Annotated in this window: 49 protein-coding genes (2 of these 49 only partly in view); 31 read left to right on the top strand and 18 right to left on the bottom strand. The window is 64.9% G+C overall.

Translation table 11 applies throughout. The features are described 5' to 3' along the window. Positions 1-494: the 3' portion of a uracil-DNA glycosylase gene (gene ung, locus ACE3P9_RS00755; RefSeq protein ID WP_374491637.1), read on the top strand. Its footprint begins 181 nt before the window's first position; 494 of the gene's 675 nt are visible here — the last part of the coding sequence; its start codon lies beyond the left edge, outside the window; the stop codon is at positions 492-494. Between the two features lie 8 nt (positions 495-502). Here the strand turns inward: ung and mutL are convergent, their stop codons facing one another. Continuing rightward, positions 503-2,392 carry a DNA mismatch repair endonuclease MutL gene (gene mutL / locus ACE3P9_RS00750; RefSeq protein WP_374491636.1) on the bottom strand — a complete coding sequence of 630 codons (1,890 nt, stop codon included), beginning with the start codon at positions 2,390-2,392 and terminating at the stop codon, positions 503-505. 151 nt (positions 2,393-2,543) lie between these two features. Here mutL and ACE3P9_RS00745 point away from each other — a divergent pair, with 151 nt between their 5' ends. Next, entirely contained in the window at positions 2,544-3,212 is a 669-nt protein-coding gene (locus ACE3P9_RS00745) for a DedA family protein (protein ID WP_374490971.1), read from the top strand. Between the two features lie 77 nt (positions 3,213-3,289). Here ACE3P9_RS00745 and ACE3P9_RS00740 read toward each other — a convergent pair whose 3' ends face one another. Beyond that, on the bottom strand, positions 3,290-3,889 hold the full coding sequence (locus ACE3P9_RS00740) for a 5-formyltetrahydrofolate cyclo-ligase (protein WP_374491634.1): 600 nt from the start codon (positions 3,887-3,889) through the stop codon (positions 3,290-3,292). A 133-nt stretch (positions 3,890-4,022) separates the two neighbouring features. Between ACE3P9_RS00740 and ACE3P9_RS00735 the strand changes: the two genes are divergently transcribed. The 3 genes from ACE3P9_RS00735 (at position 4,023) to ACE3P9_RS00725 (ending at position 9,405) form a co-directional block, all read left to right on the top strand. Next, a complete protein-coding gene (locus ACE3P9_RS00735) occupies positions 4,023-6,023 on the top strand; it encodes a transglycosylase SLT domain-containing protein (protein ID WP_374490969.1) in 2,001 nt (666 codons plus the stop codon). 156 nt (positions 6,024-6,179) lie between these two features. Further along, on the top strand, positions 6,180-8,027 hold the full coding sequence (locus ACE3P9_RS00730; protein WP_374490967.1) for an ABC transporter ATP-binding protein/permease: 1,848 nt from the start codon (positions 6,180-6,182) through the stop codon (positions 8,025-8,027). Positions 8,028-8,112: 85 nt separating this feature from the next. Then, positions 8,113-9,405 carry an O-acetylhomoserine aminocarboxypropyltransferase/cysteine synthase family protein gene (locus ACE3P9_RS00725; RefSeq protein ID WP_374490965.1) on the top strand — a complete coding sequence of 431 codons (1,293 nt, stop codon included), beginning with the start codon at positions 8,113-8,115 and terminating at the stop codon, positions 9,403-9,405. Between the two features lie 148 nt (positions 9,406-9,553). Here the strand turns inward: ACE3P9_RS00725 and ACE3P9_RS00720 are convergent, their stop codons facing one another. The 4 genes from ACE3P9_RS00720 to ACE3P9_RS00705 form a co-directional block, all read right to left on the bottom strand. Continuing rightward, positions 9,554-10,138, bottom strand: a complete 585-nt coding sequence (locus ACE3P9_RS00720) for a YSC84-related protein (protein ID WP_374490963.1) — start codon at positions 10,136-10,138, stop codon at positions 9,554-9,556. Positions 10,139-10,328: 190 nt separating this feature from the next. Next, positions 10,329-11,459: a lytic murein transglycosylase B gene (mltB, locus tag ACE3P9_RS00715; protein ID WP_374490960.1), complete on the bottom strand. Its 1,131-nt coding sequence runs from the start codon at positions 11,457-11,459 to the stop codon at positions 10,329-10,331. A 99-nt stretch (positions 11,460-11,558) separates the two neighbouring features. Next, positions 11,559-12,356: a cytochrome-c peroxidase gene (locus ACE3P9_RS00710; RefSeq protein ID WP_374490958.1), complete on the bottom strand. Its 798-nt coding sequence runs from the start codon at positions 12,354-12,356 to the stop codon at positions 11,559-11,561. After that, complete coding sequence (locus ACE3P9_RS00705) at positions 12,256-12,810, bottom strand: cytochrome-c peroxidase (protein ID WP_374490956.1); 555 nt, start codon at positions 12,808-12,810, stop codon at positions 12,256-12,258. The genes ACE3P9_RS00710 and ACE3P9_RS00705 overlap by 101 nt, the downstream gene beginning before the upstream one ends. Positions 12,811-13,085: 275 nt before the next feature. On the opposite strand from ACE3P9_RS00705, the gene acpA reads away from it, so the two are divergent. Continuing rightward, positions 13,086-14,783 carry an acid phosphatase gene (gene acpA, locus ACE3P9_RS00700; RefSeq protein ID WP_374490954.1) on the top strand — a complete coding sequence of 566 codons (1,698 nt, stop codon included), beginning with the start codon at positions 13,086-13,088 and terminating at the stop codon, positions 14,781-14,783. A gap of 120 nt (positions 14,784-14,903) precedes the next feature. Here the strand turns inward: acpA and ACE3P9_RS00695 are convergent, their stop codons facing one another. The 3 genes from ACE3P9_RS00695 to ACE3P9_RS00685 form a co-directional block, all read right to left on the bottom strand. Further along, positions 14,904-17,057: a transglutaminaseTgpA domain-containing protein gene (locus tag ACE3P9_RS00695; protein WP_374490952.1), complete on the bottom strand. Its 2,154-nt coding sequence runs from the start codon at positions 17,055-17,057 to the stop codon at positions 14,904-14,906. Continuing rightward, positions 17,050-18,099 (bottom strand): DUF58 domain-containing protein, encoded by a 1,050-nt coding sequence (locus tag ACE3P9_RS00690; RefSeq protein ID WP_374490950.1) that lies wholly within the window; start codon positions 18,097-18,099, stop codon positions 17,050-17,052. Before ACE3P9_RS00690 ends, ACE3P9_RS00695 begins: the two co-directional genes overlap by 8 nt. A gap of 95 nt (positions 18,100-18,194) precedes the next feature. Beyond that, positions 18,195-19,127: an AAA family ATPase gene (locus ACE3P9_RS00685; RefSeq protein ID WP_374490948.1), complete on the bottom strand. Its 933-nt coding sequence runs from the start codon at positions 19,125-19,127 to the stop codon at positions 18,195-18,197. 131 nt (positions 19,128-19,258) lie between these two features. Between ACE3P9_RS00685 and ACE3P9_RS00680 the strand changes: the two genes are divergently transcribed. Continuing rightward, positions 19,259-20,215, top strand: coding sequence for a histone deacetylase family protein (locus ACE3P9_RS00680; protein WP_374490946.1), 957 nt, complete (start codon positions 19,259-19,261; stop codon positions 20,213-20,215). Positions 20,216-20,273: 58 nt separating this feature from the next. Here the strand turns inward: ACE3P9_RS00680 and ACE3P9_RS00675 are convergent, their stop codons facing one another. Continuing rightward, complete coding sequence (locus tag ACE3P9_RS00675; RefSeq protein ID WP_374490942.1) at positions 20,274-20,594, bottom strand: c-type cytochrome; 321 nt, start codon at positions 20,592-20,594, stop codon at positions 20,274-20,276. Positions 20,595-20,721: 127 nt separating this feature from the next. Beyond that, positions 20,722-21,423 carry a TetR/AcrR family transcriptional regulator gene (locus ACE3P9_RS00670; RefSeq protein WP_374490941.1) on the bottom strand — a complete coding sequence of 234 codons (702 nt, stop codon included), beginning with the start codon at positions 21,421-21,423 and terminating at the stop codon, positions 20,722-20,724. 186 nt (positions 21,424-21,609) lie between these two features. Here ACE3P9_RS00670 and ACE3P9_RS00665 point away from each other — a divergent pair, with 186 nt between their 5' ends. Genes ACE3P9_RS00665 through ACE3P9_RS00650 form a run of 4 tightly spaced genes read left to right on the top strand, consistent with a single transcriptional unit; the run spans position 21,610 to position 26,805 of the window. After that, the gene (locus ACE3P9_RS00665) at positions 21,610-22,662 is read left to right on the top strand and encodes an efflux RND transporter periplasmic adaptor subunit (protein ID WP_374490939.1); all 1,053 of its coding nucleotides are present in this window, start codon (positions 21,610-21,612) and stop codon (positions 22,660-22,662) included. Further along, the gene (locus tag ACE3P9_RS00660; RefSeq protein ID WP_374490937.1) at positions 22,659-24,512 is read left to right on the top strand and encodes an ATP-binding cassette domain-containing protein; all 1,854 of its coding nucleotides are present in this window, start codon (positions 22,659-22,661) and stop codon (positions 24,510-24,512) included. The genes ACE3P9_RS00665 and ACE3P9_RS00660 overlap by 4 nt, the downstream gene beginning before the upstream one ends. Next, a complete protein-coding gene (locus tag ACE3P9_RS00655) occupies positions 24,509-25,681 on the top strand; it encodes an ABC transporter permease (RefSeq protein WP_374490935.1) in 1,173 nt (390 codons plus the stop codon). The genes ACE3P9_RS00660 and ACE3P9_RS00655 overlap by 4 nt, the downstream gene beginning before the upstream one ends. Before the next feature lie 5 nt (positions 25,682-25,686). Continuing rightward, positions 25,687-26,805: an ABC transporter permease gene (locus ACE3P9_RS00650; RefSeq protein ID WP_374490932.1), complete on the top strand. Its 1,119-nt coding sequence runs from the start codon at positions 25,687-25,689 to the stop codon at positions 26,803-26,805. A 105-nt stretch (positions 26,806-26,910) separates the two neighbouring features. Here the strand turns inward: ACE3P9_RS00650 and ACE3P9_RS00645 are convergent, their stop codons facing one another. Next, positions 26,911-27,936 (bottom strand): class 1 fructose-bisphosphatase, encoded by a 1,026-nt coding sequence (locus ACE3P9_RS00645; protein ID WP_374490929.1) that lies wholly within the window; start codon positions 27,934-27,936, stop codon positions 26,911-26,913. A 485-nt stretch (positions 27,937-28,421) separates the two neighbouring features. Between ACE3P9_RS00645 and ACE3P9_RS00640 the strand changes: the two genes are divergently transcribed. Then, on the top strand, positions 28,422-28,904 hold the full coding sequence (locus ACE3P9_RS00640) for an Lrp/AsnC family transcriptional regulator (protein WP_374490928.1): 483 nt from the start codon (positions 28,422-28,424) through the stop codon (positions 28,902-28,904). Between the two features lie 189 nt (positions 28,905-29,093). On the opposite strand, the gene pepN is transcribed toward ACE3P9_RS00640, so the two are convergent. Together pepN and prfB are read right to left on the bottom strand one after the other, a co-directional pair. After that, positions 29,094-31,835 (bottom strand): aminopeptidase N, encoded by a 2,742-nt coding sequence (gene pepN, locus ACE3P9_RS00635; protein WP_374490926.1) that lies wholly within the window; start codon positions 31,833-31,835, stop codon positions 29,094-29,096. A gap of 197 nt (positions 31,836-32,032) precedes the next feature. Continuing rightward, a protein-coding gene (gene prfB / locus ACE3P9_RS00630; protein WP_374490924.1) for a peptide chain release factor 2 occupies positions 32,033-33,155 on the bottom strand; the annotation gives its coding sequence in 2 pieces (ribosomal slippage) (positions 32,033-33,073 and positions 33,075-33,155; 1,122 coding nt in all). Between the two features lie 315 nt (positions 33,156-33,470). Between prfB and ppa the strand changes: the two genes are divergently transcribed. The 4 genes from ppa (at position 33,471) to ACE3P9_RS00610 (ending at position 37,071) form a co-directional block, all read left to right on the top strand. Next, a complete protein-coding gene (ppa, locus tag ACE3P9_RS00625) occupies positions 33,471-34,001 on the top strand; it encodes an inorganic diphosphatase (protein ID WP_374490922.1) in 531 nt (176 codons plus the stop codon). Between the two features lie 191 nt (positions 34,002-34,192). Then, the gene (locus tag ACE3P9_RS00620; RefSeq protein WP_374490920.1) at positions 34,193-34,402 is read left to right on the top strand and encodes a hypothetical protein; all 210 of its coding nucleotides are present in this window, start codon (positions 34,193-34,195) and stop codon (positions 34,400-34,402) included. Between the two features lie 11 nt (positions 34,403-34,413). After that, a complete protein-coding gene (gene tadA, locus ACE3P9_RS00615; protein WP_374490918.1) occupies positions 34,414-35,910 on the top strand; it encodes a tRNA adenosine(34) deaminase TadA in 1,497 nt (498 codons plus the stop codon). Positions 35,911-36,003: 93 nt separating this feature from the next. Continuing rightward, on the top strand, positions 36,004-37,071 hold the full coding sequence (locus ACE3P9_RS00610; RefSeq protein WP_374490916.1) for an LD-carboxypeptidase: 1,068 nt from the start codon (positions 36,004-36,006) through the stop codon (positions 37,069-37,071). Between the two features lie 81 nt (positions 37,072-37,152). Here the strand turns inward: ACE3P9_RS00610 and ACE3P9_RS00605 are convergent, their stop codons facing one another. Beyond that, entirely contained in the window at positions 37,153-37,821 is a 669-nt protein-coding gene (locus tag ACE3P9_RS00605; protein WP_374490914.1) for a riboflavin synthase, read from the bottom strand. 271 nt (positions 37,822-38,092) lie between these two features. On the opposite strand from ACE3P9_RS00605, the gene ACE3P9_RS00600 reads away from it, so the two are divergent. From ACE3P9_RS00600 to ACE3P9_RS00590, 3 genes are all read left to right on the top strand, one after another. Next, a complete protein-coding gene (locus ACE3P9_RS00600; RefSeq protein ID WP_374490912.1) occupies positions 38,093-39,550 on the top strand; it encodes a paraquat-inducible protein A in 1,458 nt (485 codons plus the stop codon). 311 nt (positions 39,551-39,861) lie between these two features. Then, the gene (locus ACE3P9_RS00595; RefSeq protein ID WP_374490910.1) at positions 39,862-41,727 is read left to right on the top strand and encodes an intermembrane transport protein PqiB; all 1,866 of its coding nucleotides are present in this window, start codon (positions 39,862-39,864) and stop codon (positions 41,725-41,727) included. Positions 41,728-41,872: 145 nt separating this feature from the next. Then, entirely contained in the window at positions 41,873-42,445 is a 573-nt protein-coding gene (locus tag ACE3P9_RS00590) for a membrane integrity-associated transporter subunit PqiC (protein ID WP_374490908.1), read from the top strand. Positions 42,446-42,535: 90 nt separating this feature from the next. Here the strand turns inward: ACE3P9_RS00590 and ACE3P9_RS00585 are convergent, their stop codons facing one another. Both ACE3P9_RS00585 and hemH read right to left on the bottom strand, forming a co-directional pair. Then, positions 42,536-43,360: a YdcF family protein gene (locus ACE3P9_RS00585; RefSeq protein ID WP_374490906.1), complete on the bottom strand. Its 825-nt coding sequence runs from the start codon at positions 43,358-43,360 to the stop codon at positions 42,536-42,538. A 33-nt stretch (positions 43,361-43,393) separates the two neighbouring features. Beyond that, the gene (gene hemH, locus ACE3P9_RS00580) at positions 43,394-44,503 is read right to left on the bottom strand and encodes a ferrochelatase (RefSeq protein ID WP_374490904.1); all 1,110 of its coding nucleotides are present in this window, start codon (positions 44,501-44,503) and stop codon (positions 43,394-43,396) included. A 210-nt stretch (positions 44,504-44,713) separates the two neighbouring features. On the opposite strand from hemH, the gene hfq reads away from it, so the two are divergent. From hfq to ACE3P9_RS00530, 10 genes are all read left to right on the top strand, one after another. Next, a complete protein-coding gene (gene hfq / locus ACE3P9_RS00575; RefSeq protein WP_374490902.1) occupies positions 44,714-44,974 on the top strand; it encodes an RNA chaperone Hfq in 261 nt (86 codons plus the stop codon). 136 nt (positions 44,975-45,110) lie between these two features. Continuing rightward, the gene (hflX, locus tag ACE3P9_RS00570; protein WP_374491632.1) at positions 45,111-46,259 is read left to right on the top strand and encodes a GTPase HflX; all 1,149 of its coding nucleotides are present in this window, start codon (positions 45,111-45,113) and stop codon (positions 46,257-46,259) included. Between the two features lie 201 nt (positions 46,260-46,460). Further along, complete coding sequence (gene hflK / locus ACE3P9_RS00565; protein WP_374490900.1) at positions 46,461-47,888, top strand: FtsH protease activity modulator HflK; 1,428 nt, start codon at positions 46,461-46,463, stop codon at positions 47,886-47,888. A gap of 60 nt (positions 47,889-47,948) precedes the next feature. Continuing rightward, entirely contained in the window at positions 47,949-48,845 is an 897-nt protein-coding gene (gene hflC / locus ACE3P9_RS00560; protein WP_374490898.1) for a protease modulator HflC, read from the top strand. An 8-nt stretch (positions 48,846-48,853) separates the two neighbouring features. After that, complete coding sequence (locus ACE3P9_RS00555) at positions 48,854-49,042, top strand: DUF2065 domain-containing protein (protein ID WP_374490896.1); 189 nt, start codon at positions 48,854-48,856, stop codon at positions 49,040-49,042. Between the two features lie 113 nt (positions 49,043-49,155). Further along, positions 49,156-50,340, top strand: a complete 1,185-nt coding sequence (locus tag ACE3P9_RS00550) for an ATP phosphoribosyltransferase regulatory subunit (protein WP_374490894.1) — start codon at positions 49,156-49,158, stop codon at positions 50,338-50,340. 44 nt (positions 50,341-50,384) lie between these two features. Further along, positions 50,385-51,785, top strand: a complete 1,401-nt coding sequence (locus ACE3P9_RS00545; protein WP_374490892.1) for an adenylosuccinate synthase — start codon at positions 50,385-50,387, stop codon at positions 51,783-51,785. A 26-nt stretch (positions 51,786-51,811) separates the two neighbouring features. Continuing rightward, entirely contained in the window at positions 51,812-52,348 is a 537-nt protein-coding gene (locus ACE3P9_RS00540) for a phosphoribosyltransferase (RefSeq protein ID WP_374490890.1), read from the top strand. A 10-nt stretch (positions 52,349-52,358) separates the two neighbouring features. Next, entirely contained in the window at positions 52,359-52,919 is a 561-nt protein-coding gene (locus ACE3P9_RS00535) for a DUF2062 domain-containing protein (protein ID WP_374490888.1), read from the top strand. A gap of 66 nt (positions 52,920-52,985) precedes the next feature. Continuing rightward, positions 52,986-54,215 carry a PLP-dependent transferase gene (locus ACE3P9_RS00530; RefSeq protein ID WP_374490886.1) on the top strand — a complete coding sequence of 410 codons (1,230 nt, stop codon included), beginning with the start codon at positions 52,986-52,988 and terminating at the stop codon, positions 54,213-54,215. Between the two features lie 52 nt (positions 54,216-54,267). On the opposite strand, the gene ACE3P9_RS00525 is transcribed toward ACE3P9_RS00530, so the two are convergent. Continuing rightward, positions 54,268-54,978 carry an arylesterase gene (locus tag ACE3P9_RS00525; RefSeq protein WP_374490884.1) on the bottom strand — a complete coding sequence of 237 codons (711 nt, stop codon included), beginning with the start codon at positions 54,976-54,978 and terminating at the stop codon, positions 54,268-54,270. Positions 54,979-55,143: 165 nt separating this feature from the next. Between ACE3P9_RS00525 and ACE3P9_RS00520 the strand changes: the two genes are divergently transcribed. Both ACE3P9_RS00520 and ACE3P9_RS00515 read left to right on the top strand, forming a co-directional pair. Then, entirely contained in the window at positions 55,144-55,869 is a 726-nt protein-coding gene (locus ACE3P9_RS00520; RefSeq protein ID WP_374490882.1) for an ABC transporter ATP-binding protein, read from the top strand. 183 nt (positions 55,870-56,052) lie between these two features. Beyond that, positions 56,053-56,480: the 5' end (the start) of a murein L,D-transpeptidase gene (locus tag ACE3P9_RS00515; RefSeq protein ID WP_374490880.1), read on the top strand. Its footprint extends 1,183 nt past the window's final position; the window shows 428 of its 1,611 coding nt (coding positions 1-428); the start codon lies at positions 56,053-56,055; the stop codon falls past the right edge of the window.

Genomic DNA, 56,480 nt, shown 5'->3' with positions numbered 1-56,480 from the left:
TGATCCTGGGACAGGACCCGTACCACAATGCCGGGCAGGCCCATGGACTGGCTTTTTCAGTGCGGCCGGAGGTGGACATTCCTCCATCGCTGCAGAACATCTACCAGGAGCTGTCCAGGGACATTCCGGGATTCGTGCGTCCTTCCCATGGCCATCTGCAGAAATGGGCCGAGCAGGGGGTGCTGTTGCTCAATACCGTGCTGACGGTTCAGTCGGGGCAGGCCCATTCGCATGCGCAGTGGGGGTGGGAGACCTTTACCGATCGCGTGATCCGGCAGCTCAACGATCACCGTGATCATCTGGTGTTCATGCTGTGGGGGAGTCATGCACAGAAGAAGGGAGCCATGATCGACAGGTCACGGCATCTCGTGCTGCAGGCGCCCCATCCTTCCCCTTTGTCGGCGTACCGCGGTTTCTTTGGCTGCAGGCATTTTTCGCAGGCCAACGCCTATCTCGTGGCCCATGGGGAGACTCCCATCGACTGGCAGGTGTGACGCCTTGGTCAGCGGCCGCGCAGGAACAGGGCATCGAGTTCGCGCATGGAGAGCTGCCGCCAGGTAGGGCGGCCATGGTTGCACTGGTCGGCGCGTTCGGTGGCTTCCATCTGCCGGAGCAGGGCGTTCATTTCTTCCAGGGTCAGGTGCCGGTTGGCGCGCACGGCACCGTGGCAGGCCATGGTGGCCAGCAGCTCGTTGCGGGCGCGTTCCAGGACCGTGCTGGCATCATGCAGGGCCAGTTCGGCCAGCACCTGCCGGGCCATGTCCACGGCGTGGTCGGTGGACAGGGTTTCGGGGACGGTGCGGATGGCGAGAATCGTGGGAGACAGCGGTTCGATGTCCAGACCGAGCTGGTGCAGGGTTTCGGCACACTGCACCGCAGTGGCCAGTTCCTGCGGCGTGGCCGTGAAGGTGGGGGGAATGAGCAGGGGCTGGGCCTGCATGGACTGGCGGTCGAACTGCTGCTTGAGACGTTCGTAGACGATGCGCTCATGAGCGGCATGCATGTCCACGACGACGAGGCCCTGTGCATTCTCGGCAAGGATGTAGATGCCATGCAGCTGTGCAATGGCGCGCCCCAGGGGCCAGGTGTCGGGAGACTGTCCCGTCTGGGCAGCAGATGTCTGGGGGTGGGGCACGAGGGAGGCGCCGTCTGCAGAAAAGGGGGCGCCGTCGTCAGCCAGCGTTCCATCGGTGAGACTTGCGGCCCCCGGCACCTGTGAAGAGAGGGGCCAGCCGTTCCTTCCGGGCAAACTGGAGAGCCCATAGGGCACGGTGGCTTCCTGCAGTGCCATGCGCTCCTGCTGCCAGAAGGGGCGGGAGGGCGCCGAAGACGGCAATGCATAAGAATCAGCAGGCGACATGGACAGGGAAGAGGCCAGGGGGCTGGCGGCCTCGCCGGCATGTGCGGCGCGGGACGGCGCCAGGGCCTGGTCGAGCGACTGGCGCACAGCCTGGTGGATTTCGCGGCTGTCCCGGAAGCGCACCTCGATCTTGGTGGGGTGGACATTCACGTCCACCCGTGCTGGCGGCAGGGCCAGGTGCAGCACATAGACGGGCTGCCGATGACCGTGGAGGACATCTTCGTAGGCGCTGCGGGCTGCATGTGCCACCACCTTGTCGCGTACATAGCGATGGTTGACATAGGCGTACTGCTGATCGGCACGTGACCGGGCAAAGTCCGGGAGACCGCACCGCCCCTGGATATGCACTTCGCCGCCCGCCGTTCTGAGACGGAAATCCACAGGGAGGCTGTTGGCAAGAAAGTCGCGTCCCAGAACATCCGCGATGCGCTGGTCCAGGCTTTCCACGGCACGCCACTGGTCGAGCAGCTTGCCTTCGTGCCAGATGGCAAATGCCACGTCGGGACGGGTGAGCGCGTGACGGCGAATGGCTTCGAGGCAGTGGGCCAGCTCCGTTGCCTCGCTTTTGAGGAACTTGCGGCGGGCCGGAGTGCTGAAAAAAAGCTCCTTGACCTCGACCGAAGTGCCCCGTGCCCGTGCAGCTGGAGCCAGTTCGCCGCTGCGTGCATCCAGTGCATGGCCGTGCGCAGCGCCTTCCACCGCCGACAGCAGCGTGGTGTCGGAGACCGAGGCAATGGCGGCCAGTGCTTCGCCCCGAAAGCCCATGGTGGCCACGGATTCCAGATCGTGGAGGCTGCGGATCTTGCTGGTGGCGTGGCGCAGGATGGCGAGGGGGAGCTGCTCGGCCGGAATGCCGCAGCCATCGTCCTCTACCGCGATGAGCCGGATGCCGCCAGCCCGCAGACGCACGGTGATCTGGCGTGCGCCGGAGTCAAGGGCATTGTCGAGGAGTTCGCGCACCACGGAGGCAGGGCGCTCGATGACCTCGCCAGCGGCGATCTGGCTGATCAGCTCGTCCGGCAGCAGCCGGATGCCAGTGACAGAAGAGAGGGGGGCCGTGACGTCGAAGGCCGGAGAGTCGGAAGGAGGAGGGTTCACGGAGTCATTCTACTTTTGCAGCGTCTTCATCCTGGCGGTGGATAATGCAAGGCTGTCCTGCATCTGGCCTTCCGGCGACATCTCCATGGAAATCATCAGCTTCCTGATCGACTTTATTGTGCATATCGACAAGCACATCCTGACCTTTGTGCAGGCGTATGGGCCGTGGGTGTATGCGCTGCTCTTTCTGGTCGTGTTCGTCGAGACGGGGCTGGTGGTGATGCCTTTCTTGCCCGGGGATTCGTTGCTGTTCATCGTGGGGGCACTCGGCGCCACGGGAAGCCTGCATGTGGGCTACGCGGTGCTGGTGCTGATGGCGGCAGCGATTCTGGGCGATCAGGTCAATTTCAGCATCGGACGCCGTGTAGGGCCGCGTGTGTTCCAGTGGGAGGATTCGCGGCTGTTCAACCGCAAGGCCTTTGACAAGGCCCATGCGTTCTATGAGCGCTATGGCGGAATCACGGTGGTGCTGGCGCGCTTCATGCCGTTCATTCGAACCTTCGTGCCGTTTGTGGCTGGCGTGGCCGCCATGCACCGCAGCCGCTTCACGCTGTTCAACATGGCGGGGGGTGTGCTGTGGGTATGCGGTGTGACGGCTGCCGGTTATCTCTTTGGCAACATTCCCTGGGTCAAGGGAAATCTGGAAATCATCATCTGGAGTCTGATCCTGGTGCCGGGGGGAATTGCCCTCTATGGTGCCTGGAAGGCAGGGCGGACTTCGGATGGGGCAGCACCCCGTCCCCGCAGCCATTGATTCCCGGGGCGGCCCAGTCCTGAAGGCTCTTCAGTCACCTGAGTGGCCGCACTTCAGGTGACCAGAGCAGCGCCGGCTCAGTAGCCGTCGTCTCCAAGGGGCCAGATGGCCCCGTTTTCATTGAGGATGGCATCCAGGGGAATGTCATGTGGTTCGGGCACGAGATCGTCGACGTAGCCCTGCGTGAATCCCAGCCCGGCGGTGTACGGATGGGGTTCCAGGGAGGCCAGGGTGCGGTCATAGAAGCCTCCGCCGTATCCCAGCCGATACCCTCCCGGCCCGTAGCCCACGCACGGCACGAACAGCAGGGTCGGCACCACGAGCTCGGTGTCCTTGGGCTTGGGAATGCCGTAGGCGTCTTCTTCCATGGGGCAGCCGGGATACCAGGCATGGAAGCTCAGGGTACGGGTCTCCCGGTCGATGACGGGCAGGCCGATGCGGCGCAGCTGGGGATTTTCGAGCAGCTCGCCGTCCTCTTTCCAGCGATGCAGTGCAGGCAGAGGGTCAAATTCTCCCTTGATCGGCCAATAGGCGCCGATGACGGTGTCAGGGCGACTCATGAGCCAGAAGCGCATGACGCGCTGGAGTTCCTCGGATCGTTCCAGCCGATCGGCAAGATGTAACCGTTCGGCGATGAGGCGTTCCCGCAGGGCTTGTTTGTTGGATTTTTTCTCCATAATCGGTTCCATGGAAAACAAAAGAGCTTCCCGGGCCGCATGCGCGCGTGGCCGTGCTTTTCGTCTCATTGTGACATGTCTGGCCGCGTCGCTGGCCTGTCAGGTCGCATCCGCACAGCGTGAAGACGAGAATATGGATGTGTCCGATGGAGGTGTGAGGGAGGTGGTCGGCGGCGCATCCGGTCTGCCAGCCCGCATCGCTGCCAGCGAGGCGACAGGCCAGAATGCCTCGTCCGGGGCCGATGATGCCGTGCTTCGCATGGCCACGGCCTACAGACGCCACGACACCGCCACGCTGACTGCCTTGCTGCCCCGTGCGCAGGGCAGCGTACTGGAACCCTGGGCTGCCTACTGGGAGCTGGGAGGCCGGCTTTCCACGGCAACACCACAGGAAGTCGAGGGTTTTCTCCGGCGCTATGCCGGGACCTATCAGGAAGACCGGCTGCGCAACGATTGGCTGCTGCAGCTTGGCAGGCAGCGCGATTTCCAGACCTTTGCACGGGACTATGCCGCCTATCGGATGCGCGACGACCGGGAGGTGGCTTGCTATGCGCTGGTGGCAGGGGTAGAGCGCAGTGCCGATCCTGCAGAGGTGCTGCGGGCCAACTGGTATCCCCAGAAGGACGCAGGTGACGCCTGCCCCCTGGCGGCGCGCACCCTGCTCGCACAGCATCGCATTGCTGCGCGCGACGTGTGGCGCAAGGCGTGGCTGGCGGCGGCCGGCAATCGACAGGCGGCGGCCAAGGCGGCCGTGGCTGTGGTGGACTCCGCAGCGGCAGAAGGGTTGTCGGGCCTGTGGAGCGATCCTGCGGGCTATCTGGCTGCGGCCGGCAGCATGCCCCCGGCACCCGAAATGGCCGTGCTGGCGCTCACCCGCGTGGCGGCTGGCAATCCGGGACAGGCAGCAGGGCTGATGCAGATGGGCTGGGCTTCGCGACTTGATGCAGCCTCCCGCGACTGGGTCTGGGCTGACATTGGTCGGCAGTCGGCACTCAACCTGGAGCCCGATGCCATCAACCACTACAGCCAGGTTCGCGATCTCTCTGCGCTTTCGCCCGATCAGCTGGCCTGGATGGCGCGTGCGGCGCTGCGCATGGGGTACTGGCCGCAGGTGCGTCAGGCCATCGAAGCCATGCCGGCAGCCATGCAGCAGGAGCCTGTCTGGACCTACTGGAAGGCCCGGGCGCTGCAGGGGCGGTTCCATCTGGGACGCAAGCCGGACATCGAAGCGGCCACGCTGTATCTGCGCATTGCGGGCAATCAGGGCTTCTACGCCATGCTGGCGCAGGAGGCACTGGGGCAGCGCATCGGCATGCCCACGCCTGCACCCGCTCCCCTCACTGCAGCGGAGCGTCAGGCCGCACAGGCCAACCCAGGGCTGGTGCGTGCGCTGCGTGCCATGGATCTAGGGCTGCGCAGCGAGGCGACCCGCGAATGGAACTACACCACCAATCTCCATACTCCTGGCGGGATGCGGGACCGCGAGCTGCTTGCTGCAGCCGACCTGGCCTGTGCCCGCCAATGGTGGGATCGCTGCATCAACACGAGCGAGCGCACCCGCTCCGTGGTGGACATGCGCCAGCGCTATCCGCTGCCGTTCCGGGACAGCATCGTGACGCACAGCCAGGAAACCGGGGTGGATCCGGCCTATGTGTATGCCGTGATCCGGCAAGAAAGTCGGTTCACCACCTCGGCCCGTTCCGGGGTGGGTGCGGCAGGGCTGATGCAGGTGATGCCCGCCACGGCGCGCTGGACGGCGCGCAAGCTGGGAATTCCGTATGACGGCAGCCTGCATGATCTCGACACCAATCTGCGCATCGGCACGGGCTATCTCAAGCTGCTGCTCGATGACTTTGGAGGATCGTTGCCCCTGGCCGTGGCTGCCTACAATGCAGGGCCCAATCGACCCAAGGCCTGGCGCAACGGCCCGGTGCTCGAAGGGGCCATCTGGGCAGAGAACATTCCATTTGGAGAGACACGCGACTACGTGCAGAAGGTGCTGGCCAACACCACCAACTACGCAGTGGTGCTCGGCGGACAGCCCCAGTCGCTGCTGTCACGGCTGGGGCAGGTGGGGCCGCTGCTGCAGGTATGGAACAATCCCCCGATCCGCGAGGGCGCGGCCTCGGAATGAGGTTCGTTCTCACGACGCAGCGCATCTTGTGGTTGCAGCGATGGCAGGCTTGCCCGGACTCCATCACAAGAGAGATGGAAGGGTCAGCCGGTCGCATGCACAGCACACCGCAGACCGATCTGAGGCAGCCGTTTTAGCGATCCGATACCGATTCTCATGACCTCTACGCACTCCCTTCCCGATCCCTGGAGCGGCCCGGACCGCACGTGGCGCAACTTTCTGCGGGATGCCTGGCATCTGGCGCGGCCCTACTTTCAGCAGTCCGAAGACCGCTGGAAGGCACGGCTCATGCTCGCGCTGATCGTGGCGCTCAACCTGGGCTCGGTGTACATGAGCGTGCTCTTCAACGAGTGGTACAACGTGTTCTATAGTGCGCTGCAGGACAAGAACGCCTCGCTCTTCTGGCAGCAGATGGTGCGCTTCAGCTGGCTGGCTGCCATTGCGATCGTGATTGCGGTCTACAAGTTCTACGTCACCCAGCTGCTCGATCTGCGCTGGCGCGCGTGGATGACCAGGACCTACATGGCACGGTGGCTGTCGGGCTGCCGTTACTACCATCTGGAGCTGGCGCAGGGAAGTGGTGCCATGCTTTCCGACAACCCGGATCAGCGGATTCAGGAAGACATCGGAGGCTTTACCGGGAGCGCGCTCGGCATCAGCATGGGGCTGCTCAATTCCGTGGTGACGCTGGTGTCCTTCATCACCATCCTGTGGAACGTCTCGGGCAGCATCAGTTTCTCGCTCTGGGGCAGTGCCCACACCGTGCCCGGGTACATGGTCTGGGTGGCTTTCGGGTACTGTGCCGTAGGCAGCGTGATTGCCCACTATATCGGGCGCGCACTGATCCGGCTCAACTTCTGGCAGCAGCGGCGCGAGGCCGACTTTCGCTACAGTCTGGTACGGGTGCGCGAGTACAGCGAAGCAATTGCCTTCGATCGGGGGGAGGCGGCCTCCAGCCAGCAGCTCGACGGCAGATTCTCCCGGGTGCTGGCCAACTATCTGCAGCTCATCAAGGCCCAGAAGCGTCTGGTGTGGTTCACGTCCTTTTTCCAGCAGGCGGCGATCATCTTTCCGTTCCTGGTGTCGGTGCCCCGCTATCTGAGGGGCAGCATCAAGCTCGGGGACGTGATGCAGATCGCCAATGCCTTCGGCAAGGTGCAGGATGCGTTGAGCTGGTTCATCGACAGCTATCCGGCCCTCGCAGGCTGGCGTGCCACCACGGAGCGTCTGACGAGCTTCGACCGGGGCATTGCACCAGCAGAAGTCGCAGCCAGCGAAGCGGTCACGGAGCGAGCGCTGCCGCCGAGCCAATACGACGTGCAGGGCGACACCCTGGAGGTCGAGGGGCTGACCTGCTGCCTGCCTGACGGTACACCGCAGCTCGGAGCCCAAGCCCTGCAGATGAAGCCTGGGGAGACGGTGCTGTTGCAGGGGCCATCGGGCAGCGGCAAATCCACCTTCCTGCGTGCCCTGGCCGGCATCTGGCCGCATGCGCACGGACAGGTGACCCTGCCGATGGACAGCATGTTTCTGCCCCAGCGACCCTATCTGCCGGTGGGGACGCTGCGGGCGGTGCTGGCCTATCCGGAAGAAGTGGGGCACTATGCCGATGCCGACATGCGGGCTGTGCTGGACCAGGTGCGCCTGGGGCATCTGGCCGTCTCGCTCGACGCAGAGGACAACTGGAGCCAGAAGCTGTCGGGCGGCGAGCAGCAGCGCGTGGCCATTGCCCGTGCGCTTCTCAAGCAGCCGCGCTGGATCTTGGCCGATGAAGCCACCAGCGCGCTCGATGCAGCCACCGAGACGCGTGTCTATCGCCTGCTGGTGGACATGGTGCAGAGTCGTCAGGGGGGCATGCTGTCGGTGGCGCACCGGCATCGTGTGGCGGAATTCCATGCCGCGCGCTGGTGCATGCGTGCGGCAGCAGAGCCGCAGGGGCCCGCCGAGCATGTGTTCTGGACCATCGAGCCGCAGGCGGATGGAGCTCCTTGTCCCGAGGAGTGAGCACCTGAAGAGTGCGTGGCGGGTGATCCGTTGTGGAACAGGTGTGCGACACTAGACGCCGATTTCAATTTCGGAGCACTTCTTCATGGCTATCGACCCTACGCAATACAAGCCCGAAACCCTTGCGCTGCACGCCGGCTACTCGTCGGACCCTACCACCCGCTCGGCTGCCGTGCCGATCTACCAGACCACGTCCTACACCTTCGACAACACGCAGCATGGTGCGGATCTGTTCGATCTCAAGGTGCCGGGCAACATCTACACGCGGATCATGAATCCGACCCAGGAAGTGCTGGAAAAGCGGGTGGCTGCACTGGAGGGCGGCATTGGGGCACTGGCCATGGCTTCGGGGTTGGCAGCCATCACGGGAGCCGTGCTGACCCTGGCCGAAGCGGGCGACAACATCGTCTCGGCGAGCACGCTCTATGGCGGAACCTACAACCTGTTCGGGCACACCTTCCCGCAATACGGCATCACGACCCGGTTCGCCGACTATCGTGATCCCGACAGCTTTGCGGCGCTGATCGACGATCGCACCAAGGCCATCTACTGCGAATCGGTAGGCAACCCGCTGGGCAACGTGACGGACTTCGAGCGCCTCTCGGCGATTGCGCATGCCCATGGGGTACCTCTCATCGTCGACAACACGGTGCCCAGCCCGTACCTGTGCCGGCCGTTCGAGCATGGGGCCGACATCGTGGTGCATTCGCTCACCAAGTACATCGGGGGGCATGGCACCACGCTGGGGGGCATCATCGTGGACAGTGGCCGCTTCCCGTGGGCAGAGCACAAGACACGCTTCCGTCGTCTCAACGAGCCCGAAGTGAGCTATCACGGCGTGGTCTATACCGAAGCGCTGGGCCCGGCTGCCTTCATCGGGCGGGCCCGCACGGTACCGCTGCGCAACATGGGAGCAGCCCTCAGCCCGTTCAATGCCTTCCTGATTCTGCAGGGGCTCGAGACGCTGGCGCTGCGCATGGATCGCATCTGCGAAAACGCGGTCGACATCGCCCGCTTCCTGCAGCAGCATCCCAAGGTGAGCTGGGTCAACTACCCCGGTCTGCCTGACCATGCCGACTACGGGCTGGTGCAGAAATACATGGGGGGCAAGGCGTCCGGCCTGCTCAACTTCGGCGTCAAGGGCGGTCGCGAGGCGGGCGCGCGCTTCCAGGATGCGCTGCAGCTCATTCTGCGCCTGGTCAACATCGGGGATGCCAAGACGCTGGCCACCCATCCGGCCAGTACCACCCATCGCCAGCTCTCTCCCGAGGAGCTGGCCAAGGCAGGGGTGACCGAGGACATGATCCGTCTGTCGGTGGGCATCGAGCACCGCGACGATCTGATGGCCGATCTCGATCAGGCACTGGCACAGGCCTGAGCATTCAGCCGGGAGATGTGCGGGAGCACCTCGTTCCCGCACATGTCGCACAACGCAAAAGGGGAACCCGAGTGGGTTCCCCTTTGTGCATGCAGTCTTCCCGGATGGAGGCCGGGAAGATGCCGAGCGGGAGTGTGCAGGGCGTCGATCAGGGCGCCGTGCGGGTGATCTTGGCACCCTGCACCGAAGCACCAGCGGCCAGACCCACATTGTTGAGCACGAAGCTGATGACCGGCTTTTCGAGCGTCTGGGTGTCCAGAGAGCCATTCGCGCCCAGCGTGGCCACGGCCACATTGGCATCGACTCCGGCGGTCCAGCCGTTGCTGGCGCGGAACTTGTCCAGGGCGTCCTGCGTGAGGAACACATACACCACGGCCTGCGACTGTGCACCTGCCTGCAGCCCGATGGATGCGCCCGTCAGGCTGTAGTAGCCAGCGGTGGCTCCATCCACACGCAGGGCCCCCTTGCCGTGTTCTGCACCCACGATCAGCGAGCCGCCGACCACGGACGGGAATACCAGCACCCCCTTGGCACGCGCCACCAGCTCATGGGAGCCGGGCACCTGGTGGTAGAGCTTGGAGAGCGTGGCATCGACCTGCGAATCGATGGAGGCACGTGCGCTGGGAGCGCTGGCCTGTGCGTTGGGGCCGGTGGTGGTGCAGGCGCTCATGGCGAGGCCCGTGGCGGCGATCAGGGCCGTGATGCCCAGGGTGCGAACGGAAATCTGACGCATGGAATGCTCCTTCTTGTAGGGATGGGACGCCTGGAGCATCCGCTGTGCAGCGGATGTTGCAGGAACCGGGAACTACCTTAGCAGTCTCTGGCCCTGCATGCGTAAGCAAGTGCAAACCGTGTGTCCCGCTCCGAGAACTTGCGTAAGCACTGGTGTCGGGTGGAACGGTGCGTGTGACGGGGTGAGGGACTCAGCCCCGCATGGCTTTTTCGACCGCATTGCCCAGATCGATGACGGACTGGGCGTAGTAGCTGCTGTTGTTGTAGCGGGTAATGACGTAGAAGTTCTGGGTGCCGGCGTAGTAGCTTGGCGCATCAGAGCCGTTCTCCAGCTCGATCAGTGCCAGCTGGCCGTGGAAATCGGCGGGTACGTCGCGGGGAGTGGCGCCGAGTGCCGCCATGGCGGCAGGGGTGAAGGAGGGCACGATGTCCGGGGCGAGCAGGGTGTCGAGGTGCAGGCCCTGCGGCTCGAAAGTGACTTCGAATTCCGGTGGCATGCCGCTCACCCAGCCGTATTGCTGGAAGTAGTGCGCGACCGAGCCGATCGCATCGGCAGGGCTGTGGAAGAGGTCGATGTGCCCACGATGGTCGAAGTCGACGGCGTACTTCGCCCAGCTCGATGGCATGAACTGGGGCATGCCCATGGCTCCGGCATAGCTGCCGCGCAGTTCGAGGGGGTCGTCGTGGTTCTTCCAGGTGAGCCGCAGGTACTGTTCGAGCTCGTTGCGGAAGAAGGCATGGCGCTCGGCTGCACGCGGATGGGAAGGCGGAAAGTCGAAGCTCAGGGTGGAGAGGGCATCGATGACGCGGATGTTGCCCATGTTGCGTCCGAAGATGGTCTCGACGCCCAGGATGCCCACCACGTACTTGGCGGGGACGCCGTAGCGGCTTTCGGCCTGGCGCAGGGTGTCGGCATTCTGCTGCCAGAACGCCACGCCGGCGCGGATGCGGATGGGCTCGACGAAGCGGCTGCGGTACACCCGCCAGTTGCGGCGCACGCCACGGCCGGCCGGGAGGATGAGGCGCTGGACGCTGGGAATGAAGTCGGCGTTGCCGACGGCCACGCGCACGTATTCTTCCGGCAGTCCGAGCTGTCGTGCCATGCCGGGCACTTGCTGCATCACGTCCTCACGCTGGCCGTAGCTGCCGCGCAGACCCAGGTCGTGGGGGGTGCGCTGCGGGGGCACATAGGGGGGCTGGACGGGTTTCTGGGAAGTGGCACAGCCGGCCAGACCCAGTCCGGCACCTGTGGCCAGGGCACCCAGCAGGCGCAGACGGGTGCGGTCGGGATGGTCGGGAGAATGGGGCAGCGAAGCGGACATGGCAGATGGGGCAGCAAGCGGTGGCACCGGCAGGGAAAGTCCTGCCGGAATGAAACGATGCGTCACAGTGTAACGGCTGCCTCCAGGAGCGTCAGGGGGCTACGCATGCCCAGGCGCCCGATGTGCAACAGGAACGTAACCGTCGGTAAGCGTGTGCAGGAAGGCGACCACATCGCGGATTTCGCTGGCGGTGAGGGCGTCGGGTTGGCCCGGATGGCGTCCGAAGGGGGGCTGCTGGTCGATGTTGGCGTGGTAGCGCGTGGGCAGGTCGTTGTAGAGCTGCACCTGCCCCTGGGCATTGCGGGAGTAGTAGCGTTCCGGATGGGTGTCGCGCTGGGCGTAGAAGCGCACGACGTCCTCCAGGCGGGACATGAGGCCGTTGTGGAAGTAGCGGCGCTTGAGGGCCACGTTGCGCAGGGTGGGGGTCTTGAAGAGACCGCAGGCAGAGGCGTTGCCGGCCAGGTCGGTGCGCTCCGGGCCACAGAGGCCAAGGTCGACATGTGCCGGATCGCGGTTGGCCGGAATGTCCGGGTTGCGCGGCACGCCGAGCGCGACGAAGCCGAAGTCGGTAAAGGCAGGAAAGCCCCCGGCACGGATGCTGTCGATGTGGCAGCGGGCGCAGTTGCCGCGATTTGGGGCATTGAACAGGGCGAGGCCCCGGCGTTCGGCCGGTGCCAGTGCGACCTGTCCGCGCAGAAAGGCGTCGTACTTGCTGGTGTAGGGGGCAAAGGTGGCGGGGTCCTGCTGGTACACCTCCAGTGCGAGGCGCATGCCGTTCCATGCCTGCAGGGCGTGGTCAGGCTGGAGCACGGCGGGGCCGAACGTGGCCTGCATGCGCGCGGCATGGGGTGAGCGTCGCAGCCGGGCGAGGACTTCCGGCACGCTGTGGTTGGCCATTTCCAGGGGGGAGCAGGGGGGCGACGACCTGGTCGTGCGGGTGGGCAAAGCGGCCATCCCAGCCATAGCCGCCAGCCGGGCCCTGGTCCTCGCTGTCGTTGCCGTCCGATTCCGTGGCATGGGCAGAGAAGGCAGGGGTGCTCTGCAGGTATTTCAGCGTGGGCACTGCCCGTGTGCCCCAGTCTGCGAGACGGAGGCCGCCCGGCTGGACTGCAAGGGCATTGGCAGGTGTCATGCCATGGGAGGGATCATGACAGGTGCTGCAGGCCATGCGGCCCGAGGCCGAGAGGGTGCGGTCCGTGAACAGGGCCTGGCCGAGCAGGCCGAGTTCACGCACGCTGGGAGTGCGGTCGTAGCGGGTGGCGTAGAAGCCGGCAGGAGTCTGCGCCCTGCCTGTGCCGGGGGCAGTGCCTATGAGCGCAAGGAGTATCCCCACCAGAACGAGGAGCGACATACCCGACGGGCAGGTCCGGGTGCGCAGCGCGCGTCTGGAGAGGAATGGGAGCGGGAAAAACGGAAGTGGAAATGGAAAAAGCACGGCAGGAAAGACGCGTCAGAGGCAGGGAGCCGCAAGGCGAGACCACGGTATAGCGCAGGCTTTTGACACGCTGGTGAAAACAGGGAATGGGCCGGGGCCCATGGATACAGATGTTCACCCATTTGACACATCGATACCCCACAATCCGGCCCCATCTCGAACCACTTGATGGAGCAAGCGCCATGCGGCACATGACACACAAGGTTTTTGGTACCCGGTCCATGGCATGGGGAGCGGTGACTGCCGCCTGCCTGATGCTGGGAGCATGCGGTACTGTGGCCCCCGGAGCGGACTCCGCAGCAGCGGCACCGGACAGCGCCACCACGCAGGCCCTGCGCGAGAAGGTGAAGCACGTGGTGGTGATCTATGCGGAAAACCGGTCGTTCGACAATCTGTACGGAAATTTTCCGGGAGCCAATGGCCTGTACGACCGCCAGGGGCGGCTCAAGTCGTTTCCGCGTCAGCAGGACCGCGACGGCACCGTGCTGTCTGCACTTCCCCCTACCTGGGGCGGCGTGACCATGCCCGGACAGGACCGGACCGTGACCCAGGCACAGAGCATGGGGCTGCCGAATGCCCCCTTTGACGTGGCCACTGCATTCCGCACCTCGGCCGGGGTGACGCTCGACAGCCGCACGGTGACCCGGGACATGTACCACCGGTTCTTCGAAAACCAGATGCAGATCCATGGCGGTGCGAACGACCAGTTCGTGGCCTGGGGAGATTCGGGGGGGCTGGTGATGGGGTATTTCGATTACAGCAAGTCGCCCCTCTACCAGCTGGCACGGGAATACGTGCTGGCCGACAACTTCTTTGCGGCGGCCTTCGGCGGATCGTTCCTCAATCACCAGTATCTGGTATGCGCCTGTGCGCCGGAGTATCCGCAGGCCGACACGGCGGCAGCCAAGCCCTCGATTGCCGTGCTCGACCGTGACGCCCAGGGGCACTATCTGCCCCGCCTGAGCACCGAGGCCACCAGCCCCCGTTCTGCCATGGACGGCAAGCCTGCCTTTGTGAAAAGCGGCAACCTGACCCCCAAGGGCTACCTGGAAGCGGGCAAGTTCCACGCCGTCAACACCATGCAGCCTCCCTTCCAGCCCAGTGGCAATCCACCGGTCACGGGTGGAGACAGCCGACTGGCCGATCCAGAACGGGCCACCACACTGCCCGCGCAGACCGCGACCACCATTGCCGACCTGCTCGACCGCAGGCAAGTGAGCTGGAAGTGGTATGCAGGCGCCTGGGATGCAGCCCAGGAGGACGGGCAGAAGCCCGCAGGCGACAAGCGCACCGTGATCTATGCGGGCGATGCCCATGGCGTGGCCGACCGTTCCGCAGTGGATTTCCAGCCGCACCATCAGCCCTTCAACTACTATGCAGCGTTTGATCCGGCCTCCCGGGCCGATTACCGTGCGCAGCATCTGCAGGATGGTGCCGACCTGCTGCGCGATGCCCGCAGCGGCCAGCTGCCTGCCGTGGCGTTCTACAAGCCCGAGGGCCTCTACAACCAGCATCCCGGCTATGCCAATCTGCAGGATGGGGATGCCCGCATCGTCGAGGTGGTGCGAGCCCTGCAGCAGAGCCCGCAGTGGAAGGACATGGTGATCGTGGTGACCTATGACGAGTTCGGCGGCTCGTGGGACCATGTGGCTCCTCCCAAGGGGGATCTGATCGGTCCGGGTACCCGCATTCCGGCCCTCATCATCTCGCCTCTGGCCAAGAAGGGCACGGTGGACCATACCCAGTACGACACCGCTTCAGTGCTCCGGCTCATCACGCGCACCTTTGGGCTCGATACCCTGCAGGGGCTGCGCACGCGTGATGAGGCTCTGCGCGCGCACGGGGAGCGCCCCATGGGCGATCTCACGCAGGCCCTGAACCTGCGCTGAGTTCTGCGCCCTGCGTCCGTGCAGGCGCAGGGCGGGATGGAGCCGGGAAAGAGGAGGAATTTTCCGGCTCTTTCTCTCCACTCTCCATGCCTTCCTGCCCCGCTGTCTGGGAAGCGGGGCTTATCGATCGCCTTTCGGGGCGGTTTTCTGCGTGGCGGGCGGGGCTGCAGGGCGGGGGCGCCCCAACGAGGGCAACTGCCGGGCGCGTCTGCGCAGCAGTGTCAGTTCGGCGGGGGACGCGCCGCGAGCTGCGTAGCGCCAGGTCTCGAGTGCCGTGAGCCAGTCGATCCAGGCCTTGCGCGCGGGAGTGGCTGCAAAGGTGGCCAGCACCCAGCTGCGCAGCTGCCCCGGGGTCGAGGCGGGCTGGTTGAGCGTTGCAGGAAGCCCCCATTGGGCGAAGCGCTGGCGTGCGCGGGCAAGCAGACGCAGCCAGGGATCGGTGGTGCGGTGCTCCAGCAGGCTCCAGAGGCTGCCTGCCAGCGCCAGGGCGATCAGCAGTCCGGCCAGAACCTGCACCAGGGTAGTCCAGTTCACCTGCCCAAAGCCGAGCTGCCGCAGCAGATCGAACTGCCGGTCCTGGGTGTAGTTGATGATCCAGCTGTTCCAGCGGGTGTTGGCTGCGTCCCACAGGTTGCGCAGGCTGCGGGCGATGCGGGGTGCGAACCCCGGGTCCAGCCGCTCGACCATGGATCCCAGGGCTCCGGGGCGAGGTTCCAGGCGAGCCAGACTGCCGGTGCGCCCGGGCGACACGGCGGAAGTGGGGTCGATGCGTACCCAGCCGCGGCGGGGGAGCCAGACCTCGGCCCAGGCATGGGCGTCGCGCTGGCGGACGGTCCAGAGGCCATCCACCGGGTTGCGTTCGCCCCCCTGATAGCCGGTGACCACGCGCGCGGGAATGCCCAGGTCGCGCATCAGCACCACGAAGGCGTTGGCGATGTGTTCGCAGAAGCCCTGCTTGCTGTCGAACCAGAAAGTGTCCGCCGGATCCGTGCCCGTGGGGCCGGGTTCGAGCGTGTAGGTGTAGCCGCCCGTGCGCAGCCGCTCCATCACGGCTGCGACCAGGGCGTCGGGGCCGGCCTGTGCGAGTCGGAGATCGGCCCTGAGCGACTGGGCCAGTGCCCGTGTGCGTGGATTGGCTGCGGCAGGAGAATAGAGATCTGTGCGCAGCTGCTGCGCAGAGGTGTCGGCACCGGCCACGTAGTGCAGGGCGCTGGTGGCGCGGTAGCGCAGCACGTCGGTGACGGGGCGGTTGGTGATCCATTCGTAAGCCGGCATCTGACGGCTGCTCCAGCCGGCCGGGAGCTGGGGGGGCTCCACGGTGGCATCGAGCAGCAGCAGCCACTGCTTCTGGTGGGGCTGCAGCAGTATCTCGTAGCGCACGGAGGCGGGGGAGGCGGCCACCAGTCCCGCTGCGGTGGCGGGAGGGCCACGGAAGGGGAAGGGCTCCTGCAGCGCGTGCCACTCATGGCCGTCGAAGCGCTCCATCACCGGCCCCCTGAAGTACAGAAAAGGCTGTGGAGGAGGCTCTCCCTCGAAACGCACCCGGAAGGCCACGCTGTCATCTTCCACCAGCCGGGCAATGTTGCCCAGCCGCATGTCGCCCGACAGGCCCGTGCGCGCCATGTCGTTGGAAGGCATGCCCCACAGTGGCGCAAAGCGTGGGAAGAGCACAAACAGCACCAGCATCAGCGGCGTGCCCCAGGCGGCCATGCGCAGGGCAATGCCGAAGGACTGGCGCAGCGGTGGGTAGCCGGCCCGGAGCTGGGCGTTGACCAGCCCGGCCAGCAGCGCGATCACGCCGATCAGAATGCCTGTTGCCGTGGCCAGCGACTGCGAATAGAAGAAGTGGCTCAGCAGCGTAAAGAAGCCGAGAAAGAAGATCACGAAGGCGTCGCGCCGGGCGCGAAGCTCGAAGGTCTTGAGCACCAGCAGCAGCACGATCAGCGTGCTGCCGGCATCGCGTCCGGCAATGGTATGAAAGTGCAGCGCCGTGCCTCCCACGCAGGCCACGAGCAGTGCCACGCGCACGGGCATGCCGGGCAGCGGCTGATGCTGCCACGTCATTGCTGCGCGCCAGGTCAGCAGCCCTCCTGCCAGGGCGGATGCCCAGAGCGGAATGTGGGGAGCCTGGAGCAGCACGATCCAGGCCGTGATGCCGAGCAGGAACAGGGTGTCCCGGCTTTCGCGTGGCCATCCCGCAGACAGGGAAAACAGCCGTCGAAGCCCCCGTGAAGGGACCGTGGTGGCACGTGCCGCTTGTGGGGAGTCAGTCATGGCGGGACTCCGATGAGACTGGACGGCCGTATGCACTGGAGGTGGATGGGGCTTCGGCTGTCGTGGTGCCGGCGTGTGGAGGCAGGCCGAACTCCGCCAGGGCCTGCAGGCAGCGCATGCGATGCGCGGCGCCGATGGCTGGTGCGACCCAGGTGCTGTCTCCGTGCCGCGAAGGCAGCATCAGGCCGTAAGGCAGTCCCGCCGCATCCGCAGCCAGGACCCAGGCGCACAGCCGTTCGAGCGTCGGCTCGGTGCCACGCTCGGGGGCGGCATCGCTCCAGCGCAGCCATTGCGTACCGGCAGGTGGGGGTGCACTGCGATGCCGGCTGACCAGTTCGCCCGTGCGGGCCGCTTTCTTCCAGACGATTTGGCGCAGGGTGTCACCCCGGCGGTAGGGGCGCACTTCGTCGGGCAGGTCATCGCTGGAGGGGGCGGAGCACATGGCGTGCGAGGCGTCATCGCGGGGGCCGGGCGCGCCTGCAGGGCTGGCGGGAGCATGGGCTTCGGGCGCGGGATAGCACAGCACTTCGGCCGCCGGGCGCCACAGGCTCCACACCCGGAAGATGCCCAGCGGAAAGCGTGTTTCGATGCGGATGGGGGGCACCGTGTGCCAGCCCCGGGAAGGAACCGTCCAGGCCAGCTCCACCGTATGCTGTGCGTCCGGAGGACAGTCGGTCCACACGGCTTCTTCGGAGGAAGCCACGGGAACCAGCTCGGCATCGAGCAGCATCAGTCCCAGCCCCCGGCGCCAGCGGGTGTCGGGATTGTGCAGCCCGATGGACAGCGGCGCGGCCTGCCCGGCAAAGGTGGGTCGGGGAGCGCGCAGATGCAGCTCCAGCCCCAGCAGGGTGCGGTGGGACATGGGCACGCTCACCACCGCACACCCTGCCACCAGAAAGGTGAGCAGATATCCCAGGTTGAGCTGGTAGTTGATGGAGCCCACCAGCAGGGCAAGCAGGGTGGCGCCCAGCAGCCAGCCAGCCCCTGTGGGCAGGATGTAGAGATTGCGCTGGCCCATGCGGTGCTGGTCGCTAGCTGGCATGCGTGCCCAGAACCATCGCATCCAGGGGCGGCGGTGCAGAAGGCCGCGTGCCCGTGGGCGACCTGCAGGGGAGTGTGGTGCGGGGGCGGGTGTGTTCACTGCAGGGGCACGCTGCGCAGCAGGGCGTGGATCTGCTCCACCGCGCCCCGGCCCGCCGTGGACACAGGCACCAGCCGGTGTGCCGCCGTGTGCGGCAGAATGACCTGCACGTCGTCCGGTGCGACATAGTCCCGGCCGGACAGCAGCGCGCGCGCCTTGGCTGCCTGCAGAATCGCCAGTCCGGCGCGGGGAGAAAGTCCCTGCTCGAACCAGCGGCCGTCGCGGGTGGCATCGAGCAGGTTCTGGAGATAGTCGATCAGGGCGTCCGAGACGTGCACCGCCTGCACGGCCTGCTGCAGCTGGGCCAGTCCGGCCGGATCGAGCACGGGCTGCAGATTGCGCAGTGCATCGCGGCGGGAGGAGCCGGCCAGCAGGGCATGTTCGGCCTGCCGGTCGGGATAGCCCAGGCTGAGCCGCATCAGAAAGCGGTCGAGCTGCGACTCAGGCAGCGGATGTGTGCCCTGCTGTTCGAGGGGGTTCTGGGTGGCGATCACAAAGAATGGGGCAGGCAGCCGGTAGGTGGTGCCTTCCACGCTCACCTGCCGTTCCTCCATGGCTTCGAGCAGCGCACTCTGGGCCTTGGGACTCGCCCGGTTGATCTCGTCGGCCAGCAGCACCTGGGAAAACACGGGGCCGGGATGGAACACGAACTGTTCCTTGCTGCGCTCGTATACCGAGACGCCCGTCAGGTCGCTGGGCATCAGGTCGGCCGTGAACTGCACGCGGGAAAAGCGCAGTCCCAGACTCGCCGACAGGGCCTGTGCCAGCGTCGTCTTGCCCACGCCGGGAACATCCTCCAGCAGCAGGTGTCCCCCCGCGAGCAGGCAGGTGATGCAGTGGCGCAGCACCTCCTGCTTGCCCAGAATGATCCGGTCGAGTTGCGCGAGCAGCGCGGAAAGAATCGAGGTGTTGGCTGGCTGTAAGGACATGAGGGGATTATCCGGAAAATAACAGACCGACGCCCCCCGAGGGGCCATGCCGGACCGGTGCAGTCCCACTGCCCGGTCTTCCATGGCAGGCCACCGCAGGCAGGGGCGCGGCACAGACACAGGAGACACACATGGCGGCCACGGGCTATTACATTCACCGCGACTGCAAGTTGCACGACATGGGCGCAGGACACCCCGAGTGTCCCGAGCGCATCGATGCCATCGAGGATCGTCTGCTCATGACGGGCGTATCCGATGTGCTCGATCGCCGCGAACCCCAGCCCGCCAATCTGGCCGAGATCAAGCTCGCCCACCGTCGGCTGCACATTGCCTCCATCCGGGGCATGAGCGACTGGCTGCACGAGGACGACGTGGCCGCCGGCGAACCACAGCACTTCTCGCTCGATACCGACACCTCCATGAATAGCCACACCTATCGTGCGGCACTGCTGTCGGCAGGTGCGGCCGTGCAGGCCACCGATGCCGTGCTGGCCGGCGAGCTGGAAAATGCCTTCTGCTGCATCCGCCCGCCGGGCCACCATGCGTGCGGCGACAAGGCCATGGGGTTCTGCTTCTTCAACAATGTGGCCATTGCGGCCAAGTACGCCGTGGCGCGGCACCGGCTCGAACGCGTGGCCATCATCGACTTCGACGTGCACCATGGCAACGGCACCGAGGACATCGTGGCCGGCGACGAGCGCATCCTCATGGTCAGCTTCTACCAGCACCCCTTCTACCCCGAGGACTGGCCCATGCGGCAGGCGGACAACCTGCTCAACATGCCGGTGCCGGCCTACACCAAGGGCATGGACATCCGGGAGCTGGTCGAGCAGGCGTGGATACCGAGGCTCGACGCCTTCCGGCCCGAGCTGATCTTCATCAGTGCGGGCTTCGACGCCCACCGCGAAGACGACATGGGGCAGCTCGGTCTCACCGAGTCCGATTACCAGTGGATCACCCAGCGCATCAAGGAAGTGGCCTGGCGCCACTGCCAGGGACGCATCGTGAGCTGTCTGGAAGGCGGCTACAACCTCGAATCCCTGGCGCGCAGCGTGGAAGCCCATGTGCGCGTGCTTGCCGATCTGTAGCACACGGCGGGTGCGTGGGGCAGGGCGCGGCCTGCCCCGCTCCACAGCGCTCAATGCATCAACGCATCTGCAGGATCCAGTCCACCAGACGCCGGGCTTCGGCCGGTGTGACCTGGGGGCTCGGAGGCATGGGCACGATGCCGAAGTTCCCTGATCCGCCATGCAGCACGCGGTCGGTCAGCATGCGCGTGACCTCGGGATGATGGCGGTATTTCTCGGCGATCGAATGGAACGAGGGGCCGATCACACGGTCGCTCGTCTTGTGGCATGCCAGACAGTTGCGGCTGGCAGCCAGGGCCATCTCGTCGGCCGCCCGGGCAGGAGACAGCAGCAGTGCCGACAGGCTGGCCAGGAGGAGGGCGGGAAAAATTCTGGTCATGGGCAACAACGGACTTACTCAGGGGCAGAAACGGGACGCGGCGCGACCGGCGATGGCACCCTGTGCGCAGGGCTTCGGGCCCCGATTGTAGGAAATTCAGGGTCCCTTCTGGGCTGCCCTGTGCACGTCAGGCGGAAACTCCTGTGTCAGGCCCTGCAGCAGCGGGGGCGTGCTGCAGCGCATCCAGCCCTGCCAGTGCCCAGTGCCGAAAATGGGCCGAGAGCGCTGCTTCCTCGCCCTGAAAGTCCCGGATCACGCGGCGCATGGTCTGGCGATGGATCAGGAAGAGCATCAGGATGGGGCCCATGATGCTCAGCAGGCACGCGGGCACGCGCGGGTCCGATTCGGGCAGGCCGGCCGCTTCGGCAATGAGCCGCCACATGATGGTGCGCTTGGGCAGGATCTCCTGTTCGATCAGCGGATCGAGCAGCGGCGAGGGCATGATGAGCGCACGCATGAGCAGCGGCAGATGCCAGCCATGCTCCCGGCACGAGGCCTGCACGAAAGCGTCGATGGCACGGCACAGCCGGGAGCGGGCATCACCCGGCGTCTCGGCAATGGCGCGCAGCAGATCCAGCCCGATCCAGTGTCGGTGCGCCTGCACCAGCAGTTCGGCATACAGGGCTTCCCGACTGCCGAAGTGGTAGTTGATGCTGGCCATGTTGACCCCGGCTGCCTCGCAGATCTGTTTGCTGGTAGTGGCATCGAAGCCGCGCTCGGCAATGAGCAGCCCCGCCACGTCCATGAGGTGCTGGCGCGTGACCATGCCATCGCTGCGCCCATGGCGTCCCGAAACCGGGGCTGGAGAAGAGGGGGAGGACTGGGGCATGGCGACTCCGCAGACTGGAAACGGAAGGAACAGGGCCCTGCACCGCAAGGGGCAAGTCCACATGCGCATCATACAGTTCAAATCACTATTTGAACTATGGGCGGATCGGCGCTACACTGCGCAGCAGCAGGGCGCATCCTTGCCATGCATGCCAGGTGGAGGGAGTCCACGAATGTCGGGTCTGTCATGAACAAGAAAATCACCATTGCAGCAGTTGCCCTGGCCGTCTGTGCGGCCGTGGGAGGCGGGCTCTACCAGCGTCACCGGCTGCAGCAGCGCGAAGCCGGGGAGCTCACGCTGCAGGGCAACGTGGACATGCGACAGGTGTCGCTCGGCTTCAATGCCACCGGGCGCATCGCGCGGCTGCTGGGACGCGAGGGAGATCACGTCCGCAAGGGCCAGCTGCTCGGCGAGCTCGATACCTCTACCCTGAGCCTGCAGGTGGTCCAGGCCCGGGCCCAGCTCGGCGCCCGGGACGAGCAGCTCCGCCGGCTGCGCACCGGGGCCCGGCCGCAGGAGATCCGGCAGGCCGATGCCAATGTGCGCGGAGCCGAGGCCCAGCTCCGGCTGGCCCGCATCCAGCTTGCGCGGCTGGAGGGGGCCTCCGGCGTCAGTGCGGGGGAGGCGGTGAGCGCCACGGAACTCGACAATGCGCGCGCCAACCGCGACGTGGCACAGTCCCGGCTCGATGCCCTGCGCGAGGCCAGCGCACTGCTGCATGCCGGGGCGCGGCGCGAGGATGTGGCCGAAGCCACGGCCCAGCGCAATGCCGGACAGGCCCAGCTGGCACTGCTGCAGCGCAATCTGGCCGATGCACAGCTGGTCGCACCGCTCGACGGCACTCTTCGCAGCCGGCTCCAGGAGCCTGGAGACCTCACTAATCCCCAGAAGCCGGTCTACGCTCTGGCGCTGACCGACGGGAAATGGGTGCGCGTGTACGTGCCGGAGTCCGCATTGGGCCGCATTCGACCGGGCATGGCGGCTCGCATCCGCATCGACAGCGCGCCCGGGCATCCGCTCGATGGCACGGTGGGCTACATCTCGTCGGTGGCCGAATTCACGCCCAAGACCGTGCAGACCGAGGAGCTGCGCAGCTCGCTCGTCTATGAGGTGCGGGTGCAGGCACAGGATCCCCAGGATCGGCTGCGGCTGGGCATGCCGGCCACAGTGACGATCCCGCTGGGCGCCGCTCCTTCCTCGGGCTCTGCCGCCGGGACGGGAACCGGCCACGCGTCATGAGTACCCCCACGGGCGAGGGGGCGCCGCAAGAGAAGCGCTGGGCCGTGCAGGCACGGGGGCTCGGCATCGACTTCGGCACCTCCCGCAAGGGCGTTCCCGTGGTGCATGCCCTGCACAACGTCTCCCTGCAGGTGGCCGAAGGAGCCCTCACCGCCGTGGTCGGCCCTGATGGCGCTGGCAAGACCACGCTGCTGCGACTCATGGCGGGCCTGATGCTGCCCGGTACGGGCGAGCTCGCCGTGCTGGGGCTCGACCCGCGCACCCAGTCTGCAGCCCTGCAGAGCCGCATCAGTTACATGCCCCAGCGCTTTGGCCTCTATGAAGACCTGACGGTGCAGGAAAACCTCGATCTCTATGCCGATCTCCATGGCGTGCCGGCTGCAGAACGCCGGGAGCGCTATACGCGGCTGCTGCACATGACCGACCTGACCCGCTTCACCGCTCGCCTGGCAGGGCAGCTCAGCGGCGGGATGAAACAGAAGCTCGGGTTGGCCTGCACGCTGGTGCGCGCCCCCGATCTCCTCCTCCTCGATGAACCCACGGTGGGTGTCGATCCGCTCTCGCGCCGCGAACTGTGGGAAATCGTCCAGCGCCTCCTGGAGCACGAGCGCATGAGCGTGATCGTCAGCACCTCCTATCTCGACGAAGCCGAGCGCTGCGATCAGGTCGTGGTGCTGCACGAAGGATGCGTGCTGGCCCAGGGCCGGCCGGCTGACCTGCGGGCAGAGGCGGAGGTTCAGGTGCGGATGCGCGAGCCCGCTCCGGCAGAGCCACCCCGCATGCTGCAGGCACGCCTCATGGACGATCCGCGTACCGTGGATGCCGTGCCCCAGGGCGGGGCCGTGCGCTGGGTGCTGGGCCGGAACGTGAGCCTGCCCTCCCAGGAGGTCGGACGTCCTGTGCCCGAACGGCTGGAAGATGCCTTCATGTTTCTGCTCTGGCAGAAGCGTCGGCAGAACGTGGCCGCTGCTTCGGGCCCTGCGTCTGATGCCGTACCGACAGCCCATGTCCAGGCAGCGTCGCCTGCGACGGCCCGGACTGTGCAGGAGGAGGCTCCCGTCATCGAGGTTCGCGATCTGGTGCGTGCCTTCGGAGACTTCGTAGCCGTGGACCACACCACGTTCCAGGTGCGCAGGGGGGAAATCTTCGGTCTGCTGGGCCCGAACGGTGCCGGCAAGACCACGACCTTCCGCATGCTGTGCGGGCTTCTGCCCGCCACATCGGGCACCTTGCGGGTGGCGGGCGTCGACCTGCGCACGGCCCGTGCGGAGGCCCGCAGGCGCATCGGCTATGTGGCGCAGAAGTTCTCGCTGTATGGCGACCTCACCGTGCGCGAAAACCTCACCTTTTTCGGCGGTGCCTATCGCCTGTTTGGCCACCCCCTGCAGGCGCGCATCGAGGAGCTGCTCACCACCTTTGGGCTGCGGGAGCATGACCACACGCCCACGGCCCGGCTTCCCGGTGGATACAGACAGCGCATGGCCATGGCGGCTGCGCTGCTGCACCGGCCCGAGATCCTGTTTCTCGACGAGCCCACGAGTGGGGCCGATCCGCTCGCGCGGCGCGACTTCTGGCGTCGCATCACCACGCTGGCCGCCGCAGGCACCACGGTGGTGGTGACCACCCATTTCATGGAAGAGGCCGAGTACTGCGACCGCATTCTGATCCAGGATGCCGGCCGGATGCTGGCACTTGGCACCCCCGCCGAGGTGCGGGCCCGGGCCGCGCAGGAAGGTGCCAGAGTGGACACCATGGACGAGGCCTTCATCGCCATTGTCGAAGACGAGCGCCGTCACGCCATTCCTCATCCATCAGGGGCATCCGCGGCATCAGGGGAGAGTCCGACATGAGCCGATTCGCTTTTTGCACCCTGGCCGGGTCAGGCTCCCTGCGCCGGATCATGGCACTGGTGCGCAAGGAACTGCACCAGCTGCTGCGCGATCCGGGCAACCTCGCCGTGGGCATGGCGCTGCCCATTGTGCTGATCCTGCTCTTCGGCTATGGGCTGTCGATGGATGTGCGCCATGCCCCCGTCGCCGTGGTCATGCCCCATGATTCCGCCGAAGCCCAGGGGCTGATGGCCGGCCTGCGTGGCAGCGGCACGCTGCAACCGGTGCTCGTGCGCAGCCAGGCCCAGGCCGAAACGCTCCTGCGTGACCGGACGGTCGATGCCATCGTGCAGCTGCCTGCCGCGCTGGATGCCGATCTGGTGCAGGGGCAGGCCAGTGTGCAGGTCATCGTCAACGGGGTCGAGGCCAACCGCGCCCGGCTCGTCATGCTCTACCTTCAGGCCGCACTGGGACAGTCCGCGCAGGTGGCACTCGACCGGCAGGGCAGCGCAGGAGTCGGCAGTGGCCTTGCCGGCACGGGGCAGGTCGGCATCGAGCCCCGCGTCTGGTTCAACGCGGCCAACAGCAGCACCTGGTATCTGGTGCCGGGGCTGGTCGTCATCATCATGACCATCGTGGGGGCCTTTCTGACCTCGCTGGTCATGGCACGCGAGTGGGAACGCGGCACGCTCGAATCCCTCTTCGTCACTCCTGTGCATCCTGTCGAGATCCTGCTGGGCAAGATCATTCCGTACTTCGGAGTGGGCATGATCGGACTGTTTCTCTGCCTGGCTGCGGCGCGGTGGCTGTTCGGCGTGCCGCTCGAAGGCTCGCTCGCGGTGCTCATCGGGGTTTCCATGCTGTACCTGCTGGTGTCGCTGGGCATGGGCCTCGTCATCTCGGCTGTCACCCGCAGCCAGTTCCTGGCGAGCCAGATATCCCTCATCCTCAGCTTCCTGCCTGCGTTGCTGCTCTCGGGGTTCCTGTTTGACCTGCACAGCGTGCCGACCCCGGTGCAGGTGGTCGGGCACCTGCTGCCGGCGACCTACTATGTGGAGCTGCTCAAGAATCTCTTCCTGGCCGGGACGCCCTGGCCCCTTATCCTGCGCGATGCGGCCGTGCTGACGGCCTACGCCGTGTTCTTTCTGCTCATTGCCCTGCGGCGTACCCGCAAGCGGCTCGAAGGGTGATATCCATGCGGATCTGGCTGCTGTCCGTTCTCTATCTGTGCCGCAAGGAACTGCTGGCCATCCTCAAGGACCCCAAGAGCCGCGTCGTGCTGGCCGTGCCGGTGATCGTGCAGTCGCTGCTCTTCGGGTATGTGGCCACCTTCGACATCCCCCATGTGAGCTACGCCCTGCTCGACGAAAGCCGCGGGGCCGCTGCGGCTGACTTCATTGCGCGGCTCGAAGGCTCTGGCACCTTCCAGCGCGTGGAGACCCTGCCCAATGCCAGTGGCATAGACGGTGCCATCATGGACGGGCGTGCCATGGCCGTGGTGCATTTCGGCCCCCGGTTCGATGCCGATCTCCAGGCAGGGCGGACAGTGCCCCTGCAGCTCGTGCTCGATGGCCGCAACAGCAATACCGCAGCCATTGCAAGCAGCTATGTGCAGACCGTGGCGCAGGACTTCAATGCCCGCTGGCGTGCCGAGCACGGCGGTGGGAGCATTCCCCTGCGCATCGAGAGCCGGGCGTGGTTCAATCCCCAGCTCGACACGCGCTGGCAGTTCATGCCCAGCCTCATCGCTTCCCTGAGCATTCTGCAGACGCTGCTGCTCACGGCCCTGTCTGTGGCGCGCGAGCGCGAGCAGGGCACCTTCGACCAGCTGCTCGTCACGCCGCTCACTCCCGCACAGATCATGATCGGCAAGGCCATTCCCCCCATTCTGGTCGGCGTGGTGCAGGCCACACTCGTGCTGCTGGTGGCACGCTGGTGGTTCCGGGTGCCCATGGCGGGCGGGGTCGGTACGCTGTACCTGGGGCTGTTCCTGTTCACGCTGGCCAGCGTGGGCATTGGGCTGGCCATTTCGGCGTTCTCGGCCAACATGCAGCAGGCCATGCTCTATGCCTTTGTGTTCATCATGCCCATGATCATGCTCTCCGGCCTTACGACCCCCGTGAGCAACATGCCCGAGGCCATGCGCTGGATCACGTCCGTCAATCCGGTGCGCTATGCCATCGATCTCGTGCGCCGGGTCTATCTGGAAGGGGCCAGCACCTGGGAGGTAGGGGAAGACATCTGGCCTCTGCTGCTCATTTCAGCCGGCAGTCTGCCCGTGGCAGCCTGGCTGTTTCGCCACCGCATGACCTGAGCCCTGGCCTGCGCTTTCCGGGGCACAGGAAAGACAGGCCCCCAAACACATGGCCCCGGAACGCATGGCAGCATTCCGGGGCCGAAGGCGGGGCGGTGAGGGCGGTCAGGCCTTGGCCGACTGCGCCTCTTCCTCGTGGTAGCGCTGCACGCGCTCCACCTCGTTGCGGCTGCCCAGAATCACGCTCACACGCTCATGCAGGGCATGGGGCTGCACATCCAGAATGCGGCCCTGTCCGGTGGTGGCCATGCCGCCGGCCTGCTCGACCAGCCAGCTCATGGGATTGGCTTCGTAGAGCAGGCGCAGCTTGCCGGGTTTCTGGGGATCGCGCTTGTCCCACGGGTACATGAAGATGCCGCCTCGGGTCAGGATGCGATGCACGTCGGCCACCATGCTGGCGATCCAGCGCATGTTGAAATCCTTGCCGCGCGGACCTTCGGAGCCCTGCAGGCATTCGTCGATGTAGCGCTTCACGGGCGGGGCCCAGTGGCGCATGTTGCTCATGTTGATAGAGAATTCCCTGGTGTCGGCCGGAATCTGCACGTTGTCCTGCGTGAGCACGAAGCTGCCGAGATCCCGGTCGAGCGTGAACATGGCCACGCCATTGCCTACCGTGAGCACCAGCGTGGTCTGCGGGCCATACACACAGTAACCTGCGGCAACCTGCTGGCTGCCCGGCTGCAGAAAATCCTGCTCGCTCACGGTTTCCTGGCTGGCCGGCTTCTTGAAGACACTGAAGATCGTGCCGATGCTGACATTGACATCGATGTTGCTGGAGCCGTCGAGCGGGTCGAACATCAGCAGGTATTCCCCCTGGGGATAGCAGGAAGGCACCACATAGATGGTGTCCATCTCCTCGCTGGCCATGGCTGCCAGGTGCCCGCCCCATTCGTTGGCTTCGATCAGCACCTCGTTGGCGATGATGTCGAGCTTCTTCTGCACCTCGCCCTGCACGTTCTCGCTGCCGGCAGAACCCAGCACGCCTCCCAGCGCTCCCTTGTTCACGGCATTGCTGATGCGCTTGCAGGCGCGGGCCACCACTTCCAGCAACAGGCGCAGATCCCCGGGAATGGCGCCATGCAGGCGCTGCTGGTCGACAAGATAGTGGGTAAGGCTGACAGAAGAGGACATGATGGATGTGGCTTGAAGCTCAAAGTCTATGGATGCATCCGATTATAGATTTCCCGCTTGTTCGTGGCAGGAAGGAGACAGACACCTGCAGAGCGGGCAAGCGACGGACGAATTGTCAGCCAGATGACCTGCAGAGATGCATCTTTGTGCGATCGTTGTGAATATGCGTTCATTTTTTGTAACATAGTTGTGCGCTATCTCGTTTAGTACGGGAGCACCAGTGTGAGCGGTGACGCATGAGCCTTTTGAATGCGGTGGCTTGCGCTGGAATGAGGGGCATACCTGCGTGCGGGCTCACAAAGAAGAGCGAACTTTTGCAGCATTTGAAATTAATCTAAAGTATTAATCAAATACGGTAGGTTGCCACCATGAAGTGCAGGTTTTGTGGTTCCATATGCTGCGAAAGACAAGGTACTTCTTCACACCGACCAGCAGGATTCTCCAGTTTTTTAATTTTCGTGCATTAAATATGCATAATTAAATCCATGAACAAGGGAATCATTCTTGATGAACTGGATCGCAAGATTCTTCAGGCATTGCAGCTCGACGGGCGCATGACCTATGACCAGCTCGCAGAAAAAGTACAACTTTCGCCTTCGTCTGCCTTGCGCCGGGTCCGCAAGCTGGAGGAATCCGGCGTCATCGGCGCCTATGTTGCATTGATCGAGCAGGATCACGTGGGGCTGGGGCTGACTGCCTATGTGCATGTGCGCATCCAGCGTCCGGGAATCGCACCGGGACCCGATCCCATGGAGCGCTTCAGGGTGGATGTGCAGAACTGGCCCGAGGTCACCCAGTGTGCTTCCCTGACGGGTGAGATGGACTATCTGCTGCGGGTGGTAGTGGGCGACATGGGGGACTATTCCCGCTTCATGCTGCAAAAGCTGCTCAAGCATCCGAGCGCGCAGGACTGTGCCACCAGCTTCGTCATGGACTGGGTAAAGGACACCACGGCTCTGCCGCTGTGAACTGAATCCAGGGGCGGAATGGAACGGGGCCGAGTCTGCAGCCCGAATGCCCCGCCGTATCCTTGTCCCTGCGGCAATGCATGCCGCTTCATGCCGTTTCCCATGCACAAGGGCGCCCCGGAGGGCGCCCTTGTGGTGTCCGGAGCCTGATCGGTCAGGTTCCGGAACGTGCGAAGTCTCGCAGGGTCTTCAGTCGGCCAGTGCGCGGCCGATGACCTCGCGTACATCGGGGCTCAGGTCCGGCTTGGCTGCCACTCGCCGGATGGCCTCGCAGGCAGCGCTCCGGTAGGGTTCGGCCAGACGCTTCCAGTGGTCGAGCGCACGGGCCAGGCGGGCAGCCATCTGGGTATTGATGGCATCGAGTGCCAGTACCTGATCGGCCCAGAACACATAGCCGGCAGCATCCCTGCGGTGGAACGCACCGGGGTTGTAGTGGCAGAACGCCGACAGCAGGTTGCGCACGCGGTTCGGGTTGGTCATGGTGAAATCGCGGTGCTGCATGAGCTGGCGTACCGTGCCGAGCACGCTGCCATCGACGTCGGTGCGGCTTGCCTGCAGGTTGAACCACTTGTCGATGACCAGCGCCTCCTCGCGGAACATCTGGTAGAAGCGATCGAGGGCAGACTGCGCAAGCGGGCTCTGTGCTTCGAGCAGGGCTTCCAGCGCGCCCATGCGGTCCGTCATGTTGCTGGCGTCCTTGAAGCGCTGAAGGGCCTTGCCCGGCCAGATCTGGTTGCCGGTGTCGCGGGCAGCACGGCACAGACAGGTCAGGGCCAGATTGGCCAGGGCACGACGTCCCACGCTGATGGGGTCTGGGGAATAGGCCCCGGTGCAGCGGTTGTCTTCCCAGGCCTGTTCCCATTCACGGTTCAGGGCATGCGACACCTGCTGCCACATGGCTTCGCTCACGGCCTTGACCTTCTGCGGGTCGACTTCATCGAGCTCCTCGGCGATTTCGTCCTCGTCGGGCAGGCTCAGCACCAGCTCCTTGAAGGCGGGGTCGAGATCGGGGTGGCGCAGCACGCCGCGCAGGGCCTCGATGGTGGCCGCATCGAGCACTTCACGGGGGGCTTCGTCGGCCTCGACTGCCTCGATGGCCTGATCCATCATGAGGCGCTGGGCAGCTTCCCAGCGGTTGAAGGCGTCGGAGTCGTGGGCGAGCAGGTGCAGGCGGTCTGCCACGTTGCGCGCATCGGTTGCTTCGTCATCGTCCTCGGTTTCGTTGACCGACAGCCACACAGGAGCCGAGAACTGGCGCAGCAGCGAAGGCACGGGGCGACTGTCCACGTCCGTGAAGACGAAGGTCTGCGTGGCTTCGGAGAGCACCAGCACGGTGTCGAGCAGCGGGGCAGCATCGCCTGCGGTGGAGGTGTCGCCAGCGAGATGCAGGGGCACCGGGCGGCCGTCGGTTCCCACGAGTCCCATGCGCACCGGGATCAGGAAGGGTTCCTTGGTGGGCTGGTTGGGAGTGGCGGGGCAGGTCTGGGTCAGCGTGAGGGTATAGGTGCGCGCGCTGGCGTCGTACACGCCCTGAGCGTCCACCTCGGGAGTGCCGGACTGGCTGTACCAGCGCTTGAAAACGTCGAGATGCCGGGCGAGGGCGCTGTCGGGATTGGCATCGGCAATGGCCTGCGCAAAGTCGTCGCAGGTCACGGCATGGCCGTCATGGCGCTGGAAGTACAGGTCCATTCCGCGACGGAAGCCGTCCACTCCGACGAGGGTCTGGTACATGCGGACGACCTCAGCCCCCTTGTCGTAGACGGTACTGGTGTAGAAATTGGAGATTTCCTGGTACTGGTCGGGGCGCACCGGATGGGCCATGGGGCCCGCATCCTCGCTGAACTGGTCGCTGCGCAGGTCGCGCACGATGGCGATGCGGCGCACGGCTCGGGCCGTGGCGGTGCCGGCCATGTCTTCGCTGAACTGCTGGTCGCGGAAAACCGTGAGGCCTTCCTTGAGGCTGAGCTGGAACCAGTCGCGGCAGGTGACGCGGTCGCCTGTCCAGTTGTGGAAGTACTCGTGGCCGATCACGCTTTCGATGGCGTCGAAGTCTCCATCGGTGGCGGTGGAAGGCTTGGCCAGCACGTACTTGGTGTTGAAGATGTTGAGGCCCTTGTTTTCCATGGCCCCGGCATTGAAGTCGCTCACTGCCACGATCATGAAGCGTTCGAGGTCAAGGCTCAGGCCAAAACGGGCCTCGTCCCAGGCAATGGCGTGCTGGAGCGAGCGCATGGCGTGCTCGGTCTTGTCCAGATCACCGGCGCGCACATAGACCTGCAGCAGGTGGTCCTTGCCGGCACGGCTGGTGATGCGCTGTTCGCGGGCGACGAGCTGGCCTGCCACGAGGGCAAAGAGGTAGCTGGGCTTCTTGAAGGGGTCCTGCCACACCGCATAGTGGCGGCCGTCTTCGAGCGGGCCTTCTTCGAGCAGGTTGCCGTTGGACAGCAGCACCGGGTAGCGCTTGCGGTCGGCACGGACAGTGACCTTGTAGACCGCCATGACGTCCGGGCGGTCGAGGAAGTAGGTGATGCGACGGAAACCTTCTGCCTCGCACTGGGTGAAGAAGCAGTCCTGGCTCATGAACAGGCCCATGAGCTCGGTGTTCTTGCTGGGGGCGCAGGTGGTGAAGATTTCCAGCGAGAACGGTTCGTGGCCGGCAGGCAGGTTCTCCAGCACAAGCTTGTCGCCTTCCATCTTGAAGGAGGTGCCTTCGCCGTTGACGAGCACGCGGGCCAGGTTGAGTTCCTCCCCGTCCAGGCGCAGGGGCTGCTCGGGCACGTCCGGATTGCGGCGCAGCGTCATCTTGTTGAGCACGCGCGTCTTGGCAGGATCCAGGTCGAAGGTCAGGTCGACCGTGTCGATCCAGTAGGCCGGAGGCTGGTAATCCTTGCGGTAGACGGTGGGAGCGGGAGAAAGCGATTCACGGTACATGGTGTGATCCAATCGATGCAGACATGCGCGGCTCCGGAGGAGCGGCGCGGAAAGGGGAGTGGCAGGATGTCCCCCACTGGTCGGGGAGACGGGTTGGAAGGCCGGCCATCATGGGCCCATGTGCGTCCATGACGGCTCCCAACGATAGCACTGCCCGGGCTGCCCTGTGCAGCACAGGCGCAGCCGGGCCGTATCGCTTACTGGGGTCGCACGCTGCCCACGCCTGCCTTGAGCGAGGCTTCGATGAAGGCGTCCAGATCCCCGTCGAGCACCTTCTGGGTGTTGCTGATCTCGACGTTGGTGCGCAGGTCCTTGATGCGGCTGTTGTCGAGCACGTAGCTGCGGATCTGGTGGCCCCAGCCCACGTCGCTCTTGGTGGCTTCGAGCTGCTGCTGGGCTTCCATGCGCTTGCGCATCTCGTAGTCGTACAGCCGGGCGCGCAGACGCTGCCATGCCACGTCGCGGTTCGAGTGCTGGCTGCGGCTGTCCTGGCACTGCACCACGATATTGGTGGGGACGTGCGTGAGACGCACCGCCGAGTCGGTCTTGTTGATGTGCTGGCCGCCTGCGCCCGAAGCGCGGTAGGTGTCGACCCGCACATCGGCCGGGTTGATCTCGATGTGAATGGAGTCGTCGATCTCCGGGTAGACAAACACGCTGGCGAAGCTGGTGTGGCGGCCGCCGGAGGAGTCGAACGGGCTCTTGCGCACGAGCCGGTGCACGCCGGTTTCGGTGCGCAGCAGACCATAGGCGTATTCGCCCTCGATCTTGATGCTGGCGCTCTTGATGCCGGCCACATCGCCGGGCGTCTCTTCCTGGATCTCGACCCCGAAGCCCTTGCGCTCGGCGTATTTCACATACTGCCGCAGCAGCATGCTGGCCCAGTCACACGCCTCGGTGCCACCGGCTCCGGCCTGGATGTCGATGAAGCAGTTGTTGGGATCGGCCGGCTGGTTGAACATGCGGCGGAATTCCAGCGACTCGATGCGTTCGCGGATGGGCTGGGTGTCGGCCTCAATGGCCGCGAGGGCATCGTCGTCGCCTTCTTCCTTGCTCATCTCGAACAGTTCGGTGTTGTCGGACAGCTCCTGCGACAGGGTGTCGAGCACGACGACGACGTCATCGAGCTGCTTCTTTTCCTTGCCGAGTTCCTGTGCCTTCTTGGGGTCGTTCCAGACGGCGGGATCTTCCAGGGCCGCGTTGACGGTTCTCAGACGTTCTGCTTTGGCAGGGTAGTCAAAGATACCCCCGTAGGTCATCGGTCCTCCGGCTGAGGTCCGCCAGGGTGTTGCCGATGCTGTTGATGCGTTCTGCTTCCATGTTGATGGTTCCTTGCTGGAATGAGAGAGGATTGAAATAAATAGAAAGGGGAGAGGAGGGGCGGGGCCCTGCACCGCCCAGCCTGGGGGGCCACGATGCGATGGTGCGATGGTGCGATGGTCAGGGAAACCCCCAGTCGGGAACGCGATCGCAGGGGCAGAAGATGCTCCTGGCCTGCTCCCGAGAGTGGGCAGAATTGTCGCACGCTTCGCTCCCGCAAGACCCGGGTCAGCATGCATGGGCTAGAATCGTGCGGCGGTTTTTCCGGTCTTTCCATCGGATTTTCATTCACTTACCTCACCCAAGAGAGCATTCATGTCACTCGACAAAGTCACCCCCGGTTCCAAGCTGCCCGAAGTCTTCAACGTCGTCATTGAGATCCCCGCCAATGCCGCCCCCGTGAAATACGAAGTGGACAAGGAATCCGGCGCCGTGTTCGTGGATCGCTTCATGACCACCGCCATGCACTATCCCGTGAACTACGGCTATGTGCCCCAGACCCTGTCGGGTGACGGTGATCCGGTCGACGTGCTGGTGATGACTCCCTTCGCGCTGCAGCCCGGCGTGGTGGTGCCCTGCCGTGCGCTCGGCATCCTCAAGATGGAAGACGAGGCCGGCGTGGATGGCAAGGTGCTGGCCCTGCCCACCGCCAAGATCTGCCCGCAGTACAGCCACATCAACAAGCTCGAAGACCTCAACCCCCTGACGCTGCAGACCATCAGCCACTTCTTCGAGCACTACAAGGATCTCGAAAAGGGCAAGTGGGTCAAGGTGCTGGGCTGGGAAGGACTGGAAGCTGCCGCTCAGGAAATCACCGACGGCGTGGCCAACTACAACAAGGGCTGAGCAGCCCCCTCCGGGCTGGGATACTGAGTCTCCGGCTCGCTCTGCACGACAAGGCACTTCGGTGCCTTGAGTTTTTTGTGCGCAGCCTTTTGTCCTCTTCGGGAAGGCCGGCAGGCAGGGCCTGACGCGGCACAATGAGGGGCAGTGCGCTGGAATGCACGGGGAGACGAAAGATGCGGAGTATTTTTTCTATGGTGGGGTTGCTGGTGGTGGTGCTCCTGATCGCGGGCATGGTGCGCAAGCAGCTCACGGCCGTGGCGCCTGCGCCGGCCTCCAGTTCCAGCGTGGCGGCGGGGGCGCAGGGAGCCGTGAACGTGCGGGATGCCCAGCGCCAGATGGAACAGGCCCTCAAGGCCGCCCAGCAGAACCAGCAACGCGAGCTCGACAAGCAGTCCGAATGAAGCAGGAATTCATGGATGTTCGTGAACAGGGTAGTGACGCGGCGGCCGATGCTCACTGGATGGGCATGGCGCTGGAGGAGGCCCGTCTGGCTGCCCAACGAGGCGAGGTGCCGGTGGGAGCGGTGGTGGTTGCTCCCGATGGCAAAACCCTGCTGGGCCGGGGAGGCAATGCCTGCATTCAGGGGCCCGACCCGAGTGCCCATGCCGAAGTGCAGGCCTTGCGGGAAGCTGCGCGGCAGTTCGGCAACTACCGGCTCGAAGGCTGTACTCTCTACGTGACGCTGGAGCCCTGTGCGATGTGCAGCGGGGCGATGCTCCATGCCCGCCTTGCGGAAGTGGTGTATGCGGTGGCCGATCCCCGGACCGGAGCGGCCGGATCGGTGGTGAATCTCTTTGCACAGGAGGCGCTCAATCACCAGACCCGTGTCCGTCTGCTGGGGGCCGACGAAGTTTCCATGTCGGAAACCCTGCGCAAGGTGCAGCAGGAGTGTGCCGCGGTGTTGCGCGCCTTTTTCAGGGAGCGGCGCGAGGGGAGTGCCATGCGTCGCGATGATCCGGCGCATGCGCCACTGCGCGAGGACGCGGTGCGCCTGCCTCGGCAGGTCTGCGCCACGTCTCCCCTGTGGAATCCGGAAACCAGCCATTGGGCACTGGTGCCCTGCGTGCCGGGAGCAAAGGCTCCTGCCTGGCGCCTGCACTACCACGACAGTGCGCCCGGTGACACGACTCGCCCCTCGGTGGTCCTGCTGCATGGCTATGCGGCGCAGGCGGCGCAGTGGCAGCCGTGGATAGCGGCCTTGCATGCGACGGGATGGCGGGTGCTGGCACCGGACCTTCCGGGGCATGGCCTGAGCGACAAGCCCAAGAAGACTGCCCAGCATTCCCTGCACGGGCAGCTGGACTTGCTCATGCAGTGGTGGGAGCAGCTGACCCCGGCGGCCGGCATGGCTCCCGCGCTGATCGTGAGCCACGACAGTGCGGCCATGCTGGCCGCACGGTGGGTGCGGCAGTCCAGGCAGTCCAGACAATCCGGGCAGGGTGAAGCCGATGCGCACGAACGCGGCCCTGTCTGGCAGGCGCTCGACCCCGTATGGGGCGATGCCTGGGAAGCGCTGAGCCGTCAGCCTGCCCGTGCCTGGAGGCTGGCCTGTGCCCGCAAGTCTTCGTTCGATCCGGGCAGACACTGGGCCGGCAGCATGCACGGGGAGAGCCGGGAAGTATGGACCTTGCCCTGGCCGGATGCCGGACACCGTGCCGCATGGCGATGGTCCGCCTGGAGCGCAGTGCTTCCACCCGCACCCCAGGATGCGGCTTTTCTGGACGTCGAGGCGCATTCCGACGCAGTGTCAGGGCAGGGCGACGCCTGTCCGGCACTGGCAGAGGGACTGGAGCCTGGCTGCTGCGGTGCTGCGCTGCTCGCATGGCTGGCACGGCACGCGCAGGACCATGCGCAGGCGCTGGCGCCGCTGATGGTGCAGCTTCGTGCGCAGCAGACGCAGGGGCCATGAGGGCTCCTTGGCCCGTGCCCACCGGGACGGGCTCCCCTCTGTCGGGGCATGGAGAGCCCCCTGTTCATCGATAGCAAGAAAGGAAGTCCGCACATGGCGCACATCTACATTTATTCTCCTTCGGGGGCCGTTCGGGACAAGGCGGCCTATCGGCGCGGCATCAGGCGGCTGGAGGCGCTCGGACACCAGGTGGAGCAGGATCGGGATGCCCTGTCGACCTTTCAGCGCTTTGCCGGCGACGACGAGGTTCGCCTGACCGCCATCGCGCGTGCAGCGGCCAGCGGGGCCGACATGGTGCTGCCCACGCGGGGCGGCTACGGGCTCACGCGGCTGCTGCCGCGCCTGCCTTATCGGGACATGGCGCATGCCATTGCGCATGGCACGCTGTTCGTCGGGCTGAGCGACTTCACGGCCCTGCAGCTGGCCCTTCTGGCGCGCGAAGGGCTGGAAACCCCCACCTGGGCCGGCAATCTTCTTCTTGCCGACTGGGGGCAGGCCGAGGAGCCGGACGATATCACCCAGGCCTGCTTCGAGGAACTGCTGGATGGGTCGAGCGAGGGGGCAGGCTGGTATGTGACCAAGCGGCAGGAGCCCGAAGACGAGCTCCCCGTGCTGGAGGCCCCCGTGCGGGATGCGACCCTGTGGGGGGGCAACCTGTGTGTGCTCACGAGCCTGCTGGGGACTCCCTATTTCCCGCATGTGGAAGGGGGCGTGCTGTTCCTGGAGGATGTGGCCGAGCAGCCCTATCGCATCGAGCGCATGCTCACCCAGCTGCTGCATGCCGGCGTGCTGGATCGGCAGCGTGCCATCCTGCTGGGGCAGTTCACCGATTACAGGCGTCTGCCCCAGGATCGGGGATTCGGCATGCCAGCCGTCGTGCGCTGGCTCCGCACACAGACACGCACCCCCATCTTCACCGGGCTTCCCCATGGGCATGTGCCCACCAAGGTGATGCTGCCCGTGGGCGCACGGGTGGATTTCGAGGTGGAAGGGCGCGACCGTCTGCTGATGTGGGGACACAGTCCCTTCCCTTCGCATGACCATAACCATGACCATGACCATGACCATGACCATGACCATGACCATGACCATGACCATGACCATGACCATGACCATGACCATGACCATGACCATGACCATGCGGGACGTCCCGCTGCATAGGCAGGGTGCCGGAATGGTGCGGCAAGACCGGCCCTGCACGCAGCATGATGCAGCTGCGATGGGGCATCTTCTCGGCCAGGGTCAGCAGGAGGCTGCTGTTCCCAGGCCGGGGCTGACCGCGAGCATGCGTTCGACGTAACGGGCAATCAGGTCGATCTCCAGATTGACGCGCATGCCGGGCTCCAGCACGCGCAGGGCCGTGTTCTGCACGGTATGGGGAATGAGGTTGATGCTGATCTCGCAGCCATACCCGGTCGAGGCCGCTTCCTGCCCGGACAGGTCGGTGACCCGGTTGACGGTGAGGCTGACGCCGTTGACGGTGATCGAGCCCTTGTAGGCCAGAAAGCGGGCCAGAGAACGCGGAACCAGAATGCGCAGTTCCTGGCTTTCGCCCACGGCATCGAAGGAGCGCACCATGCCGATGCCATCGACATGGCCGCTCACGATGTGTCCGCCCAGGCGTTCATGGGCGCCGAGCGCCTTTTCGAGATTGACCAGTCCTTCGCGATCCAGTCCGGAGGTCTTGTCGAGCGATTCGGCCGAGATGTCGATGTCGAAGGTGCTCGCCTGCGGGTCGAAGGCGACCACGGTCATGCAGGCACCGTTGATGGCGATGCTGTCGCCCAGGGCCACGTCGTCCAGATAGCCTGCCGGCGCCTGGAGGGTCAGCCGCTTGCCATGGGCAGCGGTATCGCCCAGGGGCGTGATGTGGCAAATGTGGCCAGTGCCGGTGATGATGCCTGTGAACATGGGCAGAAACTCCTGAAGGGCAGGGGAGGACAGGAAGCTTCCGGAGCCGTGCGGCCCCCCTTCATCCTCCCGGATAGAGAAATGGCGAAAGAACGTCAAGGCCCCGGGAACGGCTCGTGGCCCTTGTGGCCGTTGCAGGCGTTCTGCGGGACAATGGTGCCATTGTAGAAGTCCGTACATGCCCCGGACACAGGGCCTCGTTCCGCCGCGTGTCCAGGAGAGCGGGTATGCGGATCCATCACCCTTTCACCGCTTCGTTCCATCCCGCTGCATGTCGTCCAAGCTGTTTTCTTCCCTGCTGTGTGCCGATGGGGCACCGCAGGAAGCAGGTGCTCCGCTGTCGTGCCATACCCGGCTTGAGGTGTGCCCGCACTGTGACAGCGTGGTGGCTGTGGGCCCCCTCCGGCGCGGGGAGGTGGCCTCATGCAGCCGGTGCGGGCATGCGCTCGCGCGCTTCCAGGGCTGGACTCCACTGCAGCTGCTCGCCATCTGCCTCACTGCCTGGATCATGCTGGTGCATGTGCTGGTCTACCCATTGGTGACCCTGGATGTACAGGGCAACCTTCAGTCCACTTCCATCTGGGAGAGCATCCGCTTCGCCTGGCATGCAGGCAACTGGGTGGTGGGCTGGATGACCTTCTTCACCGCCGTGCTGCTGCCGGTGGCCGAGCTGGCAGTCCTCACCAGCGCCCTGTGGTGCCTTGCGGCCCGCGCCATGCCGCGCATGCTGGTGCGCATGCTGCGCGCAGTGGACATGACCCGGAACTGGAACATGCTGGCCGTGTTCCTGCTCGGGGTGCTGGTGGCGCTCATCAAGCTCGCCAGCATCGGACGCCTGCAGATTGACCTGGGCCTCGTGGCTCTTGGGCTGCTGGTCACGCTGCTGGCCGTGCTGGCACGGCTCGATACCCCCACCCTGTGGCGCATGGCCGAGGAGTCTGGGCTGGTGCCTGCAAGCCACCTCACGCCCCAGGCTCTGGCGCAGGCGGGGCCGGACTGGCGTCGTGCCTTTCTGGTCTGTCATCGCTGCGGCATGGTGCATCGTCGACTGCCGGAGGCGGGATCATACCCAGCCGCAGGACAACGGAACGTGCAGCCCTGCTGCGTGCGCTGTGGAGCGGCTCTGCACCATCGCCAGGAAGCCGGGCTCGCGCGGTGCACCGCCTACCTGCTTACCGCCCTGACGTTCTATGTACCGGCCAACCTCATGCCCATCATGTCGACCAGCACCCTGCACAACGTGCCGGCCGAGCACACCATCCTGTCCGGTGTGATCGATCTGTATCAGAACGGCTCGGTCGGCATTGCCATGGTGGTCTTCACGGCCAGTCTGGCCGTGCCGGTGCTCAAATTTGCGGTCATGGGCTGGCTCCTGCTGAGCCTGCGATGCAACTGGTTCGGTGAGGTCAGGAACAATACGCTGCTCTTCCGTGCCATGGAGTGGATAGGGCAATGGTCGATGCTGGATGTGTTTGTCGTGGTGCTGCTGGCTGCGCTGGTGCATTTCGACGGCCTCATGCAGGTCAAGATCGGACCGGCCGCCTGGTCGTTCGGCATGATGGTGGTGTTCACCATGCTGGCCGCACAGCATTTCGACCCCCGCCTGCTCTGGGATGCCTATGACCGTGCCCTGGAGCCGAACGCGGCACAGGAGCGCTCCTGGGCACGACGCAGCTGGGCAGCACGCCTCTGTCGGGGATTTCCCAAGGAGCGGTCTTCCTCGATCTGAGGAGATACCCCGTTCGACAACCCTGAGCAGGAGGGCAGCAAGGTCTGTCTCCCGGGCTCGGGCAGGAAATTTCCCGCAGAGGGGAGGCGTACGGACGACGGTTTCCCATGCGGCGAGCGCCAGGCTGCCGGAACATCCTTTTCCCATCCGACATGCCCGGGCCCCGGGAAGCCGCTAAGCTAGAGACCTTGCGCTTCGGCAGGAGTGTGGATGGGACAGGTCTTGTCCCACGTTCTGCCGGTCTCTACAACCGCCATGCCTGTACCCGGTGTGGCGTGGCCCGCCTGTCCCTCCGCGATCTTCTTCATTCCATGCCGGAACCTATCTCCGAATCCGCTGCCAAGCCCCCCGAACGCGACGGAACTGCTTCTCCGTCCGCTTCTCCGTTGGTCGAACAGCCCCGTGAGCCTGCCGCTGATCCCGGTACGGAACCTGTGACCGATGATGCCCTTCCGCCATCGCCCGTGCTGCGCGCCACGGTGCGGCGGCCGCGTTTTTCTCTCATCTGGCTGCTGCCCATGGTGGCTGTACTCATCGCACTGTCCTTTGCCGTGCACAACTGGCTGCAGACAGGGCCCCGGCTGCAACTGCATTTCAAGACCGCCGAAGGTCTCGTGGCCGGCAAGAGCCAGGTGCGCTACAAGGAAGTGGTGATTGGCACCGTGCAGCGCATCGAGCTGGAGGACAACGGCGAGGGCGTGGTCGTCTCGGTTCAACTCGAACGCTCTGCGGCCCGCATCGCCAACCGTGATTCCAAGTTCTGGATCGTGCGGCCGCAGCTGGGGCTGGGAGGGGTGTCGGGGCTCAATACCCTGCTCTCGGGGGCCTATGTGGGTGTGGATGCCGGGTCCTATGACAGTCCGAGCCAGCTCGAATTCGTCGGCCTGGAGCAGCCCCCTACCGTCATGCGCGACAGCAAGGGGCGACGCTTCCGACTGCTGGCACCGGCCATGGGATCGCTGGGCATCGGGTCTCCCGTGTATTACCGCCGCATGCAGGTAGGGCGCATGACATCGTTCACGCTCGATCCTTCCGGCAAGCAGGTCGCCATCGAGATCTTCGTCGATCATCCCTATGACGGCTTCGTCAATGGCCGAACCCGCTTCTGGAACGCATCGGGAGTGGATGTCTCCGTGAGTTCGGATGGATTCAAGGTCAACACCGAATCCCTGGCCTCCATCGTGGCAGGGGGCATCGCCTTCGGAGATCGTCCCCGCTCCGTGTCCTATGCGGCCGCCGCCGCCTCGGCACCTGCGCCGCAGGCAGCGCCCGAGAATGCGGTGTTCACCCTCTACGACAACCAGAAGCAGGCCTTCGCCACCCGCGAGGAGCCGCCTGTCATGATCCGCATGCGCTATGACCAGTCGATCCGTGGACTGGCGATCAATGCCCCCGTGGAGCTGCAGGGCAAGGCCATCGGCGAAGTGCTCGATACCTCCGTCGATTACGACGAGGCCCGCAAGAGCTTCTTCGTATGGGTCGATGCAGCGCTCTATCCGCGTCAGCTCGGAGCGGCATACTGGCACTTCCAGCAGCAGGAAGGCGGCCGCCTGCGGACCGAGGCTGCCCGGCGCCAGCAGGACCTCGCCTTCGTCCGCTATCTGATCACCCATGGCTATCGCGCCCAACTCAAGAATGGCAACCTTCTGACCGGTCAGCTCTACGTGAGTCTGGAACATGGGGTCCGCACGGCGGCCTCTGCGGCGACCGTGGCCACCGCTGGCGGCGACACCCTGATCTTTCCCTCTCTTCCGGGCGGCATCGACCAGCTGCAGAACCAGCTGGCCAGCATTGCCAGTCGACTCGAAAAGGTGCGCTTCGACCAGATCGGCAGCGACCTGCAGCGCACCCTGCATTCGGCTACCGCCGCTCTGGATACGGCCAACCGCAGCCTGCAGACCCTGACGCCCGAAGCGCGCAAGGCCCTGGTCGACGCCCAGCATGCCCTGCAGTCAGCCGACGCCACCCTTCAGAAGACCCAGGGCACCCTGGCACCCGGCGGACTGACCGATCAGGCCAGCGATGCCCTGCAGGAGGTACGCAAGGCTGCCCGTTCGGTGCGCATGCTCAGCGACTCTCTGCAGGCCCAGCCCGATGCCCTGCTGCGCGGAAGAAGCGAGCAGATGCCTCCCATTCGCCCCGTGCCATCACCGTCCTCCCGTTCCCTCGGAGAATGAAGCCGTGTTCCAGTCGCATCTGCATCTGCCTTTTCCTTCGCGCTCCGCAATCCACCGCTGGACAGGTTTTTTCTGTGTCTGCCTTGCCAGCGGGCTGCTGACGGCCTGCGGCTCCGGTCGACTCCCGATGCTGCACACTCTGTCCATGCCCTCGCAGGCAGCGGGGAGGAGCAGCGATACCCACCGCGCCCAGGTTCTGATCACCACCGGAGAAGTCCATCTCCCGGATGGGCTGGACCGTCCCGAACTGCAGGTGCTCAGTGGCGGCGACGAGGTCGTGCCCCTGCCGCAGGACCAGTGGCGGGGCGGTCTGCCCGACGAAATCCGCAGTGCCGTCCTTGCCGGGGTGCTCGAACGACCCGAGTACGCGCAGATTCCTGCACCCGGAGCCGTGCGCTATGGGCTGCCTGTGTATGCGCTGCAACTGTCCGTGCAGCGCATGGACATGGCCCTGGGGCAATACGTGGACCTCGATGCTACCTGGTCCCTGCAGGCCCTTGCCCCCGTCTCTGCATCGGGAGAAGCGTCCAGGGCGCTCGTATGCCGGAGCAGCTGGCGCAGAGTGCCTGCCGGTCCTGCGGTGTCCGATGCCGTACAGGCCCAGCAGACCCTCATGCGGCAGTGGGGGGAACAGATCGGTCGCACGCTTGCCCGTCTGCGCAGCGGTTCTGCAGCCACGGCTGGCCGAAGCGCCACAGACGTGCTGTGTGTTCCCTGATCGCACGGGGCTCTTTGCGCTTCAGGTCATGCCATCTCGGCGATCTCTCGCCCACCCAGAGGACGCAGGTCTCGGGCATGACTGGCCCATTCACCCCTTGGTAAGCATCAGGCCCAGCCATTCACGCAGGATCTGCCAGGAGGCCATCATGCCGTGTCCGCTGGGCAGCGCATCGAGCCATCCTCTTTCATATGGGCCCGTGAAGCCCATCGGGGCCGGCACCACATCGAGTCCTGTGCGGGCAAATTCACGCTGCGCGCGCGGAAGATGCCATGCGCTGGTGACCAGGGCAATGCGGTGCAGGTTCTTCGCCTTCAGCAGCCGGGCCGTCTGCACCGCGTTCTCATGCGTGTCGCGCGATGTGGCATCGGCCAGACTCAGCGGTACGCCAAAGGTACGGGGCGCGACTGAAGCTGCCAGGGTAGCCTCGGCAGGTACTCCCGAAGTTGCCGTGCCCGTGGCACCCGCATTGCCCCAACCCACCCCTCCGGCAAATCCCAGTGGCAGCCCCGTTTCCCGGGCGAGCCACGCGCCATAGCGCAGCCGTTCCATGCTGACAGGGCTGAGCTGGGGCGTGCCATATTCGGGAGCCAGCAGATCAATGCCACCCCCGAGCACCACGATCATGTCCACCTGCTTCTGCCGGAGCTCTGCAGGGGTCACTGGGTCAAAGACCGGCAGGGCATGCCGGGCCAGCCAGACAGCAGTCGATTGGCACGAAAAAATCCACAGCGCCGCAACCGAGAGGCCCACCCACATCCGCCCCGGCCCACTTGCATGGGGGCGGGCACGCCACAACATCCCCAGACCGAGCAGCAGTCCCATCAGGGGGCCGAGTGGAGGCAGAACCAGGGCCGTGAGCACGGGCTTGGCCATGCCCAGCCCCATGAGCCAGCCTGACAGCGTCTCCATCATGTGCATGGTCTTCCTGTGCGCAGGGCGCCGGACCTACTGGGGAGCACCCATCGCACGCGCCCGCGCCGTGCTCTCGGCACGGACCTGCTCTGCAAGCTGGGCCTCCTGGGGAGATGGCAGAGCGGTGGGCCATCCCTGCAGATGCTGCAGACCGATCTGACCCAGTGCCTCGATCCAGTGCGGAGCGTCGTTCAGGCAGGGAATATAGGCGTAGCGCTGCCCCCCCGCCTGCAGGAATGCCTGCCGCACTTCCATGTCGATTTCTTCGAGCGTTTCCAGACAGTCTGCCGTGAATCCGGGGCACATCACATCGATGGATTTCACGCCCTTTGCCGGCAGTCCTTCCACCGTGGCCTGCGTATAGGGTTCCAGCCAGCGGGCCCGCCCGAACCGGGACTGGAAGCTCACGATCACCCTTTCTGCAGGCAGCCCCAGCGCTTCGCGCAGCAGCCGTGCCGTCACCTGACACTGGCAGTGGTAGGGATCGCCCAGGGCCAGCGAACGAGCCGGCACCCCGTGAAAGCTCAGCAGCAGCAGCTCGCCCTGTCCCTCGCGTTCCCAGTGCGCCTGCACCTGTCGGGCCAGCGCCGCAATGTAGGCAGGGTGGCTGTGGTAGGCCGTCACCGTGCGCAGCTCGGGCACCCAGCGGGTCTGCTGCACCCAGCTTCCCAGTGCATCGAGCAGACTGGCCGTGGTCGATGCCGCATACTGGGGATAGGCGGGCAGAATCAGCACCCGCTCCACGCCTTCGGTCTTGAGGTGGTCCAGCACACCGTCGAGGGCAGGCTGTCCGTAGCGCATGGCATGGGTCACGATCACGTCGTGTCCCTGATGCCCCATCCACCCCTGCAGCAGCTGGGCCTGTCTGCGCGTCCAGGTCAGCAGCGGCGAGCCTTCCTTCTGCCAGATAGAGGCGTATTTGGCGGCCGAACGTGCAGGCCGCGTGCGCAGGATCACTCCATGCAGCAGCGTGAGCCACAGCGCCCGGGGGAGTTCCACCACGCGGGGATCGCTCAGGAACTGGGCCAGATAGCGCCGCACCTCGGCAGGGCGGGGGGCCTCGGGCGTACCCAGGTTGCACAGCACCACGGCAACGCGGCTGCGCCGGCCATGCACATGGGCGGGTTCGGGGCGATAGACCATCTTTTTTCCTCGACGATTCGGACCGGTCATTCGGCCCGGATCGGAATTCTCGCACAGCGCTCCGACAGGCGATCGTGCCGAGACGTTTGCCGTTCCCGTGCCTTTGGACACAAAAAAACAGGGCTTTGCCTCTTGCAGCGGGCAGAACCTTCTCCAGCTATGTTATGGTCTGAGTTCACTCGATAATCACAAACAAACACGGAGAATATCGTGAGTAATAAAGGTCAATTGCTGCAAGATCCCTTTTTGAATACCTTGCGTCGCGAGCATGTGCCGGTGTCCATCTATCTGGTCAACGGCATCAAGCTCCAGGGACAGATCGAATCCTTCGATCAATACGTGGTCCTCCTGCGCAATACGGTGACCCAGATGGTCTACAAGCATGCCATCTCCACCATCGTTCCCGGGCGCGCCGTCAACTTCTCGCTGACGGCCGAAGCGGCACAGGCAAGCCCTGACGCCGCAGCCTGATTTCACTCCCTTTCGCCCGGTCTTCCGGGGTTCCGTCGGCGCATGACAGCCTTCTCCTGGAAGGATGCATGCGCCGCATGATTTTTCACCTTCTGCCTTGAGTTCTTCCTATTCTCCCGACAAGTCCCGCCCGCGTGTGCTGCTCGTGGGGGTCGACTTCGGTCTCCCGCACTTCGATGCCGAGCTCGAAGAGCTGGGATTGCTGGCCCAGACGGCCGGACTGGATCCGGTCGCACACCTGACCTGCAAGCGCCGCGCGCCCGATCCAGCCCTGTTCGTCGGCAGCGGCAAGGCAGAAGAGATCGGTGCCCTGGCTGCCGAGCATGGTGCCACCGAGGTGCTCTTCGATCAGGCACTGAGCCCAGCCCAGCAGCGCAATCTGGAGCGCTCTCTCGACATGCCGGTCAACGACCGCACCATGCTCATCCTCGAAATCTTCGCCCAGCGGGCCCGCAGCCACGAGGGCAAGCTGCAGGTCGAATTGGCGCGTCTTCAGTACCTGAGCACGCGGCTCGTGCGGCGGTGGAGCCACCTCGAACGTCAGGCCGGCGGCATCGGCATGCGCGGAGGCCCCGGTGAAACGCAGATCGAGCTCGACCGCCGCATGATCGGTGAAGCCATCAAGCGCACCAAGGAGCGTCTCGAAAAGGTCAAGCGCCAGCGTACCACCCAGCGGCGGCAGCGGCGGCGCAACGACGCGTTTGCCGTTTCTCTCGTGGGCTATACCAATGCCGGCAAGTCCACCCTGTTCAATGCCCTCGTCAAGGCAAGGGCCTATGCGGCCGACCAGCTCTTTGCCACGCTCGACACCACCACGCGCCAGCTCTATCTGCCGCAGGTGGAATGCAGCGTCTCGCTGTCGGACACGGTCGGTTTCATCCGTGAGCTGCCCCATGGTCTGGTCGAAGCCTTCGAGGCCACACTCCAGGAGGCTGTCGATGCCGATCTGCTGCTGCATGTGGTCGATGGCTCCAGTCCCGCATGGGTGGAGCAGATTGCAGAGGTGCAGCAGGTGCTGGCCGAGATCGGCGCCGATCACATCCTCCAGCTGCTGGTATTCAACAAGCTCGATGCCATTCCCCCTGAACGTCGCCCCCGGACGCTGGTGGACACCTATGAAGTGGACCATCGGCAGATTCCCCGCGTCCACGTGAGTGCGCGCGAGGGGCTGGGGCTCGATGCCGTGCGCGAGGCCATGGCCGATGCGGTGCGAACCCGTCGCGAGGCTGCGTCCCGCACGCTGGCCGACGATGCGCACGCGGATCCCCTGCTGCCGCTCGACTGAGCCGGGCCGGTCGCGCCCGCTGCGCTGGTATAGTCTCTTTAACTTCGGCATTCCGGCAGCATCTGGCTTGGGTGCGTCCTGTTTCAGGATGGGCTTGATCCTTCCTGCACCTCCCTTCTGATCCGAACCTGCTGCCCCATTTCCATGCATTCCAACGATCCGTCCGTCCGTTTGCCCCTTGCTTCCCGAACCTCCGGTTTCATGAGGCGGTTGCCCCGTTCTCTGCGAGCAGGGGCCACCCATGTATTCAACCTCAATGATCCCCGCTGGGGGCGGCAGGACGACGAGACGCCGCCGGCCCAGCCCGACAGGGATGTGCCTCCTCCTGCACAGGAGCCCCGTCCATCGGCCCCACGGCCAGGCTCCCAGCCCGGCGGCCGCCAGGATGCTGGTGCAGCGCCGGATCTCGACGAACTCTGGCGGGACTTCAACCGCAAGATCGGGCGTCTGCTGGGCAACAGGCAAGGCGGTGGTGAAGGGCAGCCCCCAGGAGCAGGGCAGGGCGGTGGACGCATTCCGGATGGCAAGGGAGCCGGGCTGGGCATCGGTGCCATCGCCACCGGTGCACTGGTGCTGTGGCTGCTCAGTGGCTTCTTCATCGTGCAGGAAGGGCAGCAGGCCGTCGTGACCCGCTTCGGGCAGTATCGCACCACGGTGGGAGCAGGCATCAACTGGACACTCCCCTATCCCATCGAGCGCCATGAGACGGTCAATGTCACTCAGATCCGGTCGGTGGACATAGGCTCCGACGGCATCGTCAAGAGCACAGGGTTGCGCGATTCCGCCATGCTGACTGCCGACGAGAACATCGTCGAAATCAAGTTCGCCGTCCAGTACCGACTCAGCAATGCACGCGACTATCTCTTTGCCAGCCGTGATCCGCAGCAGGCCGTCGTGCAGGCTGCCGAGACCGCCATCCGCGAAGTGATCGGCGGCATGCGCATGGATGCGGCCCTGGCAGAGGAGCGTGATCAGATCGGCCCGCGTGTGCGCAAGCTCATGCAGGCCATTCTCGACCGCTACCAGATCGGCATCGACGTCGTGGGCGTCAACCTGCAGCAGGGCGGTGTGCGTCCCCCAGAGCAGGTGCAGGCCGCCTTCGACGATGTGCTCAAGGCCGGTCAGGAACGCGAGCGCGCCAAGAACGAAGCGCAAGCCTACGCCATGCGCGTGGTGCCCATGGCCACCGGTACGGCCGCGCGCCTCAAGTCGGAGGCCGACGCCTACAAGGCCAAGGTGGTGGCGCAGGCGCAGGGGGATGCCGAGCGCTTCAATGCCATCCTGCCCGAATACCGGCGTGCTCCCCAGGCCACCCGTGACCGCATGTACATCGACACCATGAAGCAGGTGTACTCCAGCGTCACCAAGATCCTGGTGGAAACCCGTCAGGGCAGCATGCTCTATCTCCCGCTCGACAAAATCCTGCAGAACACCTCTGCTGCAGCTGGCGCAGCCAAGCCGGCAGCCTCCTCCGACACCGGAGCGACGTCGACTGGTGCCGCGTCTTCTGCCGGAGCGGGGACCCAGTCTCCTGGCTCTGCAGCCCAGGCTGCCACCGGAGGGTCCAACGATCCCGTGGCAGATGCACGCAGCCGCGATCCGGACGTCGCGCGCAGCCGCAACCAATGACCTGTTTCCCTTGCAGCCTTTTTGTCCGCTTCCTGCACGCATACGAAAGAATTTCCGCTCATGAATAAAGTGATCGCCTTCGTCATAGGCCTGGTGGTGGCCCTGATGGCCTTGGCCTCGGTGCTCTTCGTCGTCGACCAGCGCCAGTTCGGCGTGGTCTACACCATGGGGCAGATCAACCGGGTCGTGACCCAGCCCGGCCTGTATGCCAAGTTTCCACCCCCCTTCCAGAACGTGCGCTTCCTCGACAAGCGTCTGCTCGTGCTTGACAGCCAGGACAACGAATCCATGCTCACGGCCGAAAAGCAGCGCGTGGTCGTCGACTGGTATGTGCGCTGGCGCATTGCCGATCCCCAGGCCTACATCCGCAACGTGGGCCTGGACGAGGCTGCCGGCAGTCTGCAGCTGGCCCGCGTGGTGCGCAATGCCTTCCAGCAGGAAATCAACAAGTACACCGTCACTGAAGTGCTGTCCACCAAGCGGGAGGCCCTCATGCAGAACGTGAAGGCCCAGGTGCTCGCGACCGTTCGCGGCAGCAAGCCCTGGGGGATTGACGTGGTCGACGTGCGCATCACCCGCGTGGATTACGCAGAGGCGATCACCGAATCCGTCTATCGGCGCATGCAGGCCGAACGTGAACGCGTAGCCAACGAGCTGCGTTCCACCGGCAGCGCCGAAGGAGAGAAGATTCGGGCCGATGCAGACCGGCAGCGCGACGTGGCGGTGGCCGAAGCCTACCGCGATGCCCAGCGCGTGAAGGGGGAGGGGGATGCTCAGGCCACCCGTCTCTATGCCGATTCGTTCGGCAAGGACCCCCGGTTCGCGCGTTTCTATCGCAATCTCGATGCCTATCGCAGCGTGATGGAGAAGAAGGGCGATGTGGTCGTGGTGGATCCTTCTTCCAATGACTTCTTCAAGCTCATGCATCAGGGCGGAGCCATGGCTGGTGGCAAGTGAGGTCAGCCATGCAGCAGGATGTTTTCTGGCTTGCGCTGGCTTTCATGTTCATGTTTGAAGGGCTCATGCCGATGCTCCTGCCGGCGCGCTGGCGCGAGACCTTCCTGCGGCTCACCCGCATGACGGATCAGCAGATCAGACTGTTCGGATTCATGAGTGTCGTTGCCGGGCTCCTGCTGTACTGGTGGGTGTCCTGAAGGGCTCTCGGGTGCGTATGTCCAGGATGCGGCATGGTGTGCGGAGGCCATGTTTTCCTGCCGTGCCATGTGAAACCTTGTAGAATCCTTTTTTTAACAGCACTGCATCAGCCATGTCTGCCTGGGTACTCCCCGACCATATCGCCGACGTGCTTCCTTCCGAAGCGCGCTCCATTGAAGATACCCGGCGCAAGTTGCTGGACACGGCAGGCAGCTACGGTTACGAGCTCGTGATTCCCCCGCTGGTCGAGCATATCGAATCGCTCCTGACCGGCTCCGGCAAGACGCTCGCCCTCCAGACCTTCAAGCTTGTGGATTTGCTTTCTGGGCGCACTCTGGGCGTGCGGGCCGACATGACGCAGCAGGTTGCGCGCATCGATGCCCACATGCTGAACCGCCCTGGCGTCACTCGTCTGTGCTACTGCGGGCCGGTGCTGCATACCTTCCCCGATCAGCCCCATGCCACGCGCGAACCGCTTCAGTTCGGTGCCGAACTCTATGGATGCAGCGGCGTGCAGGCAGACTTCGAGGTGCTTTCGCTGGCCATTGACGCCTTGCGGGCCCTGGATGCGCAGCAGCCTGCAGCTGCGCTGCTGGTCGATCTCTCCGATGCGCGCATCGTTCCGGCACTGCTGGCACAGGCCCAGGGCATTGCCCATGATGTAGGGGCCATCCAGAGCGCACTCATCACCAAGAATGCCAATGCCCTGTCCGAGGCTGCGGCTGCACTGCCCGATTCCGTGCGAGAAGCCCTGCAGGCGTTGCCCGCGCTCTACGGCGACCGCAGCGTGCTGGCTCGTGCCCGCAGCCTGCTGCCAGCGCTGCCGGCTGTGACCGAGGCACTTGACCAGCTCGACTGGATCGCCGACCAGATTGTTCGCACGCATCCTGGCGTCGAAGTGCTGTTCGATCTGGCCGATTCACGTGGCTATTCCTATTACAGCGGCGTGCGCTTTGCACTCTATGGTCGTGGTTCCAACAACGCGCTCGTGCGTGGTGGGCGCTATGACGAAGTGGGTGCCGTCTATGGCCGCAATCGGCCTGCCGTGGGCTTCAGTCTCGATGTCAAGGCGCTCGCTGCCACGCTGCCGCCCCACGAGGCTCCTGCCGCCGTACTGGCCCGCTGGAGCGACGATCCCGCATGGCGCGAGGTGGTCATGGCCTTGCGGCAGGAAGGACAGACCGTCGTGGTGGCCTTGCCTGGCCAGCCCGCTGAGGCTGAAGAGGGCTTTCGATGCGATCGCGAGCTGCTGTGCCAGTCCGGATCCTGGCAGCTCGTGCCTGTCGACCGGGCCTGAGGGGCCTCCAGCGTTTTTACCGATTTCTTGAGGATACATACACTATGAGCAACAATCTCTCGGGCGATGTGGCCAAGGGCCGCAATGTCGTCGTCGTCGGTACCCAGTGGGGAGACGAAGGCAAGGGCAAGCTGGTCGACTGGCTGACAGAGAGCGCGGACGGTGTGGTGCGCTTCCAGGGTGGCCACAATGCAGGTCACACACTGGTTATCAATGGCGTGCGCACGGCCCTGCACCTGATCCCGAGCGGCATCATGCGTGCGGGCGTCAAGTGCTATATCGGCAACGGAGTGGTTGTTTCCATCAGCAAGCTGCTCGAGGAAATCGAGGATCTTGAAAAAGCCGGGGTCGAAGTGCGCAGCCGCCTGCGCATCAGCGAGGCCTGTCCGCTTATCCTTCCCTTCCATGCCGCGCTCGACATCGCACGCGAAGCGGCCAAGACTCGCGCCGGAGCCGAGAAGATCGGCACTACCGGCCGAGGCATCGGCCCGGCCTACGAAGACAAGGTGGCACGCCGCGCGCTGCGCATGCAGGATCTGCGCTTCCCGGAGCGCTTTGCCTCCAAGCTGCAGGAGCTCGTGGCCCTCTACAACCATATTCTGACCACCTGGCTGCATTCCGCCGAAGTCGATTTCGGTGAAGCCCTCAAGCCCTACATGCAGGATGGCAAGGTGTCCTATGACGCCGTCTATGCTGAAGCCATGCGCCATGCCGAGGCCGTCAAGCCCATGATGGCCGATGTGTCCCGCGAACTCAACGAAGTGCACAAGGCCGGTGGCAACCTGCTGTTCGAGGGAGCCCAAGGTACCCTGCTCGACGTCGACCACGGCACCTATCCCTTCGTGACCTCCAGCAACTGCGTGGCTGGCAATGCGGCAGCCGGTTCCGGTGTGGGCCCCGGTCTGCTGCACTACATTCTCGGCATCACCAAGGCCTATTGCACCCGTGTCGGTGGCGGTCCCTTCCCCACCGAGCTGGAATGGGAAAAGGAAGGCACCCCGGGCTATCACATGGCCACCGTGGGAGCAGAGAAGGGCGTGACCACCGGTCGCAGCCGTCGCTGCGGCTGGTTCGATGCAGCCCTGCTCAAGCGCAGTGCCCAGGTGAACGGCCTGACCGGTCTGTGCATCACCAAGCTGGATGTGCTCGACGGCCTGCCGGAACTGAAGCTGTGCGTGGGTTATGAGCTCGATGGCACCACCACCGACATCCTTCCGATGGGCGCCGAGGAAATTGCCCGCTGCAAGCCGATCTACGAGACGCTGCCTGGCTGGTCCCAATCCACGGTGGGCGTGACCGACTACAACCGGCTCCCGGACGCCGCTCGTCACTATCTGCGCCGCATCGAGGAAACCACGGGAGTGCCCGTGCATGTCATCTCGACCAGCCCCGATCGCAACCATACGATCATGATGCAGCATCCCTTTGCGGCTCCCAAGGCCTGAGGCCAATTCCAGCCAGGAGACCCTGCATGTTGACCGAAGATGGCAAACACCTCTATGTCAGCCATGACGAATACCGTCGGCTGATCGAGCGCCTCGCGCTCAGCGTGCATGAATCCGGCTGGAAGTTCGATACCGTGCTGTGCCTGGCGCGCGGGGGCATGCGTCCAGGCGATGTCCTGAGCCGCATCTTCGATGTGCCGCTGGCCATCATGTCCACCAGCTCCTATCGTGAGCAGGCAGGCAAGGTACAGGGGCACCTCGACATCGCGCGCTACATCACCACGCCCAGAGGTGAGATTGCCGGGCGTGTGCTGCTGGTCGACGATCTGGCCGACTCCGGCAAGACACTGGAAGCCGTGATCCGCATGCTGCGCAATGACTATCCTCCCATCACGGAGCTGCGCAGCGCAGTCATCTGGACCAAGGGGGTATCGCAGTTTCAGCCGGACTACTCAGTGGAACATCTCCCCAGCAGTCCCTGGATCCACCAGCCGTTCGAGATCTACGATACCCTGCGCCCCGAAACCCTGGCCGCCCGTCTCCAGGATTCCCTGCTGCCCTGATGACCGAGACATGAGCTGGCAAGAGCGCTGGATTCCCACGCAGGAAAAACTCGAAAAGAGCCGCTGGCTGGGCTGGCTTGCACCCTGGCTGGGGCGTCCTTCCCTGTGGCAGTGGTCCCGGCACGGGGTGGCACTTGGGGTGGCCATCGGCATCTTTTTTGGACTTCTGGTGCCCATCGCCCAGATCCCCGCATCCGCCATTGCAGCGATCGTGCTGCGCGCCAACCTGCCTGCCGCAGCGGCTAGCACCATGGTGAGCAACCCCGTGACCTTTGCGCCTGTGTACTACCTTGCGTATGAGCTGGGCAGTACCGTACTGGGAACGTCCGGTCCAGCTCCAGCTCTTCCCCGTGCGGCCACTGCAACGCCGGCGTCGGGAGGTGCTTCCCAGATGTCCTTGGGGAACTGGGAAAAAATCAAATCCATGGGCAAGCCGCTGATGGTGGGGCTTCTGATTCTGGCCGTCGCCGGAGGGCTGGGAAGCTATCTGATCATCAGCCTGGTGTGGTGGGTGCATCAGTACTGGACGGCAAGAGCAGGGCGGAGAACTGGCCCTCCTGGCAAAAGCTGATATCCGCAACAGGCACTCACTCGGAGCGGGCCAGAGGAGCCAGGGCTCGCGCGCTATCATGCGTGCATGACATTCCAGCCCGATACTGCCCTGATCCATCATTCCTATCAGCCGCCAGCGGATTTCGAAGCGCCGCAGGTACCGGTCTGCAAGGCATCGACCGTATTCTTCCCTTCCGTGGCGGCCATGCGTGAACGGACCTGGCTCGACAAGAGTGCCTATACCTACGGACTGCACGGCACTCCTACCAGCTATGTGCTCGAGGAGCGTCTCTGCGCGCTTGAAGGGGGAAGGTATGCCGTGCTGGTGCCCAGCGGTCTGGCAGCCATCGCCTGTGTGAATCTGGCCTTGCTGCGCATGGGCGACGAGGTGCTCATTCCCGACAATGCCTATGGCCCCAGCAAGACGCTGGCAGAAGGTGAACTGGCTGCGTGGGGCATCACGCACCGGTACTACGATCCCATGGATCTGTCCGATCTCGAATCCAAGCTCAGTCCACGCACACGGCTGGTATGGCTGGAGGCGGCTGGCTCGGTGACGCTGGAATTCCCGGATCTTGCCGCACAGGTGCGGTTGTGCCGATCCAGGGGGGTATTGACGGCACTGGACGATACCTGGGGAGCAGGGCTTGCGCTGCGCCCCTTCGATCTGCTGCGAGAGCATGATCCCTCTGTGGCTCTGGGCGTCGATATTGCCGTGCATGCGCTCACCAAATACCCGAGTGGCGGGGGCGATGTCCTGATGGGCAGCGTCATGACGCGACGGGAGGATGTGCGCCGCCTGATCATGCTGAGCCACATGCGCCTGGGATTCGGGGTTGGCATGAACGACGTGGAGGCCGTGCTGCGCAGTCTGCCCAGTCTGGATCTGCGGTACCGTGCGGCCGATCGTGCCGCACGCGAGGTGGCGCACTGGTGCGAGGCGCAGGCCCCCTTTGTGCAGGTGCTGCATCCGGCATTGCCGGACTCTCCGGGGCATGCGCATTGGCGTGCCCTGTGTTGCACTGCACAGCACCCAGACGGTCTGGCTGCGGGGCTGCTCAGTCTGGTGGTGGATCCCGGCTGCACACAGGCGCAGGTGGATGCCTTCTGCGATCGGCTGAGCCTGTTCCGCATCGGCTACAGCTGGGGAGGCCCCATCAGTCTGGTCATGCCCTATGACCTCATGGACATGCGCAGCACATGGCCATACCATATTGCGCAGGGCACTGTGGTGCGTCTGTGCATCGGTCTGGAGTCTCCTGGCGATCTCATCGCCGACCTGCAACAGGCGCTCGTTGCCTTGCAGCCTGCCTGACAGGGGGCTCTGCTGCGAGTCCAGCCGTGCGCAAGGCCTCCTCGCGCGGTGCTCAGCGTCTGGCCACTCCGCGTGAGGAATGGGGTGCAGCCCGGAGCAAGGGGGCCAGCGAGGGCCATACATTGGCTTCCATGCGGCCCTGTGCCCGTTCGTTTGGATGCAGCCTGTCGGCTTGGAACCACTGCAGTGGCTGCGGAGCATCTGCCACCCCGGCCAGCAGGAAGGGCACGAGTCTCGTCTTCTGTTGCCTGCTGACGGCCTGGAACACCTGTGCGAACTGGTGTGTGTAGGCAGGGCCGTAGTTGGGAGGCACCTGCATGCCCACCAGGAGCACTCGGGCACCGGCAGCCTGTGCCATTCGCACCATGGCAGACAGGTGGGCCTCGGTCTGACCGATCGGCAGTCCGCGCAGGGCATCGTTGGCTCCCAGCTCCAGCACCACCACGGCAGGATGGTGACGCTGCAGCAGCGCCGGAAGCCGGGCCCGTCCACCTGCGGTCGTGTCGCCGCTGATGCTGGCATTCACCACCTGCCAGGGGGCATGCATGCGTGCCAGGCGCTGTGTCAACAAAGCCACCCAGCCGCTTCCGCGCCGCAGGCCATATTCGGCACTCAGAGAATCACCCAGCACCAGAATCGATGCTGAAGGCGGAGGGGTATTCGTCGTGGCAGCAGCCTGGGCAGGGAGCCGTGCGGCGAGACCGCCAAGCACCAGCGCGGAGGCCAGTCGCCTTCTGCGGATGGAAAAACAAAACGTGTGCATATGGAACCTGTTTTTTGACAAGAAACAGCAGAGAAGGCCGGGAGCCGGGAAATGCCCTGCGCCGATCGCCGGGCGGACGAAAGGCAGCGACACCGTGACGCTGGTACAGTCGAGCCTGCTGGCATCGTGTGCCACCGCCTGTCCTGTTGCCTCATTTTCTTTCACATGACACCCGTTCTTCCGGAATCAAGCGTCACCCCTTTCTCCGATCCTGCTTCTGCTGCAGCGGTGGCCGTGCAACATGTGAGCAAAACCGTGCGGGATCCAGGCGGAGATCTGGAAATTCTCCATGACATCGATTTTTCCGTGGCTGCAGGGAGCATCACGGCCATCGTCGGAGCCTCTGGATCGGGCAAGAGTACGCTGTTGTCCATCATTGCCGGGCTAGATACGCCCACCCGTGGAACGGTCCGGGTGGAGGGAGAGGATCTGTTCGATCGCGACGAGGATGCCCGTGCCCTGCTGCGTGCACGCAAAATGGGATTCGTGTTCCAGAACTTCCAGCTGCTGCCCAACCTGACGGCGCTGGAGAACGTGATGCTTCCTCTGGAGCTGTTGGGCAGTGCATCGGCACATGACGAGGCGGCCCGCATGCTCGAACGGGTGGGACTGGGGCAGCGCATGCGCCATTTCCCGAGGGTCATGTCCGGAGGCGAACAGCAGCGGGTCGCGCTGGCGCGTGCCTTTGTGGTGGGGCCTCGGGTGCTGCTGGCCGATGAGCCCACGGGAAGTCTGGACTTCGCGACCGGCGAGGCCGTGATGAATCTCATGTTCGACATGAACCGAGAGCAGGGCACCACCCTGATGCTCGTCACCCATGACCGCACCCTGGCAGCGCGCTGCCAGCAGCGCATCACCATTGCCCATGGACAGGTCACCGACATCTCCTGAAGCGTTGGTCTGATACCAAATTCCGACACTTTGGCCCAGCCCCGGGCAAAACCCGAACGCCCTCTCGGAAATGCATGCAGACGTGCTAAATTGCCTCACATGACACCACTTTCGCTGCATGGCGCATTGCCGCAATTTTCCCGTAGGCCCCTGACTCTGGCGTGCTGGAGTCTGGCCTGTCTCATGACCCCTCTCGGAGCCTGGGCGGACAGCCTGTGGTTCGATGCGCAGAACGCGCCCCGCCCAGTGGCCCGGCAGGCTGTGCAGCGCCTTTCCGCCGCGCGTGAAGATGGGCTGTTGCCGTCCGACTACGCGGCAGAGACGCTGGCTCAGCTGGTGCGCAACGCTGGAACCCGGCCGTTGCAGGCAGCCGAGGTGCCTGCCGCCGATGGGCAGTTGACCCGCCAGGTCGAGCACTACCTGCATGACCTGCATGCCGGTCGCGTCAATCCCCGCACCCTGGGAGCGCGTTACTCGTCCGCCGATGGAGCCGTGCCTTTCGATGCCTCTGCCGTGCTGCGTGATGCGCTGCAGGCCCAGAACCTGGATCAGGCCTGGCGTGCCGCGACGCCCCGCACGCCCATGTACGATGACCTTCATGCTGCACTCAG

Source organism: Allobrachymonas sp., assembly GCF_041912815.1.
Classification (GTDB): Bacteria; Pseudomonadota; Gammaproteobacteria; order Burkholderiales; family Burkholderiaceae_C; genus Brachymonas.
This window is presented reverse-complemented; position numbering and strand designations above follow the sequence as displayed.

Coding starts and splice junctions, on each gene's coding strand:
- ACE3P9_RS00745 (WP_374490971.1), top strand. CDS start 2,544: ATGGAAATCATCAGCTTCCTGATCGACTTTATTGTGCATATCGACAAG.
- ACE3P9_RS00740 (WP_374491634.1), bottom strand. CDS start 3,889: ATGGAGAAAAAATCCAACAAACAAGCCCTGCGGGAACGCCTCATCGCC.
- ACE3P9_RS00735 (WP_374490969.1), top strand. CDS start 4,023: ATGGATGTGTCCGATGGAGGTGTGAGGGAGGTGGTCGGCGGCGCATCC.
- ACE3P9_RS00730 (WP_374490967.1), top strand. CDS start 6,180: ATGACCTCTACGCACTCCCTTCCCGATCCCTGGAGCGGCCCGGACCGC.
- ACE3P9_RS00725 (WP_374490965.1), top strand. CDS start 8,113: ATGGCTATCGACCCTACGCAATACAAGCCCGAAACCCTTGCGCTGCAC.
- ACE3P9_RS00720 (WP_374490963.1), bottom strand. CDS start 10,138: ATGCGTCAGATTTCCGTTCGCACCCTGGGCATCACGGCCCTGATCGCC.
- mltB (WP_374490960.1), bottom strand. CDS start 11,459: ATGTCCGCTTCGCTGCCCCATTCTCCCGACCATCCCGACCGCACCCGT.
- ACE3P9_RS00710 (WP_374490958.1), bottom strand. CDS start 12,356: ATGGCCAACCACAGCGTGCCGGAAGTCCTCGCCCGGCTGCGACGCTCA.
- ACE3P9_RS00705 (WP_374490956.1), bottom strand. CDS start 12,810: ATGTCGCTCCTCGTTCTGGTGGGGATACTCCTTGCGCTCATAGGCACT.
- acpA (WP_374490954.1), top strand. CDS start 13,086: ATGACACACAAGGTTTTTGGTACCCGGTCCATGGCATGGGGAGCGGTG.
- ACE3P9_RS00695 (WP_374490952.1), bottom strand. CDS start 17,057: ATGACTGACTCCCCACAAGCGGCACGTGCCACCACGGTCCCTTCACGG.
- ACE3P9_RS00690 (WP_374490950.1), bottom strand. CDS start 18,099: ATGCCAGCTAGCGACCAGCACCGCATGGGCCAGCGCAATCTCTACATC.
- ACE3P9_RS00685 (WP_374490948.1), bottom strand. CDS start 19,127: ATGTCCTTACAGCCAGCCAACACCTCGATTCTTTCCGCGCTGCTCGCG.
- ACE3P9_RS00680 (WP_374490946.1), top strand. CDS start 19,259: ATGGCGGCCACGGGCTATTACATTCACCGCGACTGCAAGTTGCACGAC.
- ACE3P9_RS00675 (WP_374490942.1), bottom strand. CDS start 20,594: ATGACCAGAATTTTTCCCGCCCTCCTCCTGGCCAGCCTGTCGGCACTG.
- ACE3P9_RS00670 (WP_374490941.1), bottom strand. CDS start 21,423: ATGCCCCAGTCCTCCCCCTCTTCTCCAGCCCCGGTTTCGGGACGCCAT.
- ACE3P9_RS00665 (WP_374490939.1), top strand. CDS start 21,610: ATGAACAAGAAAATCACCATTGCAGCAGTTGCCCTGGCCGTCTGTGCG.
- ACE3P9_RS00660 (WP_374490937.1), top strand. CDS start 22,659: ATGAGTACCCCCACGGGCGAGGGGGCGCCGCAAGAGAAGCGCTGGGCC.
- ACE3P9_RS00655 (WP_374490935.1), top strand. CDS start 24,509: ATGAGCCGATTCGCTTTTTGCACCCTGGCCGGGTCAGGCTCCCTGCGC.
- ACE3P9_RS00650 (WP_374490932.1), top strand. CDS start 25,687: ATGCGGATCTGGCTGCTGTCCGTTCTCTATCTGTGCCGCAAGGAACTG.
- ACE3P9_RS00645 (WP_374490929.1), bottom strand. CDS start 27,936: ATGTCCTCTTCTGTCAGCCTTACCCACTATCTTGTCGACCAGCAGCGC.
- ACE3P9_RS00640 (WP_374490928.1), top strand. CDS start 28,422: ATGAACAAGGGAATCATTCTTGATGAACTGGATCGCAAGATTCTTCAG.
- pepN (WP_374490926.1), bottom strand. CDS start 31,835: ATGTACCGTGAATCGCTTTCTCCCGCTCCCACCGTCTACCGCAAGGAT.
- ppa (WP_374490922.1), top strand. CDS start 33,471: ATGTCACTCGACAAAGTCACCCCCGGTTCCAAGCTGCCCGAAGTCTTC.
- ACE3P9_RS00620 (WP_374490920.1), top strand. CDS start 34,193: ATGGTGGGGTTGCTGGTGGTGGTGCTCCTGATCGCGGGCATGGTGCGC.
- tadA (WP_374490918.1), top strand. CDS start 34,414: ATGGATGTTCGTGAACAGGGTAGTGACGCGGCGGCCGATGCTCACTGG.
- ACE3P9_RS00610 (WP_374490916.1), top strand. CDS start 36,004: ATGGCGCACATCTACATTTATTCTCCTTCGGGGGCCGTTCGGGACAAG.
- ACE3P9_RS00605 (WP_374490914.1), bottom strand. CDS start 37,821: ATGTTCACAGGCATCATCACCGGCACTGGCCACATTTGCCACATCACG.
- ACE3P9_RS00600 (WP_374490912.1), top strand. CDS start 38,093: ATGTCGTCCAAGCTGTTTTCTTCCCTGCTGTGTGCCGATGGGGCACCG.
- ACE3P9_RS00595 (WP_374490910.1), top strand. CDS start 39,862: ATGCCGGAACCTATCTCCGAATCCGCTGCCAAGCCCCCCGAACGCGAC.
- ACE3P9_RS00590 (WP_374490908.1), top strand. CDS start 41,873: ATGCCCTCGCAGGCAGCGGGGAGGAGCAGCGATACCCACCGCGCCCAG.
- ACE3P9_RS00585 (WP_374490906.1), bottom strand. CDS start 43,360: ATGATGGAGACGCTGTCAGGCTGGCTCATGGGGCTGGGCATGGCCAAG.
- hemH (WP_374490904.1), bottom strand. CDS start 44,503: ATGGTCTATCGCCCCGAACCCGCCCATGTGCATGGCCGGCGCAGCCGC.
- hflK (WP_374490900.1), top strand. CDS start 46,461: ATGAGGCGGTTGCCCCGTTCTCTGCGAGCAGGGGCCACCCATGTATTC.
- hflC (WP_374490898.1), top strand. CDS start 47,949: ATGAATAAAGTGATCGCCTTCGTCATAGGCCTGGTGGTGGCCCTGATG.
- ACE3P9_RS00555 (WP_374490896.1), top strand. CDS start 48,854: ATGCAGCAGGATGTTTTCTGGCTTGCGCTGGCTTTCATGTTCATGTTT.
- ACE3P9_RS00550 (WP_374490894.1), top strand. CDS start 49,156: ATGTCTGCCTGGGTACTCCCCGACCATATCGCCGACGTGCTTCCTTCC.
- ACE3P9_RS00545 (WP_374490892.1), top strand. CDS start 50,385: ATGAGCAACAATCTCTCGGGCGATGTGGCCAAGGGCCGCAATGTCGTC.
- ACE3P9_RS00540 (WP_374490890.1), top strand. CDS start 51,812: ATGTTGACCGAAGATGGCAAACACCTCTATGTCAGCCATGACGAATAC.
- ACE3P9_RS00535 (WP_374490888.1), top strand. CDS start 52,359: ATGAGCTGGCAAGAGCGCTGGATTCCCACGCAGGAAAAACTCGAAAAG.
- ACE3P9_RS00530 (WP_374490886.1), top strand. CDS start 52,986: ATGACATTCCAGCCCGATACTGCCCTGATCCATCATTCCTATCAGCCG.
- ACE3P9_RS00525 (WP_374490884.1), bottom strand. CDS start 54,978: ATGCACACGTTTTGTTTTTCCATCCGCAGAAGGCGACTGGCCTCCGCG.
- ACE3P9_RS00520 (WP_374490882.1), top strand. CDS start 55,144: ATGACACCCGTTCTTCCGGAATCAAGCGTCACCCCTTTCTCCGATCCT.